This is a genomic window from Methylomonas sp. Uni0011, from assembly GCF_056850255.1.
In genome coordinates this window covers 496136-553806 of sequence record NZ_JBVVNO010000002.1, presented here as the reverse complement: position 1 = coordinate 553806, position 57671 = coordinate 496136, and the positions used below count along the sequence as shown (strand labels likewise).

General features: G+C 57.2%; 50 protein-coding genes (1 of these 50 cut by a window edge). 15 read left to right on the top strand and 35 right to left on the bottom strand.

The features are described 5' to 3' along the window. Positions 1-753, bottom strand: partial view of a sodium:proton antiporter NhaD gene (gene nhaD, locus AC0IM9_RS05200; RefSeq protein ID WP_482803306.1) — the 5' portion only. 693 nt of this gene lie to the left of the window's left edge; the window shows 753 of its 1446 coding nt (coding positions 1-753); the start codon lies at positions 751-753; its stop codon lies beyond the left edge, outside the window. 260 nt (positions 754-1013) lie between these two features. Between nhaD and AC0IM9_RS05195 the strand changes: the two genes are divergently transcribed. After that, a complete protein-coding gene (locus AC0IM9_RS05195; RefSeq protein ID WP_482803305.1) occupies positions 1014-2429 on the top strand; it encodes an Nramp family divalent metal transporter in 1416 nt (471 codons plus the stop codon). Between the two features lie 12 nt (positions 2430-2441). On the opposite strand, the gene AC0IM9_RS05190 is transcribed toward AC0IM9_RS05195, so the two are convergent. Continuing rightward, positions 2442-4850 (bottom strand): TonB-dependent siderophore receptor, encoded by a 2409-nt coding sequence (locus AC0IM9_RS05190; protein ID WP_482803304.1) that lies wholly within the window; start codon positions 4848-4850, stop codon positions 2442-2444. Positions 4851-5102: 252 nt separating this feature from the next. Between AC0IM9_RS05190 and AC0IM9_RS05185 the strand changes: the two genes are divergently transcribed. Further along, a complete protein-coding gene (locus AC0IM9_RS05185; RefSeq protein WP_482803303.1) occupies positions 5103-5963 on the top strand; it encodes a ribonuclease T2 family protein in 861 nt (286 codons plus the stop codon). A 394-nt stretch (positions 5964-6357) separates the two neighbouring features. Continuing rightward, complete coding sequence (locus tag AC0IM9_RS05180; RefSeq protein ID WP_482803302.1) at positions 6358-7269, top strand: hypothetical protein; 912 nt, start codon at positions 6358-6360, stop codon at positions 7267-7269. Positions 7270-7448: 179 nt separating this feature from the next. On the opposite strand, the gene AC0IM9_RS05175 is transcribed toward AC0IM9_RS05180, so the two are convergent. The 6 genes from AC0IM9_RS05175 to AC0IM9_RS05150 all read right to left on the bottom strand — a co-directional run bounded on the left by AC0IM9_RS05175 (position 7449) and on the right by AC0IM9_RS05150 (position 16169). Then, positions 7449-7991: a flavin reductase family protein gene (locus tag AC0IM9_RS05175; protein ID WP_482803301.1), complete on the bottom strand. Its 543-nt coding sequence runs from the start codon at positions 7989-7991 to the stop codon at positions 7449-7451. A 106-nt stretch (positions 7992-8097) separates the two neighbouring features. Further along, positions 8098-9114: a FecR family protein gene (locus tag AC0IM9_RS05170; protein ID WP_482803300.1), complete on the bottom strand. Its 1017-nt coding sequence runs from the start codon at positions 9112-9114 to the stop codon at positions 8098-8100. A 72-nt stretch (positions 9115-9186) separates the two neighbouring features. Further along, positions 9187-9699: an RNA polymerase sigma factor gene (locus tag AC0IM9_RS05165; protein ID WP_482803299.1), complete on the bottom strand. Its 513-nt coding sequence runs from the start codon at positions 9697-9699 to the stop codon at positions 9187-9189. A gap of 191 nt (positions 9700-9890) precedes the next feature. Then, positions 9891-10799, bottom strand: coding sequence for a LysR substrate-binding domain-containing protein (locus tag AC0IM9_RS05160; RefSeq protein WP_482803298.1), 909 nt, complete (start codon positions 10797-10799; stop codon positions 9891-9893). Between the two features lie 281 nt (positions 10800-11080). Continuing rightward, on the bottom strand, positions 11081-15007 hold the full coding sequence (locus AC0IM9_RS05155) for a PAS domain S-box protein (RefSeq protein WP_482803297.1): 3927 nt from the start codon (positions 15005-15007) through the stop codon (positions 11081-11083). 10 nt (positions 15008-15017) lie between these two features. Further along, complete coding sequence (locus AC0IM9_RS05150) at positions 15018-16169, bottom strand: response regulator (RefSeq protein ID WP_482803296.1); 1152 nt, start codon at positions 16167-16169, stop codon at positions 15018-15020. A 167-nt stretch (positions 16170-16336) separates the two neighbouring features. On the opposite strand from AC0IM9_RS05150, the gene AC0IM9_RS05145 reads away from it, so the two are divergent. The 3 genes from AC0IM9_RS05145 (at position 16337) to AC0IM9_RS05135 (ending at position 17830) form a co-directional block, all read left to right on the top strand. After that, the gene (locus AC0IM9_RS05145; protein ID WP_482803295.1) at positions 16337-16753 is read left to right on the top strand and encodes a YeeE/YedE family protein; all 417 of its coding nucleotides are present in this window, start codon (positions 16337-16339) and stop codon (positions 16751-16753) included. 14 nt (positions 16754-16767) lie between these two features. Further along, positions 16768-17184: a DUF6691 family protein gene (locus tag AC0IM9_RS05140; protein WP_482803294.1), complete on the top strand. Its 417-nt coding sequence runs from the start codon at positions 16768-16770 to the stop codon at positions 17182-17184. Between the two features lie 229 nt (positions 17185-17413). Further along, positions 17414-17830, top strand: a complete 417-nt coding sequence (locus AC0IM9_RS05135) for a hypothetical protein (protein WP_482803293.1) — start codon at positions 17414-17416, stop codon at positions 17828-17830. Between the two features lie 69 nt (positions 17831-17899). On the opposite strand, the gene AC0IM9_RS05130 is transcribed toward AC0IM9_RS05135, so the two are convergent. The 8 genes from AC0IM9_RS05130 to AC0IM9_RS05095 all read right to left on the bottom strand — a co-directional run bounded on the left by AC0IM9_RS05130 (position 17900) and on the right by AC0IM9_RS05095 (position 29187). Beyond that, the gene (locus AC0IM9_RS05130) at positions 17900-20200 is read right to left on the bottom strand and encodes a PKD domain-containing protein (RefSeq protein WP_482803292.1); all 2301 of its coding nucleotides are present in this window, start codon (positions 20198-20200) and stop codon (positions 17900-17902) included. A gap of 162 nt (positions 20201-20362) precedes the next feature. Further along, entirely contained in the window at positions 20363-21310 is a 948-nt protein-coding gene (locus tag AC0IM9_RS05125; protein ID WP_482803291.1) for a hypothetical protein, read from the bottom strand. Between the two features lie 125 nt (positions 21311-21435). Beyond that, on the bottom strand, positions 21436-23088 hold the full coding sequence (locus tag AC0IM9_RS05120) for a sulfotransferase (RefSeq protein WP_482803290.1): 1653 nt from the start codon (positions 23086-23088) through the stop codon (positions 21436-21438). A gap of 102 nt (positions 23089-23190) precedes the next feature. Continuing rightward, positions 23191-23937 (bottom strand): hypothetical protein, encoded by a 747-nt coding sequence (locus AC0IM9_RS05115; RefSeq protein ID WP_445370956.1) that lies wholly within the window; start codon positions 23935-23937, stop codon positions 23191-23193. Positions 23938-24137: 200 nt separating this feature from the next. Further along, a complete protein-coding gene (locus tag AC0IM9_RS05110) occupies positions 24138-24956 on the bottom strand; it encodes a PEP-CTERM sorting domain-containing protein (RefSeq protein WP_445370957.1) in 819 nt (272 codons plus the stop codon). A 389-nt stretch (positions 24957-25345) separates the two neighbouring features. Then, on the bottom strand, positions 25346-26848 hold the full coding sequence (locus AC0IM9_RS05105; protein ID WP_482803289.1) for a S8/S53 family peptidase: 1503 nt from the start codon (positions 26846-26848) through the stop codon (positions 25346-25348). 137 nt (positions 26849-26985) lie between these two features. After that, positions 26986-27945 carry a magnesium and cobalt transport protein CorA gene (locus AC0IM9_RS05100; RefSeq protein ID WP_482803318.1) on the bottom strand — a complete coding sequence of 320 codons (960 nt, stop codon included), beginning with the start codon at positions 27943-27945 and terminating at the stop codon, positions 26986-26988. A 42-nt stretch (positions 27946-27987) separates the two neighbouring features. Further along, entirely contained in the window at positions 27988-29187 is a 1200-nt protein-coding gene (locus AC0IM9_RS05095) for a hypothetical protein (RefSeq protein ID WP_482803288.1), read from the bottom strand. Positions 29188-29352: 165 nt separating this feature from the next. Here AC0IM9_RS05095 and AC0IM9_RS05090 point away from each other — a divergent pair, with 165 nt between their 5' ends. From AC0IM9_RS05090 to tfpB, 3 genes are all read left to right on the top strand, one after another. Continuing rightward, on the top strand, positions 29353-32064 hold the full coding sequence (locus tag AC0IM9_RS05090) for a cation-translocating P-type ATPase (RefSeq protein ID WP_482803287.1): 2712 nt from the start codon (positions 29353-29355) through the stop codon (positions 32062-32064). Between the two features lie 394 nt (positions 32065-32458). Then, positions 32459-33019 carry a PEP-CTERM sorting domain-containing protein gene (locus tag AC0IM9_RS05085; protein ID WP_482803286.1) on the top strand — a complete coding sequence of 187 codons (561 nt, stop codon included), beginning with the start codon at positions 32459-32461 and terminating at the stop codon, positions 33017-33019. 205 nt (positions 33020-33224) lie between these two features. Further along, positions 33225-35006 (top strand): type IV pilus assembly ATPase TfpB, encoded by a 1782-nt coding sequence (gene tfpB / locus AC0IM9_RS05080; protein WP_482803285.1) that lies wholly within the window; start codon positions 33225-33227, stop codon positions 35004-35006. Positions 35007-35186: 180 nt separating this feature from the next. Here the strand turns inward: tfpB and AC0IM9_RS05075 are convergent, their stop codons facing one another. Then, entirely contained in the window at positions 35187-35813 is a 627-nt protein-coding gene (locus AC0IM9_RS05075; protein WP_482803284.1) for a hypothetical protein, read from the bottom strand. A gap of 11 nt (positions 35814-35824) precedes the next feature. Next, the gene (locus tag AC0IM9_RS05070; RefSeq protein WP_482803283.1) at positions 35825-36247 is read right to left on the bottom strand and encodes a hypothetical protein; all 423 of its coding nucleotides are present in this window, start codon (positions 36245-36247) and stop codon (positions 35825-35827) included. A gap of 247 nt (positions 36248-36494) precedes the next feature. On the opposite strand from AC0IM9_RS05070, the gene AC0IM9_RS05065 reads away from it, so the two are divergent. The 4 genes from AC0IM9_RS05065 to AC0IM9_RS05050 all read left to right on the top strand — a co-directional run bounded on the left by AC0IM9_RS05065 (position 36495) and on the right by AC0IM9_RS05050 (position 39615). Continuing rightward, on the top strand, positions 36495-37151 hold the full coding sequence (locus AC0IM9_RS05065) for a hypothetical protein (protein WP_140914172.1): 657 nt from the start codon (positions 36495-36497) through the stop codon (positions 37149-37151). Between the two features lie 168 nt (positions 37152-37319). Beyond that, positions 37320-38096, top strand: coding sequence for a hypothetical protein (locus AC0IM9_RS05060; protein WP_482803282.1), 777 nt, complete (start codon positions 37320-37322; stop codon positions 38094-38096). 126 nt (positions 38097-38222) lie between these two features. Beyond that, positions 38223-38735, top strand: a complete 513-nt coding sequence (locus tag AC0IM9_RS05055; RefSeq protein ID WP_482803281.1) for a hypothetical protein — start codon at positions 38223-38225, stop codon at positions 38733-38735. A 229-nt stretch (positions 38736-38964) separates the two neighbouring features. After that, positions 38965-39615, top strand: coding sequence for a hypothetical protein (locus tag AC0IM9_RS05050; protein WP_482803280.1), 651 nt, complete (start codon positions 38965-38967; stop codon positions 39613-39615). Positions 39616-39760: 145 nt separating this feature from the next. Here the strand turns inward: AC0IM9_RS05050 and AC0IM9_RS05045 are convergent, their stop codons facing one another. Next, positions 39761-40084 carry an EthD family reductase gene (locus tag AC0IM9_RS05045; RefSeq protein WP_482803279.1) on the bottom strand — a complete coding sequence of 108 codons (324 nt, stop codon included), beginning with the start codon at positions 40082-40084 and terminating at the stop codon, positions 39761-39763. Between the two features lie 364 nt (positions 40085-40448). Here AC0IM9_RS05045 and AC0IM9_RS05040 point away from each other — a divergent pair, with 364 nt between their 5' ends. Further along, positions 40449-40964: a hypothetical protein gene (locus tag AC0IM9_RS05040; RefSeq protein ID WP_482803278.1), complete on the top strand. Its 516-nt coding sequence runs from the start codon at positions 40449-40451 to the stop codon at positions 40962-40964. A gap of 90 nt (positions 40965-41054) precedes the next feature. On the opposite strand, the gene AC0IM9_RS05035 is transcribed toward AC0IM9_RS05040, so the two are convergent. The 10 genes from AC0IM9_RS05035 to AC0IM9_RS04990 form a co-directional block, all read right to left on the bottom strand. Further along, positions 41055-41414: a hypothetical protein gene (locus tag AC0IM9_RS05035; protein ID WP_445370970.1), complete on the bottom strand. Its 360-nt coding sequence runs from the start codon at positions 41412-41414 to the stop codon at positions 41055-41057. Positions 41415-41682: 268 nt separating this feature from the next. Further along, on the bottom strand, positions 41683-42138 hold the full coding sequence (locus tag AC0IM9_RS05030) for a YaiI/YqxD family protein (RefSeq protein ID WP_482803277.1): 456 nt from the start codon (positions 42136-42138) through the stop codon (positions 41683-41685). A gap of 871 nt (positions 42139-43009) precedes the next feature. Next, entirely contained in the window at positions 43010-43165 is a 156-nt protein-coding gene (locus tag AC0IM9_RS05025) for a hypothetical protein (protein ID WP_482803276.1), read from the bottom strand. Positions 43166-43210: 45 nt separating this feature from the next. Further along, a complete protein-coding gene (locus AC0IM9_RS05020) occupies positions 43211-44353 on the bottom strand; it encodes an AAA family ATPase (RefSeq protein ID WP_482803275.1) in 1143 nt (380 codons plus the stop codon). A gap of 51 nt (positions 44354-44404) precedes the next feature. Further along, complete coding sequence (locus AC0IM9_RS05015) at positions 44405-44632, bottom strand: type II toxin-antitoxin system MqsA family antitoxin (RefSeq protein WP_482803274.1); 228 nt, start codon at positions 44630-44632, stop codon at positions 44405-44407. Further along, positions 44629-44901 (bottom strand): DUF4258 domain-containing protein, encoded by a 273-nt coding sequence (locus tag AC0IM9_RS05010; protein ID WP_278211475.1) that lies wholly within the window; start codon positions 44899-44901, stop codon positions 44629-44631. Before AC0IM9_RS05010 ends, AC0IM9_RS05015 begins: the two co-directional genes overlap by 4 nt. A 22-nt stretch (positions 44902-44923) precedes the next feature. Further along, positions 44924-45607: a TSCPD domain-containing protein gene (locus tag AC0IM9_RS05005; RefSeq protein WP_140914161.1), complete on the bottom strand. Its 684-nt coding sequence runs from the start codon at positions 45605-45607 to the stop codon at positions 44924-44926. A 61-nt stretch (positions 45608-45668) separates the two neighbouring features. Then, complete coding sequence (locus tag AC0IM9_RS05000; protein ID WP_140914160.1) at positions 45669-45917, bottom strand: DUF2442 domain-containing protein; 249 nt, start codon at positions 45915-45917, stop codon at positions 45669-45671. Between the two features lie 3 nt (positions 45918-45920). After that, the gene (locus AC0IM9_RS04995; RefSeq protein WP_140914159.1) at positions 45921-46190 is read right to left on the bottom strand and encodes a DUF4160 domain-containing protein; all 270 of its coding nucleotides are present in this window, start codon (positions 46188-46190) and stop codon (positions 45921-45923) included. A 20-nt stretch (positions 46191-46210) separates the two neighbouring features. Continuing rightward, entirely contained in the window at positions 46211-48361 is a 2151-nt protein-coding gene (locus AC0IM9_RS04990; RefSeq protein WP_482803273.1) for an adenosylcobalamin-dependent ribonucleoside-diphosphate reductase, read from the bottom strand. A gap of 405 nt (positions 48362-48766) precedes the next feature. Here AC0IM9_RS04990 and AC0IM9_RS04985 point away from each other — a divergent pair, with 405 nt between their 5' ends. Continuing rightward, complete coding sequence (locus AC0IM9_RS04985; protein ID WP_140914157.1) at positions 48767-49084, top strand: hypothetical protein; 318 nt, start codon at positions 48767-48769, stop codon at positions 49082-49084. 36 nt (positions 49085-49120) lie between these two features. Here the strand turns inward: AC0IM9_RS04985 and AC0IM9_RS04980 are convergent, their stop codons facing one another. From AC0IM9_RS04980 to AC0IM9_RS04955, 6 genes are all read right to left on the bottom strand, one after another. Continuing rightward, positions 49121-53341, bottom strand: coding sequence for a DEAD/DEAH box helicase (locus AC0IM9_RS04980; protein ID WP_482803272.1), 4221 nt, complete (start codon positions 53339-53341; stop codon positions 49121-49123). A 127-nt stretch (positions 53342-53468) separates the two neighbouring features. Next, positions 53469-54356: a succinate--CoA ligase subunit alpha gene (sucD, locus tag AC0IM9_RS04975; protein WP_140914155.1), complete on the bottom strand. Its 888-nt coding sequence runs from the start codon at positions 54354-54356 to the stop codon at positions 53469-53471. A gap of 9 nt (positions 54357-54365) precedes the next feature. Beyond that, a complete protein-coding gene (locus tag AC0IM9_RS04970; RefSeq protein WP_140914154.1) occupies positions 54366-55547 on the bottom strand; it encodes a malate--CoA ligase subunit beta in 1182 nt (393 codons plus the stop codon). Positions 55548-55674: 127 nt separating this feature from the next. Beyond that, entirely contained in the window at positions 55675-56628 is a 954-nt protein-coding gene (locus tag AC0IM9_RS04965; RefSeq protein WP_140914153.1) for an HpcH/HpaI aldolase/citrate lyase family protein, read from the bottom strand. A gap of 389 nt (positions 56629-57017) precedes the next feature. Beyond that, complete coding sequence (locus AC0IM9_RS04960) at positions 57018-57506, bottom strand: hypothetical protein (RefSeq protein ID WP_140914152.1); 489 nt, start codon at positions 57504-57506, stop codon at positions 57018-57020. Between the two features lie 25 nt (positions 57507-57531). Further along, positions 57532-57669 (bottom strand): Ig-like domain-containing domain, encoded by a 138-nt coding sequence (locus AC0IM9_RS04955; protein ID WP_482803317.1) that lies wholly within the window; start codon positions 57667-57669, stop codon positions 57532-57534. Positions 57670-57671: the final 2 nt, after the last annotated feature.

Sequence of the window (57671 nt, the reverse complement as noted above, 5' to 3'; positions counted from 1 at the left end):
TTCGATGCTGGGAACTTCCTGCGGCAGCGCAAAATGCATCGCTAGCGCCGGCACCAGGAAATTCACCAGACAGGGTAAGAACAACTTGAAGAATTCGGTGAAACCGAGGATGCCGTGCTGCCAGACGAACAAGGTCGAAATCCCGCCCAAAGGACTGAACGAACCGCCGGCATTGGTTGCGATTACGATATTGATACACGCTAAGGACACGAAGCGCGGATTGCTCTTGCCGACCGCGACCGCCACAGCCCCCATCAGCAGGCCGGCCGTCAGGCCGTTGACCACACAAGAAAGCAAGAACACCAACAATCCGGTCATCCAGAACAGTTGCCGATAACTCAAATGCTGACTAACCAGCCAGACTTGCAAGGCGTCGAACAGGCGCATGTCCTCCATCGCGTTCAGATAGGTCATCGATACCATGATGAACAGCAACAACTCGATGTAAGTCTGCAAATTGCTGCGAAACGCGGCGACTGCCAGTTCATCCAGTCCCTGGTCCCGGTAGGCCAGCACGATAACGAACCAGATTAACGCCGCCGCCAACAGCATCGGTTTGGATTTGCGCAATTCGGTCACTTCTTCCAGCATCGCCGCGACATACGCCGCCACCATGACCAAAAGCGAAATGTAACCGGCCCAATGGCCGGTCAAATCCAAAGGTTTTAGGCTTTCCGGCGCCGAGCCGGCATCCGCGGCAGCCAGTGCCGGCAGCGCCAGGGCTGCCAGTCCCAGCAGGCCCGATATCATCATCCGCACAAATTTCTCCTTACCCTGATTCGCAAGCGCTCCGAATCGACGGAACGCTCCGCCAAGCTCGGCACCATCGCCTTAATGTTTCCATTGGCCGCCCGCCGCGACGACCGCGCCGCCTAAACTTCCACGGCCCGGAATTCTAGGCAGCCGGACGTAAAAAAGGCGTAAAGAGCGGCCGGGATAGTTGCCGAGGATTTGCCAAATCCCGGCAAATTTGCGGAAATGGGCGGTTTTAGCCCGAAACTATCGTTAGCCCGATGAAAAATAAAGCCCTCGCCGACCTGCCCCGTCACAACGTCCCCAACTTCCCCGGCTGGTGGGCCGCATTGGGACCCGGCGTGGTGTGGATGGCGCTGGCTCAGGGCAGCGGAGAACTGATCTGGTGGCCGTATATGGTCGCCAAATACGGTTTGACCTTTCTCTGGTTGCTGGCACCGGCCTGTTTGTTGCAATACCCGTTGAACTTGGAAATCGGTCGCTACACATTACTGACCGGGGAAAGCATTTTTCACGGCTTCATCCGCTTGAACCGCAGCTTCGGCGTGTTTTTATGGCTGCTGATGACGGTATCGTTTCTGTGGTTCGGCGCGTTCGCCTCGGCCGGCGGCACGGCGATGGCCGAATTGACCCATTGGCCGGAGGGCTGGAGCCAGCGCGGCCAAAGCCTGTTCTGGGGCTACGCCTCGATTGCGGTGTTCGTGACGGCGATTCTGGCCAGTGGCGTGGTCTATACCTTGATCGAGCGTTTCATGAAGCTGGTGGCCGTCGTCACCGTGGTCGGCCTGCTGTCGGCCTGTTTGCAAACCGACGTGCTGAAGGCACTGCCGGAATTTGCCCAAGGCCTGTTCGGGCCGGTCGGCGACATGCCCCGGCCCTGGGATAACCATGACGCCAGCAAACTGCTGACCGCCATCACCTTCGCCGGCCTCGGCGGCTTCTGGATCTTGTTTTACTCGTACTGGCTGCGCGACAAAGGCGCCGGCATGGCCGGTCTGGTCGGCCGCATCACCGGCCTGGGCGGCGCCGAGGAAGCGGTGCTCAGCGACGGCTTTCTGCCGGCAGACGCCGAACAAAGCGCGCAAAACTGGCAATCCTGGCGCCGATTCTTGAGCGCGGACATCCTGGTCGGCATCGTCGGCAATTTATTGACCACCTTGATGACCTGCCTGCTGGCCTATGCGCTGCTGTTTCCCAAAGGCTTGCTGCCGCAGGAATACGAACTGGCCGTCGTGCAAAGCCAGTTCTTTGCCGTGAGTTGGGGCGAAATCGGCCGGCTGCTGTTTCTGGTGGTGGCCGCGGCATTTTTGACCGATACCTGGCTGGCTACCGCCGACGCGGTCAGCCGGATTCAAGCCGATATCGTGTTGACGCTGTTTCCGCAGGCCCAACGCTGGCCGGCCCGGCGCTGGTATTACCTGTTTCTGGCGCTGCTGACCTTGATTACCTCCTTTACGATGCAGCTCGATGCGCCGGGGCCGTTGATCCTGACCAGCGCCCTGATCGGCTTCGCCGGCACCATCCTGTTTCCGGCGGCCTTATATCTTTTGAATTACCGGTTATTGCCGCCCCATTTGCCGGAGTGGGCCAAGCCCAAGGGCCGGCCCTGGCTGCTGGCATTGAGCTTTGCCGTGTATCTGCTGCTGGCACTGCTGTATCTGCGCGCCAGCCTGTAACGGCCCACCGCTTTAAAACTCGTATTTCAACGAGCCCATTACATTGATCGGCGCGCCGGGGATCACGCCGAAATTGCTGCCGGCCGAGTTGGCGTAGTATTCCTTGTCCAGCAGGTTGTTGATATTCAATTGCGCGGTCAACCGCTGCTGACCGATTTTTTGGGTGTAAGCCGCCATCGCATCCAAGCGGACGTAACCGGGCAACAGATAGCTGTTATCGGAATCCCCCGGCCGCGGCCCAACCGCGACCGCACCCAGCCCGGCTTTGAAGGCCTGGTTGAACTGCCAGGTGCCCCACAGGCTGCCCTGATGGCGCGGCACGTTCTCCAGCCTGTGGCCTTGCAGGCCGTCGAAATCCTGGGTGTAATTGACTTGGGTATAAGCGTAGGTCGCCAGCAAATGCAGTTGGTCGGTGACTTGCCCGGCCAAATCCAACTCAATACCCCGGCTCCTGATTTGCCCGGCCAGAATCTGAAAATTCGGATTGGCCTGATTCGGATCGTCGGTCAGCATATTGGTTTTGGTCAGATAGAAAAATGCCAGTGTCGATGAAAATCGTTGGTCGGCCGATTCGGTTTTAATCCCCAATTCGTATTGCTTGCCGCGCTGTGGGTCGAATTTCTCGCCGCTGGCACTGACGCCGTTATTGGCGCTGAACGATTCGCTGAAACTGCCGTACAGCGACAGCCAATCCTGCACGCGGTACGTCAACCCGGCTCGTGGGCTGAAGGCGTCGTCGTTGGCTGGACTGCGCCCCAATTCCGCCGCTTGCAACGAGACCGGCGAAAAATTCTGCCCTGTGGTCACGCTGTCGTAGCGCCCGCCCAACAAAATATGCAAGCGGTCGAACAAGGTGATCTGGTCCTGCAAATAGGCACCGACCCAGGATTCACGCCGATAAAAGAAGGCGTTATCCACGGTCAGGGCATCGAAATCGACTTGGCCGTAGGCCGGCGCGTAAATATCGATCGGCGCGGTCGGCGCATCCGAATCATGGGAGCTGGTCAAAGAGTGAAAGCCGTCGAATCCGACCAGCAGATTATGTTTGCTACCCAGAATTTCGAACTTGCCGTTCAGATCGATATTGCCGGAGTGGCTAACGACGTCCTGCACACCTTTGGTAGCCACTCGATCCAACGTGCGCATGTCGTCGCGCAGCCCAAAGTAGTTATACAAGGTCGGCCCGCTCAGAGTCCAATCCTTGAACAAATAGCGCTGGGTTATTTTCCAGTCGTCATTGAAATGATAGGTCCAATCTACTGCAACCGAGGTGCTTTCCAGAGTTTGGCGGTGAAAGCCGTCCTTCAGGTTACGGCTGAGCGGAATCGGCGCCGGCCGACCGTTGACCGCCGGAATGCCGTAGTCGGCATTAAATTGGTCGTGTTTGTATTCCAGATCGACGTTGGTTTCGAAGCGGGCGCTCGGCCGCCAGGTCAAACTCGGCGCGACGAAAAAACGCTGGTTGCCGACGAAATCGCGAAACGATTGCTGGTCGGTATACGACCCGTTCAGCCGGTACAACAAGGTCTTGCCGGCATCGAGTGGGCCGGTGGCGTCAATTAAAGTACGGTATTGGTCGAAAGAACCGAACTGCTGCTGCAACGAGTAATACGCGGTATCCAGCGGCTTTTTGGTCACGTAATTGACCATACCGCCGGGCTCGATCCGGCCGTACAACATCGCCGCCGGCCCCTTCAGAATCTCGATTTGTTCGATGTTGGCAATATCATAAATATCCTGGCGATTGTACAAACCGTTGCGGTAAGCGTCGCCAAACCCGGAACCGGCCAGACCGCGGATCACGAAATTGTCATACAGGTAACCGCCGCCGGTACGGCCCAACACGCCGCTGACGTGGCCGTTGACCGCATCCGGCAAGGTCATGGTCTGTTTGTCGGCCAACACCGCTTTCGGCACGATTTGGATCGAGATCGGCGTTTCCATCACCGGAGTATCGGTTTTGGTGGCCGTGGTGGCGTTGGGCCGGTTGTAATCCGGATTGTCCGGCGCATTCCAGGCATAGACCGGCTTGCCGACCACCGTCATCGCCGGCATCAGCTCCGGGCTGGTTTTGTTGTGCAGCTCCGGCGGCTTGGGCTGAATCGTCACGGTACCGTCGCCGGTGGTTTGCGCCCGCAACGGCGAATCGGCCAACAGCATATTCAGCGCTTCGGCGTCGGTATACTCGCCCTGCACTGCCCGACTACGTAGATGCTCGGCGATGTCGGTGCCGTAAATCAACGGTTGCCGGCTCTGTTTGCCGAACTGCAACAACGCCTGGTTCAGCGCTTGGGCCGGAATATCGTAATAATGCTTGGCGCCGACGTTTTCCGCCTGAGCCGCCGGGGCCAATGCCAGGGCCGTCGACGCGACTAGCGCACGGCAGATAAAAATCGAACGGCAATACGTTGCGTGGGACATGAACACTCCTGATTCGTCTCGGTTACACGGCCGCGATGCGGCTGCTAACCATAAAGACGGAACCGACGCAAAAATCCACATTGGCCCGGCGTCAATAATTCCAGCCACTACGGCAGCGCGATCAAACCGGCCCAGGCCTCTGACGGGAAAATGTCTTCATATTGTCACGGCGGCTGCGGCATAATCGATCTAGCGCGCGTCGTGGCGGGCCGCGCTACCGACTTACTCCATAACAACGATGAGGAGCGCCCCATGACCAGATCGAACCTACTTGCCGTGATGTGCCTGACGCTTTGCGCCGCCGCAGCCCACGCCGACTGCGTGGACCCCAAAGACACTTACGATGCCTACAACGAGGTCGCCGACACCGCCCAAGACCGGCCGTCGGAATTTTACGTGCTGTCCTACTCCTGGGCGCCGCGCTATTGCGCCGAAAAAGGCGAAAAGCGCCGCCCAGGCCAAAAAGATTATCTGCAGTGCGGCAGCACCACCCATTTCGGTTACATCCTGCACGGGCTGTGGCCGCAAGGCACCCTGGCCAAACCCAACGACTACCCGCGGGCCTGCGCCGGCGACCAGCCCAAAATCGACCGCGCACTGATGGCGAAATATTTCTGCATGACCCCCAGCGCCTGGCTGTTGCAACACGAATACGAAAACCACGGCACCTGCATGATCGATCAGAATCTGCGTACGCCGCAGGCCTATTTCGATAAAGCGCTGGCACTGCACAGCGCGCTGCGCCTGCCGGACCAGCAAATCACCAACGAAGCCAAGGGCAAAGCCTGGTTCGTACAAAATAATCCGCAATTGCCCGAAGACAGCGTCTACTTCGACCGCAACGCCAAGGAATGGCGGGTCTGTTACGACCGCGATTTCGCCCCGTTCGCCTGCCCCCGCCCCGGCGGCCAAGGCGGCAGCGACTCGGACGGCAACAACGGCAACCCCGACGCCTGCCCGGTCAAAGGCAATATCTCCGGCAAGAACCGCAAATACTACTTCGTCCCCAGCCACCCGAGCTACGCTGGCGTAGTCATCGACTTCAGCAGAGGCGAGCGCTGTTTCGATACGGTCAAGCAGGCAATGGCGGCGGGCTGGAAAAAAGCGCCTTGATTTTTTAGCTATTTGCGGGCGAGTTTCAGCGTTTCCGGCGATTTGATTTCGCCGGAAACGTTAGCGATTGGTGTTGCCTTGGCTGTTTTGGGCTGCGCGGCGGAAAGCGGCCAGAAGCAGGCGTAGGGTGTGGTAAGTTTACGAACCGCACCAATCGCGATCGATGCGGTGCACTTTGTTTACCGCATCCTACGGCCCTTCAGGCTGAAGCTGTTGATAGTGTTTTGATCTAATTTCCATGTGCATACCTTACTGGCATTTTGGGTGTTGCACTTCGGTTTTGAATCCGCCCGGACATTAAAATTTTCTTATAATTATCATCTGAAACCAAAGATATTGAATGAATAATTGCCTTCTGAAAAACATATTCCGGTACTTAGTTTTTGGGGTATTGATGTTTTTTGCTGTAGTTGCTGCTTTTATATATAAATCGCCGCCCATTTCTTACTCTATCCCTTCACCATCTGGCTCTGTTTCAATTGTTAAACGATGGAATGGGGAGGGTTCATATGTTGTGAATTTAATGCCATTACATAGATGGTTTTACAATTCAATACAAGTTCTTCCGCCGCAAGAGGCTGAAAATATTGTAGACAATGGAATTATTTTTGGTTGGGAAAATGACCAACATCTCATAATAGGCTGGCCAACTGGATTAAGACCCATACACGGATTAGACCATGTGGAAGATATCAGTATAACCTACAGACCATATGAACCTGATATTGATCGAATAGTAGGAAATAAAATATTTAAACTTCGGTTACATGATCTGGTCGTTTCTTTTATGGAAACCGAATCCTCGCAGGGTCTATATAAGTCAACCTATAGGCCAGTTCCTATGAGAAAATGTATTATTGAAATTAGCGGTTTTGATGGTGAGGTATTTGAAGGGGTTACTACCCAAATCATTGGCAATGGACATGGGCTGCCCAATGATCAAAATACTAGCTTCGGAATGATTGATGTAAATTTTGTTTTTTCAAACGCAGTTGGACGCTATGCTTCTCTTACGCCAACTCAAGCTAAAGTTGGTCCTGTTTTTCCTGATTTGATGAAAAGCGTACCAGCACAAACTCCCAATAGTCTTTACTACAGAAGTTATAACCCATCAGAAGTATTAGATCTGTTTTCATGGCTCACAAAAGGTAAATTCGACGTGAAAGTTGGATTGAATTTTGGACAGGAAATTATCTTCTACGAAGCTGATATTATTCTTAATAACGATGTTATTGATAAATTTAATGCATGTTCAGCGAAGACAAATATCTATGGTCAGCCTTTTCATGTGCCTTCTGGTGACTAAAGGTGTGGATGCAATAAAGGCGAATACTCGCTTTCTCCGATTCGCTGAATGTCTCTTATGGGTCGATTTTGCTCATTCGTTCGAAACCACTGCCACACAACATCAATATATCTGACCTTTTGTTAGCTCCGCGCTCCAGGCAAGCCCGGTAACCCAAACCGACAGTGCAGGACGGGGCCTCAAACGCCGTCGGGTAATTTCGATTCCATCATTTGCCGCCGATCCAATTTAACGCCGTCAGCAACGAAGGTGCCGTCGCCGACGGCGTGCAGGGTGCGGCGTTCTTCGCGTTCGTCGTCGAGGTAGGCTGCCAGCCCTTGCAGCACGACGATGTTGTGCTGCTCGACGATGTCGATTACCCGGCATTCGATGTTTGCCAGGCATTCCCCGATCAACGGCGCCGCAACTTGTTTGGCGCGGATTGCGGTCAAACCAAACTTGGAGAACTTGTCGGTATCGGCACCGGAGCAGGTACCTATGCCCACCGTCTGGTCGATCAAATCCAGCGTCGGGATCGCGATCACGCATTCCTTGAATTCGCACAGCGCCTGGTAGGAGTGGTTCCACGCTCCGGTGGTGATCGCGAAGCGGGGCGTGAAATCCATCACCATGGTCCAGGACAGGGTCATGATATTGTCGCACCGGCCGTCGTTGGTCGTCACCAGCACCACCGGGCCGGGTTCGATCAGCGTGAAGGCTTGGTTAAGCGGCATGGGTTTCATATCTATCGCTCCGAATGTAAAACGCCGATTGCACCGCCGACGCCGCAAACGCACCGCCAGGGTTGCGATGGTTCGAGTCAAACTGTGGGGGTAAGATGGCGCCGGGTTAGCGCAACACCACCAGATACCGGGTCAAGGACATGATTTTAAGGCCCGGCACCGCGGAACTGAAGCCGGCGACGGCCTGGTCGAGGGCATCGAGCCGAAACAGGCCGCTGATCCGTTTATCCGCCCAAGCCGAGTTCAGCAGCAATACCTTACCGGGGCGGTAGGCGTTGATGCGTTCGACCGCTTCCGCCAGCGGCACGCCGTCGAATTGCAAGTAACCGTCGCGCCACACCGCCATGTTTTCCGGCCGGCCGGGGCGGACGGATATTTGGCCGCCCGCAATTGCGGCGGTTTGGCCGGCGGCCAGCGGGTTGTGCCGGTCGCCGATGCGAATTTCGACCCGGCCTTCGACCAGTTCGACCTGGGTTTGCGCACCGGTGCGGCGCACGCCGAAAGCCGTACCGATCGCCCTCACTTCACCGGCATCGGTGACGGCCAAAAACGGCCGCTGCGCATCCTTGGCCACGTCGAAAAAGGCTTCGCCGCGCAACAACTCGACCCGGCGTTGGAGCTTATCGAAACGAATCGCCAATGCGCTGTCGGCGTTCAAAATAAGCCGAGAACCGTCGGCTAATACGACGCGGCGCTGCTCGGCCTTACCGGTCAGATAGTCGGCCTGCCATGCCAAGGGCGGATAAAACGCCGCCAAGGTCAACGCCAATAACACGCAAGCGGCAATTGCCGGTGCCCACCGTAGCCGCCGGCGCCGATTTCGGAGCGGCGGACAGGTCGGCGCGACTGAAACCGTCGCCGCGGCATCGGTAGCCGGCAGCCGGCCGCGTTCCTGCAAGCCGGGTTCGGCGCCGGGAATCGGCCGGCCGCGCAATTGCCCCAGCCCCTGCCAGACCGCCTGGGCCCGTTGCCAGGCCTGTTCGTGGGCCGGATCCGCCTCGCGCCAGGCCGCCAAACCTTGGCGGTCCGCGGCGGAAAATTCGCCGGACTCCCGTTTCGCCAGCCAAGCGCAAGCCTGCTCCAGCAAGCGCGAGTCGTCGTCCGGCAGCGGTGCGGTGGTCATGGCAGATTCCTGAGTCAACGGTGAAGGCGATATATGATAGACGAGGCCCGTAGCCGGAACCACATCGTCCGGCTAGGGCTGAGCCAAGGATTTGGCGCAATGCAGCAACGCGCGTTTGATGTTGTCTTCCACGGTGCGTACCGAGATACCGAGTTGCTCGGCAATTTCCCGCTGTTTCATGCCTTCGAAGCGGTTCAGATAAAAGATGCGTTGGCACAGCGACGGCAATTCCGCCAGACTGCCGATCAGGCTGTCCAGGGCTTGCTCGCTCAAAGCCACGGTTTCGGCGCAGCGCAGATCCGGGGCATCGGGCAAGTCCGGTTCCGGCCAGTCGGCAATCGTCGCGTTACGCGCGCTCTGGCTGCGGTAATGGTCGTACAGCAAATTCTGCGCGGTGCGAAACAGGTAAGCCCTCAGGTTGCCGACTTTGCTTAGATCCTCGCTACGGCATAAGCGGACGAAGGCTTCCTGGCTGAGATCGGCCGCGGTTTCCCGGCAGCGTAGCCGGGCGAAGAGCACGGCTTCCAGCTCGCTGCGGCAGTCGAGATAAAGCTCTTGTAAGGATTGGCTGACAGAAAAGGACATGAGCTGCTGGCTTGGCGGTGCGGAATGCGAGATGTCCTTTGCACACCAGCAAAATTAGCGCCGCAAACCGGAAACCGTCTGCAATCAGCAGGCTAAGCCTTCTGTCGCAGCATCGGTCGGCCCGAAATCAAATAAGCTATGTTAAATAACCCAAGCCAAAGCGGCGATATGGCGCAATCGCCGACCGGATATCAGCCGACCGCGGTGTAGTTGGCGGCCGCTTCTACCAACAACTCGTCGATAAAGTACCGGCAGTAGTTGGGCACGTACAGTTGTTTCAAATACGCGATCTTGGTGGTGGAACTGGGTATCAGGCCGGCCAGATCTTTGGCGAGCAAGTCGCTATCCCGACCGGGCTCGTAAGACGTACCGGCGATGATGCCGACGCCCATACCCAGCCTCACGTAAGTTTTGATCACATCGGAATCGGCCGCGGCCAAGGTAATATCCAGCGGCAAGCGCGCATTTTGAAAGGCTTTTTCGATGGCGCTACGGCCGGTAAACCCCGGCGAGTAGGTCAAAATCGGTTCGGCAGACAGACGTTGCAGCGTAATTTCGCCGTCGGCCAGCCGGTGTCCGGCCGGCATGATCGCGATGTGATGCCATTCGTAGCACGGCTTGACTACCAGTTTGTCGTCGTCAGCCAACTTTTCGGTGCAAATGGCGAGATCGGCCTGATGCCGATGCAGCAAGTTGACCAGATTATCCGGCGAGGATTGCACCATATAAATCTTGATGCCGGGATATCTGGCCCGGAAGCGGGCGATCGGCCCCGGCAGCAAATATTTGGCCTGGGTATGCGTGGTGGCGATGCGGAAGGTGCCGTGGTTGTTGTCGAGAAAGTCGTCGGCGATCAGTTGAATGTTCTTTTTCGCCTGATTAATCAAATCGACTTCGTCCATGATTTTTTCGCCAAGCGGCGTCAGGCCGGTCAATTTTTTACCTTGGCGAATAAATAAAGGCGAACCTAATTCGGCTTCGAACAATTGCAATTGGCGGCTCACCGCCGACTGCACCACATGCATTTTTTCCGCGGCCTTGCTCAGGTTGAAATCGGTTTCTTGCAGATTACGCAACAATTCGAGTTGGTTTAAATTCATCTAATTCCTCAAAAAAAACCCACCGTCCTGGAAACTTTTTTTAACTAACCTATACTGTTAGTCGACGGTAGCAAACCAAATCTGATCTGTAGATATAGGATTGTGATTATATCGTTTTATCCTAGAGGTTTAGCACGCTGACATAACGACCGCCTCGCTTCGCCGCAGCGGTCGTTATTTGTGGCTAACCTCCTCCTAGCTACAGGGAAGTTGTTTATGGCGGGTTTAATTACCCGCCATTTTTTTGCGCAGCCCGGCGGCAAATTCTGCCGGCATGATATTCAAGCGCCCCTCTTCTCGGACAGTTCCTGCAAGATTTTCGCCAACAATTCGGCCAATTCCATCGCCAGACCGGAAGTGTCGGCTTGTGCGTCCTTGGCCGCCAACTCGGTTTGCTGCGCCAGTTGTAACAGCGATTGGACTTGAAAAATCCCGGCAAAGGCTTTCAAGTTATGAGCGACAAACTTGATCGTCGCCAAATCGCCCTGCTCTGCGGCCAACCGCAGTTTTTCCAGATTCTGTTTTTGGCTGCCGTCGACCGCGTTGTCGATAATCTTATCGACGAAAGTCTGGCGGCCGTCGAAACGCTCCAGCATCGCTTGCCAATCGATCAATCCCGAACTTGGCGACAGTTGCGTATCTGCCGCATCCTGGGGCGGCGGCGCAGGCAAGTCCTGGTCGACCGGCACGGCAACGACGGCCGACAGGCGCAACGGCACCGCCTTCACAATGGCCTTGACCAAGGCGTTCTCGTCGACCGGTTTAGTGATGCGGTCTTTCATGCCGGCCTCCAGACAACGCGCACGCTCCTCTTCCATGGCATGAGCGGTCAAGCCGATCACCGGCAAATCCGGAGCCAGCGCCAACAGCCGCCGCGTGGTCTGGTAACCGTCCATGACCGGCATTTGAATATCCATCAAAACCAGATCGAACGCCTGAGGGCCTGAGCGCTGAATCAAATCCAGCGCCTGCTGGCCGTTCTCCGCGAACACCACCTCGGCGCCTTCCGTATGCAGAATGTCGGCCAGCACCAGCCGATTCAACTCGACATCTTCCGCGGCGAGTATGCGTAGACCTTGCAATCTTGCACCGCTGGCGGCCAGTGCGCCGCTATCCCCGGTTTCCGGTTCTGCGGCCGGCAGCGGGACCGTCAGCACAAAGGTGCTGCCGACGCCGTAAGTGCTTTGCGCCTCGATGTCGCCGCCCATTAACCGCGCCAGATCCCGGCTGATCGCCAACCCCAAACCGCTACCGCCGAATTTGCGCGTAGTCGAATTGTCGGCCTGTTCGAATGCATTGAACAGGCGCTGCAACTGTTCCGCGGTCATCCCAATCCCGCTATCCATCACCGAGAAGCGCACGTTCTTGTCGCGACGGCTGATTTTGACCGCCACGTAGCCACTATCGGTGAATTTGACAGCGTTAGCCAATAAGTTCAGCAGTATCTGCCGCAAACGCAAACCGTCGCCGAGCACCCATTCCGGCAATTCGCCATCGAACTGCACCACCAACGTCAACTGCTTTTCCCGCACCCGCAGCTCCAGTAACTCGCGGACTTCGCCGATCAGGTCGGCCAGTTTGAACGGATGCGGGTCCAACTGCATTTTGCCCGACTCGATTTTGGAAAAATCCAGGATATCGTTCACCAGATTCAACAGGTGTTGGCCGGCTTCGTAAATTTTGGCCATGTTGGCATTTTCCGCCCCGGCCTTACGTAAATTCATTTTGGCCAAGCCCAGAATCGCATTCAGCGGCGTCCGAATTTCGTGGCTCATGTTGGCCAGAAAATCACTTTTGACTTGCGATAGACGCTCGGCTTGCAAGCGAGCCTGCTCTTGCGCGGCTTGGGTAGCCTTGTGGTTGCTGATATCCCGGATCACCCCGATAAAGATGTTCTCGTAATCGTCGATCAACTCGCTGACCGTCAATTCCAGCGGAAAGGTGCTGCCGTCCGATCTGAGTCCTTCGAATTCCACACAGCGGTTCATGATCGCGCGACTGCGGCTCGTCATATATCTGGCTAGATAGCCATCGTGGCTGGAACGATGGGGTTCCGGCATCAGCAGGCTGACATTGTGGTCTATTAACTGGTTTTCGTCGTAGCCGAACAAGTTACAAACCGCATCGTTAACCAACAGGATAGTCCCGACCTGGTCGATCAATACCACACCGTCGGCCATGGTACGCAAAATCGCCCGGTTGCGGGCCTCGCTCGCCACCAGCTCCTGCTTGGCCCGTTTGCGCTCGCTGATGTCGTGCACGGTTGCCTGCACCAGCTCTTCGTCGCCGATGACGATGCGGTTCAGTTGCACTTCGGCAAAGAACAGCTCGCCGTCCGCTCGCTTATGTTGCCACTCGAAGTGTTGAGCACCCTCCATCAATGTCCGTTCGATGTACAGTGCGGCCAACTCTGCGGAACAACGGCCGTCCGGCTGATATTCCGGCGATAGCAACACCGGGGACAGACTCAACAGATGCGCCAGATCGCGGCAGCCGAACAAGCTGACCGCGGCCGGGTTGGCCGATAAAAAGCCGCGGGCCTGACTCAAGGTCATGATCGCGTCCAACGAAAATTCGAATAAGGCCCGAAAACGTTGCTCGCTATTCCGCAGAATGGCAGCGGCTTGCCTTTCGAACGAAATATCGCGAATAAAGGCGTTGAATTCGACGGCATCGGCCAATTCGATTGGCGTGATAGCCAATTCCACCGGAAACTCGCCGCCGCTGCGGCGCAATGCGGCAACTTCTATGCGGCGGTTGACCGCGCTGCCTTTGCCGCTACTGAGAAATGTTTTCATCCCCTGCAAATGAGCATTGCGATACCGTTCCGGAAGAATCAAATCGTGTAATGGTCGGCCCAAGACTTCCTCGGCTTGCCAGCCGAAGATGGCCTCGGCTTGCGGGTTCCAGCCTGTGATTTCGCCATGGCGATTCATTTGTACGACCGCGTCCAAGGCGGTATTGACGATGCTGCGCAAACGGACCTCGTCTCGTTTTCGCTCCGCCATTAACGCGGCGAAGCCGTCTGCCATTCGATTGAAATGCCCGGCCACCCGGCCGATTTCGTCGTCGGAATCCTGTGCCAGCCTTTGCTGCAAATCGCCTTCGGCGAACGCCTTGGCTGCCTTCGCCAAACCGGCGATGCTGGCGCTGATCGACAAATGGGCGCCTATCGAAAAATAAGCGATCAACACCAGCAAAAAACCCGGCACACCCACACTCAACGCCAATGAGGTGTGCATTTCGGCTATCCGGCGTTGGATAGCCCGCTCCGTCTCGGGCAAAAAACTGTCGTATATTTGCTCGAAAACGCTGTCTATCGTGATGGTCGCGGTAGAAAAAAACTGATCCGGATCGACGGTAAACCGCTGCTGCAGCATATCGTCGATCAAATGCCCGGCGATCAGAGTAACCGCATCGCGGATACGATCCAACATCGCGGCCATCAACGGCAGTTGCGCCGGGTTGTAACGCTGGATGTCTTTCGCGGCGTGCTCCAGCGTTTTGACGTCGTCCAATATCCGGCTTTTCAGTACCGCCAGTTCCTGCTTTTGCGCGGCATCGATCTGCTTGGCGGCCAGGATGCCGACCCCCATCGCCCTGACCCGGCCAATGTTTTCCAAGGCCTTTGGCAGTTGCTCGACAACCAGCAAAATCAAGTGGTGGGTAGCCAGACTGGACTCGTTGACCAAGCGGCTTTCCTCGCTGACCAGTGCTGCGAGCTCCAGCAGGCCGGCAATCAAGTTACTATGCAATTCATAGCTGCGCTGCTGACTGATTTCGGTCCCGCCCTGTTGCAACAACAGCGCCCAATCCGTCTGCAGGCCCTCGGCTATCGCGACGCCCGCAGAACCGGCATCGCTAGCGGCTACCAGCTCGGCAAGTGCCGCAGTTGTCCTGGCTTCGACCAAGTCGCGCCGTGCCCGCAAACTTTCAGCTCCGCCGATTAAGCCCGCCGACAAGCCGCGATGCTGTTGAATCAATTGAAACGCCCGGGTAACGTGGGCAATCTGGCTTAATCCGGTCACTTCCCGCTGCGCATAGGACAGCGAGCGATTCAGATTTTGATAAAGGTTAAAAAATACCGCCAGTACCGCCAACAGCGACAACAGCCCGATCACGCTGAACTTTTTGCTGAAGCTCAAGCGGTTCATCACCGCTTCGGCCGGCAAAAACAAGACTTTTATGGGGTTCTGCCCGGTCTTCACGGGTTCCGGCTCACGCTTGCTCGCTTACTTCGGCGTTGCCGGCCAGTAAAGCGTTCTGTTTTTCCAGGATCTGATTCAAGCGCAATGCCAGCTGGTGGTCCTTATCGAACAAGCGGTCCAGCTGAGTCGTTAACTCTTCGACATAGCCGTGCAACAAATACTCCTGGCTATCGGTCAGCCCCAAGTGGACGAACGCGTTCTCCATGTTACTGCGGTGTTGTTCGGACAGATTGACCAGCTGCTGATGGTTGACCTGTTGGTTTTGTTCGATTTCGCTCAACAATGCATTCAATTCGCGAATACCTTCCAGTCTGGCTTTGGCCTGCAATTGGCGCTGCTGTTCGCCGACCATCGCCTCCATCCGGGCGCTGGCGCCCTCCACCAGAATCGCCAGGTGATCGCGCAAGCGGCCTATCGCGTCCGGATCGGTCACATCCAGGCCGGTCACCAACAAGGTCACGTTCGGAAAATTCAATACCAGTCGGTCTCCGGCCTGATAGATACGGCCGAGTTTGCTCACATAGCTTAGAATCGAGCGCTCCAACGCCGAACATACCGGCTCCGGCCCGAAAACGTGTTCGCCGCAGCTATCGTCCAGTTTCACCAGACCGCTGGCACCGTATTGCGGCAGCGTCTCGATGATCAATGCCCCCAGTTGCGCCGGGGTCCGGCATTGAAACGAAGTGCGCAGAAAATGCAGGATCGCTCCGGTCTCGCCCAAACTGGACATGGCCGTGAATGCCGTTTGCTGGGCGTAATCGAGCTGGGTGCGTAGATTGCGTTTTTGCTGTTCGGTCTCGATCGCCAATTCGACCTTGCGCAGCAATACTTCCTTTTTGGCGTTTTTCGGAATGAAGTCGTTGCCGCCGGCATCGAAGGCGGTTAACAGAATTTCCAGGTCATCGTGCGCCGAGACGAACATGACTTGCACCTCGTCGTTACCGTCGGCGCGAATCTGTCGGCAAACATCGATCCCGCTCTGGCCCGGCATCTCAATGTCCAGCAGAATCAGATTCGGCTGCAGATCCAATGCAGCCAAGCAATCGGCACCGTCGGCAAACTCGTGAATCTGATAATTTTGGCCTTGCAACTGGTCGACAATCACCAGCCGCAACAAGGCGTCGTCATCCACAACAAAAATACAGAAGGGTTTATCGGACATCTTATTTCCTCGGTGTCGCGCAAAATCGGGGCGAATACCGTCTACAAGCTTAGTTAATTTCGCCAAACTCACCAGCCGGAAAGGTTACAAAACCAGGCGAATGGTCCGTTCTCGCCAGTTCCGGGCTTTTCTGTTTCAATAGCGGCTTTTCCTTATATGCTGAATTCATGGATTACTCATCTGCGCTCGCCGCCGTTCTCGGCGGCATGCTAATCGGCGCCTCCGCGGCCTTACTGTTGTTTACCTACAAACATACCGCCGGTATTTCCGGTATCGCTGCCGGTCTGTTGCCGCCTTGGCCGAAGGGCAACGCCTGGCGCGTCTGGTTTCTGGCCGGTCTGGTCGCCAGCGCGCCGCTAGCGAAATTGGCCGGCGCCGACCCGGTCACGGAATTGCAGGCGTCGCCTACGCTTCTGGCGCTGGCCGGACTATTGGTCGGTTACGGTTCCCGCCTCGGCGGCGGCTGCACCAGCGGACACGGCGTGTGCGGTATCGCCCGCCTGTCGCCCCGTTCTGTCGTGGCTACGCTGACTTTTATGTTTAGCGCCGGCATCACGGTCTTCCTGACCCGTCATTGGCTTTGAGAGAGGGAAACATCATGAAACACGGAGTGATACTCTTCGGCTACGGCCTGCTGTTCGGCATCGGCTTGGTGGTTGCCGGCATGAGTAATCCGGCCAACGTTTTGGCCTTTCTGGATGTGGCCGGAGCCTGGGACCCAAGTTTGGCACTGGTCATGGCCAGCGCACTGGCGACCTTGGGCGGAGCCCGGCATTGGCTGCACCGCAATACCGAAGCCGCCGACCACGAACAAGACACCGGTCCGACGCCGGCAGCGATCGACGCACGCTTGGTCTGCGGCGCAGCGATATTCGGCGTGGGCTGGGGCATCTCCGGCTTTTGTCCGGGACCGGCATTGGTCGGTCTCAGCGCAGGGCTGGCCGGAAACTATGTCTTTGTTGCGGCCATGTTTGCCGGCTTCTACCTGTTCAAACGCTTTCACCGCAGCAATTGACCGGAAGCGGCTTGCAGCTTTGCCATCCAATCTCGCCGCATTTTGTCCGCTTTACCACAACAATCCACGCCGATCCGGCACCGGATCGGCGCCGGCTAACCGGTACGGCCTCGGCTGAGACCGCGACTAGCCGGCCTTCGGCGGTTATTTCCGGACGCTGGCGGCGGACCGCTAATTCTGGAACCGATTTTGCTGCATGTTCAGCAAACACTTGCCCAGGAGAATTAAGATGAGTCTATTTATCGCTTCGATGACGCCGGACCGGGCGTTGGAAGACAGCGCCATCAGCCAAGCCATCACCAAGATTGCAATCGCTTTGGCCGGCTACCGGCAATTGCCGGTGCAAAAACGTTCACCGGCCCTCGATATCGTATTTATGCTACCCGGCAGCCAGGAGCGCGCGGCGTTCGCCGGATTACGCATCCGCGGCTTCGACAAGACCGGGCAGAGCTTGCAACTCGAAGCGGCGGTGCCGGACAACATGATTGGCTCGGCGCACGCGGAACGCTACGTCATCGCCGTGATGCAGGACGCGATCGACGCCGGTGCCGAATTTTTCCGCGAACAGCAAATCTTGTTCGATGCGGCGGAGCATCTGGCTTTGAGCGAGGCGCTGACCGAGAAACCCCGCTACGCCATTAACTGAATCGCCGCTGGCAATCCGGCAATTTGCGGCGGTGATGGGGACGCTTCCGCCCCCATCGAAAACCGTCCCCTACCAGGAAAAACTACCGGTGACGGAGCCGCCGCCATCGTACAGATAGCCGGTTTTGAACGCGCTGTTGACGCTGAAAGCGCAACTGCCTTTGGCCGAACTGGCAAACGCCGGACTCGTGATGGTAGCTTGGCCGGTGCTGCCGGTAAAGCCGATCGCGGAGGTGGCGAGCAGGGTTTTGCTGGCACCGGCGGTCAAACCACCGCTCCAAACGCCGTAAATCGCCGCACCGGAAACCGTCGAGTTCAGGTATTTCAACGTTACGTTCGCCACACACTGCGCCTTGCCGCCGGCAAGAGTCCGACGCAGAATCCGGGTCGATGCCACTTTCATACTGTTCGTTACCGGACTTTGCTGAGCTTGCAGACTGACACTGGCGCTGTTCTTCAAACCGCTGTTGTCGGTCACCGTCAAGGTTGCAGTATAAGTTCCCGGCGTGTTGTAGCTATGGGTGACCGTGGCTGAGCGGCTCACCCCGCTGCCGTCGCCGAAATTCCATTCGTACCCAGCGATGCTGCCGTCGCGGTCGCTGGAACCGGACCCGTTAAATTCGACACTCAACGGCGCATAGCCTTGGTTCGGCAACGCGCTGATAATTGCCGTCGGCGCCTGCGCCTCGACGGCTTTAGGGTAGCTGCCGCTGATCTGGTAGCGTCCCAGGCTGCCGTAATCGCTGTATCCGGTGGTCAAGTCACTGAAGCCGACGCCTTCGATTTGCAGATAATATTGCCCAGGGTTCAGCACCGCAGCGACACTAGCCGACAAACTGTCGGCCGGACTGGCTTCGATAACGGTTCCGCCTTTGGCGTCCAACAGCTTCAATTGAATATCCAAATTTTGCGACACCGGGTCCGGGCTGGCATTGAATTGCACCCCGCCACCGCCGGTATTGAAGGCGAACACGTCGACGTCGCTACTGCGTTCGATGATACCGCTTTGGTCTACGGCACTGGAGTCGCCGGCGATAGGTCCGGCGCCAGCCGAATTGTTGGCATAGTCGTCGACTCTGAGCGGGGTACCGGCAGCGTGAATCACAGTAATATCGTCCTGCAGGTTGTTGGCGCCGGGGTATTCGCCTTTACTCCATTGCGTGACCGATTTGTAATAGCCGACCCCCATGATCGGCCCCCAACCGGTCACGCCGCTGCCGTGGCCGGAGTAGTAAGTGGTCGAGGCATTGCCGTCGTGGGTCAGATTCAAATTGTGGCCGACTTCGTGCGATACCGCTTCAGCGACGTATTTCGGAAAGCCGTTGCCCAATTTGTCCAGAAACACCCAGGCCGGCTGATAACGGTCCGGCTTGCTGGCCGAATAGTAGGAATAGACGTTGACGTAAGCCACGCCGCCGCAAGCCTGGTTGCACAGTTGCGGCATCGACCGGGTGATCACGGCCCGCGTGCCGTACTGGCCGTCGTCGGCCGCGGTCCGGAACAATTTATCCGCACTCGGCTCTTCCGTGGTCACATCGACATCGAACGGCGCGTAGTCTTCGGCCACCCGTTGCCAGATTTGTTTGATATTGCTCAATTCGGTGGCGCTAAAAGCCGCCGGATTGCCGTCGATGTCGTAGGCCGGGGCCGTCAAAGTCCCGGAATTCCATGCCGTAGCCGTAGCCACATGGCCGTTGAAATCCAGATAAATCAGACGGTTGGCGCCAGGCTTGCTGTGCAAGGCAAAGGCATCGGTGCTGGAAGCGACGCTCATGCCGCCGCTTCCGGCTTGGGCCGGCGCGGTAGCGGTCGCCTCCTGCCCATCGCTCTCGCCCGGCGGTAACGCATCGATGTAAAGCAAGCGGCCGCCCTCGTCGATCCAGGCGGTCGAATCGGTGGCTAAAATCTCGGCCAGGCGTTCGGCGGACATGTCGTAAGCTCGGGCGACCGCTTCCAGCTTGTCGCCCAAAGCCTCGATTGCGGCCTTACCGTTTTTCTTTTCCGCCAGCCGGATTTGCGGAAACGGCATTTCGCCGCCGTCAGCGCCGACCGCTGCCGAATCCGCCGGTACCGCGGCGGCGCTCTGTGCCAACGTGATCGGATTGTCGGCGCCGGAATCGTTCAGACCGGAAACGAAGGCCTGCACTCGGCCGTCAGGCAAGGCTTTTAAGCCGTAGTTGTAGCCGCTCAAGGCTGCTTCCGCATCCTCCCTGGAAGAGAAATACAAGGGTTCGCCAACCGTACCCGCCCCCGGACTAGGCATGGTTCTGGTTAAATCGTCCGTACTGGAGACATTTTTTTCGGGTTCCGTCGCGCATCCTGCCGCCAAAACCGTCAACGCCAACGAAGTGAGGAATATTTGCTTGTTCATACGCCGCTCCCGAGGTCAATAAATACGCCAGAACAGTATAGTCCTGTCAACCGAGCTTTAGCGTTGGGAGAAAGATTAAAATTGCATCCCCTCGCCAACCAAACAGCGGAGGCTGCTTAACTCAATTTTCAGCCCCCGAGCCCTTGCCCGCTCGGGCTGGGTTTACTTGCCGCTTTCTTTCGACAGCAAGCTGTGGCGCAACGCCGACAACAGCAATACCGAACCGCCGGCCCCGGCCGCAATAAGCATCTCAGCCGTTTGCCGCTGAGCGTTCAACCAAATCAGCACTAGCGTCGCCACGCTCACCAGCAATGCCGCGACAGGGATGGCGCGCAAAACGGCACGGTACGTCCTGACAGGGGCGGCACGCCGGCGCTCGGCCTGCCAGAGATAAGCACCGACACCGACCAGCAACCCGGCTATCGAGAATCCCCAATTCAATATCGACGCTCCCTGGTTGGTCCCGGTTAGCGCTTGCAGATTCCATTGCATCCAAACGCAGCCTTCCGCCAACAAGGCAGCCGGTAGCAGACCACTGGCCCACGTCAGCTCCAGCGCCAAAAAAGGCAACGCCAGCGACGCCACACTGGCCGCACTAAGCAAACTGAGCGGATACGCAACCAACACGGCCAACTCCAAAGCGCTGGCGTCTGCGGCGTTCGGCAAATACAAGGCCAAAATGAAACCCAACAGCGCGATAGTCATCGCCAGGGTATCGAGCTTGACGGCCCGTAACCGGGCTGAAGAAACACGACGGCGCAGCGCTTTTAGCAGGCCGCAGGTGAAACACGGCCCCATCATCAGATAAAACACATCCGATGGCGCCGGAAACGGATTCCAGTAAAACAGTTCTTGCAGATTCCAACAGCATTGGCCGACAAAATACAGGCCGGTACCGTAACAAAACCAGCGGCGATACCAATACTGTCCGGCGTCGCCGTGTAGTGCCCCCTGCCAGGCGATAACCCAGGCCGTACCGGCACTGACCGTCCAATGCACGCTATCCAGCAACGCCAACCAGCTTTCGCCGGCAAACAGCGACAATACGGCTATGGCCAACAACAACAGGCTGGATACGGTCAGAATCGGTTTCAAATCGGCAGGCGTCATCGGTTAAGGAACGGTCATGCTTCATTTTAGCAACTGTTCCGAAATCCGAACCAAATCGGCGGCAAACGCCTGGCGGCAATATACCGCTCCGGCTCTGCGGCCCTTACGCTATGAGCGGCCGGCCGTCAAAGGTCCGCCTCGTCGTAGCCGAATGCAGCGACAAACCGTGCCAATTGCGGCATCAGCTCGGCGAAGTTTTGTCGGTATGGCCGCCAGCGTGCCAGTGCCGAGTTATACAAAGGTTGCGACACCGCGGCGAAGCTGGGCGTCGCCACGTAGCGACCGGCCGTGCGCTCGTGAAAACGTTCGACTTCGGGCCGCCAGTCGACGCCGAGCAGTTCGAATACGCCGCGGAAACTGGCTTCGAAATCGTTGACCACGTCTTCGTAGCGCAGCTCCAGCCAGGCCGGCGCGATCCGGTCGCGCAGGCTCAGCCACAAATCCATCACCGCCGCATACTGTTCGGCGACGCCTTGCCAGGACAACAGATTGACCGTGGCCGGCGACGCGGCGAAGGATTGCATCGCGCAACTCAGGCAAACGTCGCGCGGGTCGCGCAACGCAAACAGAATCTTGGCGTCCGGAAACAGGCAACTGATCAAACCGGTCTCGATACTATTCAATGCCACCTTGTTGACGAAGCGTTTGCGCAAGGCCTCCGGCCCGAACTCCTCCGCCACCCGCTGCCAGTAATAGGCGCGCAGTTGCCTGGCTTGCTCGATCCCGATCCGGGCCAACGCTGCCGGCGTGTCGTCGCCGATGCCGGCCATGGCCGCCAGTTCGGCGGACAGTTCCTCAAGCAGATGGTTTTCGTCGGAGGTCAATACCTGCGGATGGGCGGCAAGCACCTGTTCGGTCAAGGTCGTGCCGGAACGCAGGAAACCGATCAGAAACACCGGCGCCGGCAAGCCGTCGGCCAGTTGTTCCGGGGTCCAGCGCTTCAGCAAGGCGTCGCTGTAGCCCTGTTTGAACAAGGCAATCTTATTAAAAATGTAAGCGGCATCGAACGCCTGGTTCTCCGGCAATTCCCGCTGCAACGCGCCAGCCTTGGCAAACATCGCGAACGCCTCGGCATAGCGTTTCTGCTTATCGTAGACCTTGGACAGTTCCAGGCAGGCACGGGCCAATTGCCGGGTATCGGTTTCGGCGGCGACCACCCGCTCCAGCCGCTGCCGGGCCGCATCGTAGTGTTTGTTGTCAAACTCCAATATCGCCAGCAGGATATGAGAACCGGCATCGTGCGGCACCAGTTTCAATACCTTCTCCAGCGCAGCGATCGCCGCGTCGGTCTGATGCAAGCGCTGCAGGCAAACCGCCACCCCGTAATGGGCCGAAGCATTGTCCGGCATGGCTTTGGCGGCCGCCCGCGCCAGTTGCAGCGCCAAGTCCATATCGCCCCAAATTTGCATTTGTTCGGCAAATCCCAACAATACCCGGCCGTCGGTTTTATCGGACTGCCGCAGTAAGGCTTTCGCCGCCCGAGCCAGATAACGTTTGCCTTCGGCCAAACGGTGGCGCCAGCACAAGCCCTGGCCGACGCCGGCCAAGGCCTCGGCATGGTTGGGCTTGAGCTCAAGCACCTGGCGATAGCATTGCTCCGCCGCCGCGAAATCGCGGCGTTGGTAGGCATGGTAGCGTGCAGTTTCCAGCAATTGCTGCAAGCCGGTTTCGCCTGCCGGGGCCGGCGTCGGCTGCGCGCAGCAGTGTTTATATTTGCGGCCGCTGCCGCACGGGCAGGCTTCGTTACGGCCCGGTTTGGTCGAAGGCTTCGAATTCATGGATGGGTGTTAGGGTTAAACAGCCCGCATCATAACGGGAAAACCCGAAAACGGGAGCACCGCAGCCGGCACTCCCGTCCGGTAGGTCCAAGCCCGGCCGGGTCAGACGGTCGAGGCTTTACGCCGTGCGCGCAGACTCCAACCGGCGACGACGCTGCCGAACAACCAGACCGCGCCCGGCAGCGGTACTTGCGATACGGTAATGCTGTTGCCGTTGCGGGCGAAATTCAGCGTATCGGAACTGAAGGTAATCCGGTAATCGGCGTAGTCCAAAATCGGGTTGGCGTAACCGCCGGGTGCCGAGAAGCTGTCGCCGCTGTTGATGCCTGCGGCGGCTTCGGCATCGGTCAGCCGATAGTCGGCGATTACGAAACGATACGCGCCGGCAGCCAAAGCAATGTCGAAGGCCGGATCGCGGCGAAAATGGATGGAACCGTCGGCCGCGCCTTGCTCTTGGCTGCGGGATGTCAAACTGATGGTACTGTTGCTGACCGTCGCACAGTTATTGGCGATGTCGTCGCAACGGGCCAAGTGGTTGGCTGCGCTCAAGCCCGCAGAACCGTCGTCCAGATACCAGTGGGTGTCCGGGTCCAACCAGGTCAGTTCGCCGTCGCCGTTCAAATCGGCCGTCGCGTAGCCGGCGGTCGCGACATTGCTCTGTGAGGCCTCGTAGGCCGCCAGATTGACGCTAAAACTGCCTGCGGTTTGGATAGCGATGTTCCAAACGTCGAACGTGGTGCCGCCCGCTTGGCGGAACAGGGTGCCGTCGACCACCAGAGTATTGGCTTGCGCCGGCGCGGCCGCCGACAAAACCGCCGCCAAGGTGGCGGACAAAGTATATTTCATCATTTCAGTCTCCGAATGGCCTTTAAGTTGCGCCCGAATCGGCACCGGCGATACCGGAGTTCAGGCTTAGGCCGGACAAACAAAATCGGCCGGGATGTGCGGCCCGGCCGCCAACCCCGGCGTCCCTGCCGGGGCCGGACCGTCCTGGTCCGTAGTCGAGCGTCCTTGAGCGGTCTGACCGTTAACGTTGATTGACGACGGAATTACGCCGATAGCGCTTGGCGTCGTTTCAGGCCCAACATGCCGAACAGCGCGCTGCCGAATAGCCAAACTGCGCCTGGGACCGGAACGGCATTGATCTGCACGTTATAAGACCCCGCCAGCCAGCCGCCGGAACCGTTGGCGGTACCGCAATTGGTCTGGGTATAGCAACTGCCGCCGACGGCCATGATGTAGTAGCCCGGCGCCAAATTCGCCAGATCCAAGGCCGCCCAGTCCAAACCGCCTGTGGTACCGCGGCTGGCACCGGCGCTGCCGCTACCGACCGCATAGCCGGCGCCGTTGGTGAAGCTGCTGTCCGCCGGATTGCTGTTACCGTTCGAATAACCGACGAAACCGGTGACGTGAGTCGAGGTAGCCGGCGGCGTGCCTGCGCCCAAACCGTTCATCCATTGGTTTTTATGGGCGCCGCCGCTCGCTTCCGGGCCGCTGACCTGGCTGTAACGGTGAGCGCCGCTGGAATGGTCGACCGGGCCGTTGACGGACCAAATCGAAAAGCCGGGGTGCAACAAGGCATTGGCGTTATTGGCGCTGACCACGATTTTGACGTCGGTGGCACTGGTAACCTGGAATTGGTACCAGTCGGAGGTATGACCCCAACCGGAACCGGCCGGACCGCCGCCGTCGGCCCAGGCTTTAGCGGCCACGCTATCGTTATGGCTGTAAGAAGATCCGGGCGTCACGGTGGCAACTTGGCCGTTGGCAGTCATCGCGGTCAAGCTGAACGCGCTGGCATGGCTGGCGGTTAACGCCAAAGCCGCGCCGGTCAGTAGTTTGGCAACGGATTTTTTTGCGAATTTCATTTAAATTCCTCGTATGTTTTTTAGTCGGCGGCACGCGAATTCCCCGGTTTCGCGATACCACAGTTTGCATCTTCCAATTTGTTCGGCACGGACAGGCGGTACCGGCATCCCTGCATCGGCCTAAGCCGTACCCTGCCGTCACCGGCTCGACAACGAGCCGATAAGCGTGATGCAAATCACATACCAAAATAAAAACATGAGAATTTACGGATGGCTACATTCGAACTGACTCGACAAAAACCGCGCAACTGCTAGGTGATATGACTGACGTACTATGGCATTTGCCGCAGTTTGCGTATTCCTGCCAGGCACCGGCTCGGCCAAGGTCTGACCGACTTCGCTTCCGCCAGACCGATGTGCGTCGCCGCCGGTTGGCGGCGACCTGCGATCTAAACCCGGCTGGCGCCGTTCAAGCGGCCGCCGCGACGCGATAGCGCAAATCCAAACAATGCGCCGGAGAACAGAAACGCCGAAGCCGGCAGCGGCACCGGCGCCGCGGCCAGCGGCTCCATCCGCCAGGCCAACGCATAATCCCAGACGAAATCGCCGGCCGTGGCCGCAACCACCCGCAGCTCGTAAGCGTGACCGCCGCGCAAAGCCAGCCACAGGTGTTCGCTGTTGTCGACGCGGCTATCGGATAAACCGACCGTACGCTGCAGCGTGGTGTCGAACAACTCCAGATCCAGATCGTACAAGACCGTGGCCAAGCTGCTGTCGTCGGCGACGCCGATATTCCAGACCAAAGCCGCCGACAATTGCAGATCCTTTAGCGCGGTGATTTTGTAACTGGCGCTCCTATTCGAGTTCAGCCCGCCGAATGCGTCGTCGACATCGAACCCGGCCGGCCGCAGCTCGGCATTGCCGCCATCCTCAATACTGTCTTGTTCGCCGCCGGCGATGATCCGGTAACTATTGAACACATTGAGCTGGCCGGCACCGAAGCGGTCGTCCAAGCCGTTGGCGGTCTGGTGGCCGGCGCTGCGGTAATCGGCAAGATTGGCGGCGGTCGAGGTATTATCGGTGGTCCGTTCGGCCCCGGCCATCAGCGCCGCCTTGACCGTCTCGGCGCGTTCGGCGTTATAAACCTGGCCGATGCCGGCAATCATTTGTGCCGCGTTGGACAAATTGCCGGCACCGCTATGACCGGTTTCGACCAGCAAGGCCGCGGCCGCAGCGACCATAGGCGTCGCGCCGCTGGTGGTGGAGCGCGGCGCGACCAAATCCGGCCGGGTGCGGCCGCCGCCGTAGACGCTGTCGACCCGGTCCGAACCCCGGTCGTGGCCGCCGTCGCTGCGGCCGACCGCAATCGTGTTGTAAGCGCTGCCGAGTAACGGCGAGTCGCTCGGCCCATTGTCCATGCCGACCACCTGAATGAATTCGTAACGCTGGACGATGCGGTCCGCCAAACGCAGGTAGGCGCCGATGTCGGTTTCGCTGTCGGCCCTGCCGATCCAGCTATGGTTGGCGATCCGGGCCCCGGCAAGCGGGGCTTCGGCGCTAGCGGCGACCAAGCCGTGCAGCCAGTCGTCGGCGTTGTACACGGCAATGTTGGCGATGCCGGGGGCGATGGAATCGTTACCGAAAAACATGGCGGCAACGCCGGTGGCATGATCGGAGATGCCGGTACTGGCCAGCGGCCCCGGATAACTGAAGGTTTTACCGGCAAACCGGGTTTGCCCGGTGTTGGGTGCAAACACCGGATAGCGCAGCTTGTCGGATTGTGGAACCGTGGAGGCTTCGGCCAGAACGACATTTACGCCGGCCCCGGTCGGCGCGGCACTGCCCAGCAACTGCTGCAATTGCCGATAGCCGATGTCGTCCCGGTAATCGGCTTGCGCCAATCCGCACCACAGGCTCGCCAGCCCCAAACCCAGCCGTTTCGTCGCACGCATCGCTAACTCCCGTTCCAAGTGACCGCAACCGGCGGGCGGCGCTTGCTTCGGTTCGGCGACTCTAACGCACCAACCGCATCCGCTTGCCGGTCAGGCTACTATAGATAGTCGAGAAACGTGGAGACGCCAGCCGTGGGCTACAACCAGCCGGAGCGCTTCAGGCGCCAGTACAAGCCCAGGCTGCCCACCGCCACGCCGGCCAGCACCAGCGGATAGCTGAAGGCCCAATCCAGTTCCGGCATGTGGCGGAAATTCATGCCGTACCAACTGAACACCATGGTCGGAATCGCCAGAATCGCGCCCCAGCCGGCCAGACGCTTTACCACTTCGTTTTGGCGCACCGTCTCGAAGGTCAGATGCACCTGCATCGCCGCCAGCAGCATTTCGCGCATGCCCTGAATCGCCCGGTCCACGCGCTTGATATGGTCGGCGACATCGCGAAAATAAAAGCGCACGTCTTTGTGGATCATGCCGCCGTGAAACCGCATCAGTTCGTTGCAGATGTCGATCACCGGATTGATCGCGCCTTCCAGCAGCAGCAACTCGCGCTTCAATTCGTACAAGCCTTCCATGGTCTGCCGGCTGGGCCGGTTCTGGAAGATGGCCGACTCCAACACATCGAAGCGTTCCTGCAAGCCGTTGATGACCGGCATGTAGTTGTCGACGATGAAATCCATCACCGAATACAACGCAAACCCGGAACCTTTGGCCAGCAATTGCGGCATGGCCTGACAGCGTTCCCGCACCCGGGCCAGGCTGTGCGAAGCGCCGTGGCGTACCGTCACCAAAAAGCGCGGCCCGACGAACAAATGGGTCTCGCCGAAGGCGACGCAGTCGTCGACCAGCTGCGCGGTCTGCAATACGATGAACAGCGAATCGCCGTATTCCTCGATTTTCGGCCGCTGATGCGCGGAACAGGCATCCTCGATCGCCAGATCATGCAAACCGAACTCGATTTGGATCGCCCGCAAAATGCCGCTGTCGGCCTCGCGCAGCCCCAACCAGACGAAGGTATCCTCCTTCAGCAGCACCTCGCTGATGTCCTCAATGGTAACGTCGCCGATACCGATGCCTTTCTGGTAGGCCACGCAACGCATGACCTTGGAATTATCGATGGCCTGATTCAAGAGCTTCTCCGCTTATTTGGCAATGGTGATGGCCGGGGCGCCTTGCTGGTTCAAATTGGCGACCGTCATCTGAAAGATCTGGCACAGCAGGCGGAAACCCTCGCGGTTCCACTGGTAGCCGGTTTCGGGTTGCAATGCGTAATTCTGCCCGCCGAATTCGACGCTGAGATCGCCGTCGTCGGCGCCGACTTGCAAGGCCAGGGTCTGCACCGGATTTTCGCGCACCGCCGGCGTCGCCGGGTGTTTGTCCACCGCAAACTCCGGCTCGTCGCCGAGGCCTTCGCCGATGAAGTTCAACACATTATGAAAGCTGCGCAAGCGGAACACGCCGTGCAGCGGCCATTCGCCGCCCGGATAGCCGGCGCGGATATCGACGCCGACATCGTTATCGGCGCCCTTCCCGGCCTCTTCGTGCAGCCGCCGCCGCTCGTCGTTGCTCAGTAGCGCCGGATCGTAATTGGTCAGCACGATTCGCCCCACCACCCGTTTCTTCAGCCGCACTTGTCCCGATTGCGGCAGAAATTCGACGGCGTAGTCTTTTTCCAGCTCGGCCAGATGTTCCGCCGCCACGCTGCCGGCCGGCAACAGCCACTCGCGCTCGAACATCAGCGGTTCGGCAAACAGTTGGTGCCGGTCCTGAATCGACGACAAATGCAGCACCGCCTGGCGGAACATCCGGTAGCCTGCCGCATCCACCGGCCGATTCGAATAGATGCCGTTTTGCGCGCCGCCGGCCAGACGCAGTTCGCCGGCCAGCAACCGCAGCAATAAATCCACGTCGACGCCCTGGCGCAACAGCATCGTCAGTTTGCTCTCCGGAAACGGCGTCAACATCCGCTTGGTGAATTCCTCGCCTTCGATCGGCACGATGCTGATGGTCGGATTTTCGGAGACGGTGCCGCCGAACACCGGCGTCAACAACGACCCGTTTTCGCCGGTAGCTGCCGGCGTGGCCCCGGCATTCAATTGAAAATTAAAGGTCGCGGCAATATTGGACACCCCGGTGAAATGCAAGGGCTGGTGATGGTGGGCTCGGGCAATGTTCAGCAACAATTGCCGCGACAGCGTATCGGCCGTGGCTTTGTCGTATTCGACCACCGCGCGGTCCAGGGCCAGCGGCGACAAGCAGCCGGACAAGGCCAGCGGCAGGGCCAAGCCGAAAATGGCCGGCAAACTTGGCAACGGCAGTCGGAAATGAAACAGATTGGGCATCGTGGCAAATAGGCAAAAAGACCGGTTAAGTTTGCACGCGCAGCTGCCGAAAACACAATCGCATTTTTTCGCCGCCGCACTCGCCGCGTCCAGAGGCCTGCGCCGCGGCCAGAGAAATTTGGGTTTACACTGTCGCCACCCGCCACTTCGTTAGAGTGCCGAACCATGAAAATCCACCATTTGACCGCTGCCGAAGCGCTGGAAAGCTTGGGCTCCAGCCTGAACGGCCTGGACGATGCCGTGATCGAAGACCGGCTGCGCGAATTCGGTTTCAACCGCCTCGAAGAAACCCGCAAGACCTCGGCTTTGCTGTTGTTCGCCCGGGAATTTCTGCATTTTTTTGCATTGATCTTGTGGCTGGCGGCCGGACTGGCGTTCTTCGCCGAATCGCAGCAACCCGGCGAGGGCATGCAGACCTTGGGTTACGCCATTCTGGGCGTGATTGCGATCAACGGCTGTTTTTCGTTCTGGCAACGACATCAGGCCGAACAGGCCATCTCCGCCTTGCAAAAACTGCTGCCGCACCAGGTGAAAGTCATCCGCGACGGCGAATTAGGCTTGGTTTACGCCGACGAACTGACGCCCGGCGACCTCTTGGTGTTGCAGGAAGGCGATAACGTGCCGGCCGATTGCCGCTTGGTGGAAGCGTTGGCGTTGCGGGTCAACAACGCCACCATCACCGGCGAATCCTTGCCGAAAGGCCGCGACGCACTGCCGTCCGCCGCCGAAGACATCGGCCAGAGCCGCAACATCCTGCTGGCCGGCACCTCGGTGGTGGCCGGCGAAGGCAAGGCCGTGGTGTTCGCCACCGGCATGCACACCGAGTTCGGCAAAATCGCCCACACCCTGAAAACCATGGTGAAAAGCCAATCGCCGCTGCAAAAGCAAATCGCCCGTTTGAGCCGCTTTGTGGCGCTGCTGGCGCTGGCGCTGGGCCTGGCGTTCTTCTTTATCGGCCAGGCCATCGGCCTGACCTTCTGGGAAAACTTCATCTTCGCCATCGGCCTGATCGTCGCCAACGTGCCGGAAGGACTGCTACCGACCGTGACGCTATCGCTGGCGATGGCAACACAACGCATGGCCAAGCGCAACGCCCTGATCCGCAATCTGCCGTCGGTGGAAACCCTGGGTTCGACCACGGTGATCTGTACCGATAAAACCGGGACCCTGACCGAGAACCGGATGGCGGTCAAGCAGCTGTTTGTGGACGGCCGCCATTGCGTCCCCGCAAACTTGGACCAACATAGCCTGCAACAGCACGCCGCGTTTCTGGCCGGCGCCGCCTTGTGCCACAACCTGAAACGGGTGGAAGGCATCACGGCGCTGGGCGATCCGATGGAAATCGCCTTGGTGGAAATGGCTCACGCCCAAGGCATGCGCATCGATTATCCGAAGATCGGCGAAGTCGCTTTCGACACCGACCGCAAGCGGATGTCCACTATCCACAGTACCCCGTCCGGAAACATGCTGTACTGCAAGGGCGCACTGGAAATGGTACTGCCGCTGTGCCGGCAGATTATGCTCGACAATAAGATAGAGACTCTCGACGACGACCGCCGCCAACAATTGACCGACGCGCTACAAACCATGGCCGACCAAGGATTGCGGGTACTGGCGCTGGCTTATCGGCCGCTGCCGGAGGCGTTACCCGACGATCCGGAACAGGATTTGGTATTCAGCGGTCTGGTCGGTCTGGAAGACCCGCCGCGGCCGGAAGTCGCTGCTGCCATCGCCCAATGTCACCAGGCCGGCATCAAAGTCATCATGGTAACCGGCGACCACCCGCACACCGCGGTCGCCATCGCCCGCCAAATCGGCCTGGTGCGCGGCGAACATCCCAAAGTCATCGTCGGCGACAAATTGAAGAAACTGACACCCAGCCAATTGCAAGTGGCGCTGGATGCGGCCGAGATCGTTTTCGCCCGGGTCGGCGCCGACCAGAAAATGCAGATCGTCGCAGCCCTGCAACGCAAGCGGCATATCGTCGCGGTCACCGGCGACGGCGTCAATGACGCTCCGGCGCTGAAAAAGGCCGACATCGGCATCGCCATGGGCAAGGCCGGCACCGATGTCGCCAAAGAAGCGGCCGACATGATTTTGCTGGACGACAACTTCGCCAGCATCGTCGCCGCGATCGAGGAAGGCCGCGCCGTATTCGACAACATTCGCAAGTTTCTGACCTATATACTCACATCGAACATTCCGGAAGTGGTGCCCTATCTGGCTTTCGTGCTGTTCAAGATTCCGCTGCCGCTGACCATCATCCAGATCTTGGCCGTCGATCTGGGCACCGACATGCTGCCGGCGCTGGGCCTGGGCGTCGAAAAACCCGACACGGATGTGATGAAGCAAGCCCCCCGCTCCCAAAAGGAAACCCTGATCGACTGGCGCTTATTGGCTCGCGCTTACGGCTTCCTGGGCGTGTTGGAAGCCGTCGCGGCGATGGCGGCGTTCTTTTTCGTGCTGGAGCGCGGCGGCTGGGAGTACGGCCAAATCCTGCACGGCCGCCAGCCCTTGTATTTGCAGGCAACCACGGCCTGCCTCAGCGCGATCATCATGATGCAGATCGCCAACGTCTTCGTCTGCAAGCAGCGCCAGCGCGGCCTGGTCGGCACGGCGTTGCTGGACAATAAACTGATCCTGTCCGGCATCCTGTTGGAACTTGGGCTGATCCTGGCCATCGTCTACACGCCGTGGGGCAACGCCCTGTTCGGCGCCGCACCGATCGGCGGCGAGGTCTGGCTGTTCACGCTGCCCTTCGTCGTCAGCCTGCTGGTCCTGGAAGAATTGCGCAAATGGCTGGTGCGGCGCTTCCAGCCGTTTCCGGTCCGGTTTAAGCCGGTCAAATTGCGCAAAAATGCACGCACCCAACGCTGAGTGATACCGGGAAGTAAGCCCCGTCGATGTCAGCCGGGCAGGTCGCTGGGCTCGCTGCTGATTGATACCTCAGATGCCGGAAAATTTAACAACTCAGCTCTGCTCTGAGGCCGATGTCCGAATCAGCTAGCGCGCGATACCGCGCCGGCACCCAGGATTTATGCGACATCCAACCCTAAACCGGGACGCATCTGCAAATGATACCGCCCCATTCCTGCGGGGTTGCGCTTGATTCTTCTAGTGTCGTATTTTTTTACAGTTATGTGAAAATCGCGTTACAAAGAACTCATAACTCTCTGATAAAGATCAAAATAGTTTTATAGGCATATTTCATGCTCAATCTAAAGGGAATTTTTCCTTTTTTTAACTTATATCTCATCGGGGGAGAGACGCCATGAAACTGAAACACTTATACATTGCAGCGATTGCGATCGGCATCGGGTTTGCCGCGCCGGTATTGCAAGCCGCCACCTATACGGTCGACACCTTTATCGGTTCGGCAAACCTCGGCAATTCCGGAGATGCCACCGAATTAAACGCATTGAAAGCCTTGTTGGGATCTAGCGGCAGTAATTTGGTGATGGACTACAAAAGCAGCGGCACGGTAACGGCATCCTCCGACGACGCCGGCAATTGGTACCTCGACGTCGCTCCGGATCAACCTGGCTATTTTCTGCTGAAATTCGGCACCGGTGGCTTGGGTGCAGTGGACGATACCTATTTCTTCGAAAACATCGGAGAAATGACCAAACTGGTTTGGACCAATGCTCTAGTCAGCAACATCACCGGTGGATGCGGTCGGAACAACTGCAATATCGGTAGATTGAGCCACTACGCTTACACCAACGGCACGGGTACCGACAACATTCCGACCATTCCGGAACCAGGCGTCTTGAGCCTGTTAGGTATCGGCCTGTTAGGTTTCGGAGCCAGAAAAATTAACGTCAAGCGCTAATCGGTTAGCGTTTTCATACCAAGCCGGCGTCAGCCGGCTTTTTTGTGTCCAGTTTCCGCCGCCTCCGGTTTCCGGATTGGCGCGTCTCAGTCCGCTACGTCAAGCCGCAGTTACCTCGGCAATACGGTTGAAGCCAAAGCTAGGCCACACCGTCCGGCCAATAATTAGCTAGACTAACTTCCCGAATTCACAGCAAACCAAACACATGCGGGAAGAAAGCAAAACCGAAGACCGAAAACTGGAGATTCAACAGGTCATCCGCTGGCTGCAAGAGGACCGGATTCTGTCGGCGCAGGATTTGGAAAAATGCCGGCAATATGCGGCAGCCAAGATCAATCTAAACAAGCATCCGCTCAAGGTTTTGTCAGAATGCGAGCTGTCCGACCAAACCCAGCTGGGCAAGACGCTGTCGCAGGAGGATCTGACCCAGTGGCTGGCGAAGAAGCTGGCCCTGCCATACTACTATTTCGACCCGTTGAAAATCGATGTGCCGACCGTGACGGCCCTGTTCAGCAAGGCCTACGCCGGTAATTACAACATTCTGCCGATCAAAATCAACGACGACGAAATCGTGGTCGCCACCGCCGAACCGTTCATCCGCGCCTGGCAAACCGATCTGGCGAAAATGCACCACGGCAAGATTCGTTGCGTATTCGCCAACCCCGACGAAATCAAGCGCTACCTGGACGAGTTCTATAACTTTTCCAAATCGCTGAAAGGCGCACAAAGCCACAACGACGGCCGCACCGCGGAGGGCCAGAATTTCGAGCAATTGGTCGAACTGAGCAAAACCGCGGATCTGGACGCCAACAACCAGCATGTGGTCAACCTGGTGAACTGGCTGCTGCAATACGCTTTCGACCAGCGCGCCAGCGACATCCACATGGAACCGCGCCGCCTGCAGGGCAATGTCCGGTTTCGGATCGACGGTATCCTGCATAACGTCTACCGATTTCCGATGCCGATCATGAACGCGGTTTTGAGTCGGCTGAAAATTCTGGGACGGATGAACATCGCCGAAAAGCGGCTGCCGCAGGATGGCCGGATCAAAACCCAGAACAGCAACGGCAAGGAAATCGAACTGCGGCTGTCGACCATGCCGACCGCGTTCGGCGAGAAGCTGGTGGTGCGGATTTTCGACCCGGAAGTGTTACTACGCGATTACGTACAACTCGGCTTCAGCAAGAAGGAACTGACGCTGTGGAACCGCCTGGTCGGCCATACCCACGGCATCATTCTGGTCACCGGCCCGACCGGATCGGGCAAGACCACGACTTTGTATTCGACCTTGAAGCGGCTGGCGACGCCGGAAATCAATTTATGCACGGTGGAAGACCCGATCGAGCAAATCGAGCCGGCCTTCAATCAGATGCAGGTCCAGGCCAATATCGGGCTGGATTTCGCCAACGGCATCCGCACCTTGCTGCGGCAAGATCCGGACATCATCATGGTCGGGGAGATTCGCGATCTGGAAACCGCGGAAATGGCGGTACAGGCCTCGCTGACCGGCCACTTGGTAATCTCGACGCTACACACCAACAACGCGCCGGCCGCGGTGACCCGTCTGCTGGATATCGGCGTGCCGGGTTACCTGATCCAACAGACCGTGCTCGGCATCATGGCCCAGCGTCTGATCCGGGTGCTGTGCAAGCACTGCAAAACTGCGGTACCCACCGACGAAAACCTGTGGCGGGGGCTGGTGGCGCCGTTCAAGGTGGCGCCGCCCAAGCAGTTGTTCAAGGCCGTCGGTTGCAAGGAATGCCGCAATACCGGTTTCGCCGGCCGGGTCGGCATTTACGAAATTTTCGAGAACAGCCCGGCACTGGAAAAGCTGATCGTGGAAGGCTGCGACACCGCCCTGCTGCAAAAACAGGCGATCAAGGAAGGCATGCGGCCGTTGCGACTCAGCGGCGCCGAAAAAGTCGCGGCAGGCATCACCACCATCGACGAAATTCTCAGAGTCGCGCCGGAACGTATCGAGTTGTAGTCCGGCCAATCGTCCCTCCCGGATAGCCCGCGCCGACACCGACCGAGTGCGCGGCTGGCCGGCGATTCGAAGCGCAAACCGGCAAAACAGCCAGCACACAGCAGCAAATCTCCCTTGCCGGCTCGACCATGGGCCGGCTGTCAGCCCGTCAAAAAATCGCACAGCCGGCGGCAACCCGGCTTATTGAGCGGCAGGCGGCGTCTGGAATGCGCCTTGTCGGTAGAGCTGATCGTAAAGATGGTCGCCGATTCGGCGGAACATGGCGTCCTGGTTCTGCTTGGAAAACGGCAACGCAAACAGCATAAACAGTTCGACGTAGCCTTTATTGGATTCTTCGATACTGCCGCTGTACTTTTTGCCGGTCTTGACGTCGGCCAAGGTGTATTGGATGTCGTAACTCTGGGTCACGGTGTACGGGATCAAGGTCAGCGTCAGCCCGCTCAAAATCTGCATGCCGATGCTGGAATCGCCGTATTGGCTGCCGCTCAAGGTCAATTGGTAATCGGCTTTACCGGTAAACTCGCCGGGTTCCACCGCTTCGTGATCGCGGATGTAGCCTTTATCTTGCCAGGCATCCATCACGTTCTGGTTGATCAAGCTACCGGCCAGATTGGACGTGACCATTTTGCCGCCTTCCAAGGTAAACGCGAAGTCGCCGACGGTGTGCTCCACCATCGGTTTCATCGTGTTGGCCGGCGGCGAAATCGGCCCCAGCTTGGTCCCGTCGCCAATGTAAGCGCAGCCCGACAGGGCCATACCGCAGACGGCGGCGATAGAACGCAGGGGTGGGCAAAGTGGTGATGTCATCGGTCTGGTTCCTATTGTGGCGTTTGTGCGAAAAGGTGCCGCCATAACTTGCGGCTAAGTTCCTCGAGTACATTCGGCTGACAGCTCCCGGTCCACCCCTTGCCGACGACTTCCGCGACATTGTCGCCCTGACGCCGCAGTTGCAGCCGAACATTGTTCATCGTCCCGCAGGCTTGCTCGCCCTGGTCGATACCGATCGTCGCCCGCAGCAACAAGGCGCCGTCCGCCAACTCGTCGACAAGACGAAAGCCGGCTGCCGCCAACGCCTGTTTTACCTCGACTTTCTGGCGGGCGGCGGTCACGAAGATCGGCGTCCGCGGGCCGTTCGGCAATGCGGCCGCGGCATCCAGCGGCGGAGCGGCCGGCGTGCAGGCGGCAAGCGCCAGTAGCGGTAACAGCGCCAACCCGAGCTTATCGCGTCTTTCCATCGTCATCGTCATTATGCCTTGTGGTTATCGCCGGTCCGCTCCGGCTCAACCGGCCGACATTTTCCGGAATGCCGGCGCCGGGTGCGGACAAATTCACCTTGGCCCAGTGGAAATGCTCACAGCCGGGCCAGACCGGGCCCGATACATTACTTCTACCCTTCAAGCCGATTCGGAACCCGGAACGCCGCCAGATCCATCCGGCGCTGCAGACTCCGAGCCGACTTGGGAAAACCGATTTTCCACAGGAGTTATCATGAAATTTACTTTAATCCATATTTTGATTGCAAGCAGCGGTTTATTGTTGCCGCTGTCCGGTCAGGCGCAGTCGATTCGGGTCGATTACACCGGCACCGTCACCGATATCGGTAGTTTGCTGGTCGGTAACGGCGTCGCCATCGGCAGCGCGATGTCCGGCAGTTTTACCTACGATGTCGACACCGGCGTCGTCAGCGCGTTTTCCCACCGTTTCGGCAACGGTTTCACTGCATCATTGGCGGCGCCGGTTAATTTGTGGGTACAGAACGACCAACAAAACGGTTCCGCCACTTTGCCGGCGGACGGTTTGATCGTGGGCGGCGCCAGCATTTCCAATACCGATTGGAACGGGCTTGCCAATCCGGCAATGCAATTCGGCTTGCTCCAAGAGAATGCGACCGGTCAACTCTGGAACGATACGCTACCGCCGGATTTGTCCGACTGGTCCTCGATCCCGCTGGCGGCCATCAACGGCCCCGATTGGCGCTGGCTGGACTTTAACGTCCCCAACCGGCCCAATTTCGCCGACGACCAAATCCGGTTCTCGGTCGATAGTTTTACGGTTACCGCAGTGCCATTGCCAGCAGGTATCTGGCTGTTCCTGTCCGGCGTGATGGCTACGCTGGGGATGCAAAAACGAAAAAATCTTGCATAAACATACGCATAGGAGTAATGAGGGTTTGCGGCTCGCATCAGCCGCCAGACAACCGCGCCGGGGTCCGGACGTCGACACGGCCGAAACCGGCGTGGACACTTCGATTCGGTGAAGCTAACGCTAAGCGCCCGATCGATGAAAACTAAATCTTGATTGAGGGGAGTCGCTATGGTCATTAAAACTTGGCTAGTCATTCTCGGCGGTCTGACCGCTGTCGGCCTGTTTGCTTTGATATTTTTTCTGGCAAAGAGTATGGGCATCACCTTTGGCGTTTATGCCGGTGCGATGCTGGTGTTTTACATCCTGGCGGCTACCACCGTCTCCGCCGCGACCGGATTTTCCGAATTCATCCGCGGTATGTTGGTGGGTAGCAATGCCTCGTTAAACGGCTTGCTGATATTCGAACTGCTCAGCCAGACCGGCAATGCCGGCTTGGCGCAGGGCGTGGCGATCGGCTTGTTCGGCTTGAACCTGTTGGCCATCGTCAAATGGATTTCGCAGTTCGAGGTTTACCAGGCCTTGATCGGCTGGTCTAACTGGTTTCTGCCGATGAGCTGGCCCATCGTGCTGCTGGGCTTGCTGTTTCTGTTGTTCAGCCTGTTGCTGGCCGCCGTCACCGGCTTTCAAGTGCAATACCTGAAACTGCAAGGTTTGCGCGTGGATTGGCCGACCGGCACGATTTTCGTCAAGGGCGGCCTGATCAGCAATCTCAACGTCTGGGATACCGCCTTCAATATGGGTAATTTCGCGTTCGTCGACATGAATTCCGGCGATTGGCACATCGAACACGAATCCGGCCATTCCCTGAATCTGGGCGCATTCGGCTTTATTTTCCATCTGCTGGGCGCGGTCGACGAATTGGTATTCCGTCAAGGCGACGCCTACTCCGAACGCCTGGCCGACAGCAATGCCGGCGGCGGCAACAACATACCGATGTGGGCCTGAGCAATGCGGTTCGCTTGAGTTAATCCGCAACGGCATACCGGCCGCGCCGGTATGCCGCTTCTCGCAGCTTGGGTTAAGCGCGATTTTAGGGCAGACTGTGTCATCCTTTGATACCGAATGACGCCGATGCCTGTATTCATAGCCTGCAGCCTGATCCTGACCACCCTGATCGAAACCCATAACCCGGTTTTGCCCTTGCTGAATCTGGAAGCCGTTTGGATGTCCGCAGCCGCAATCGCGGCGATATTCTTGCTGGCGGGCGGCCTGAAACGCCTCAGCAGTACCGTCTGGCAAGACGGTTTTGCCTGCGCCAGCCTATGGGCTTGGTACGGCTACTGGAAACCGCTGTTCAGCGAAGGTTCGCCGCAATTCAGCGTGTTTCCGGTCTATTTCGCACTGCTCGCCGCCTGGATGCTGTTCGGGTTTATCAACCGCAGCCCCCGCTTCGATTGGGAATCCCAAGAAACCTTCCGCTACTTCGAGACCTACCTGTCCCGCGCCACGCCGGGTTTGATTGCCGCATTGGTACTGGTGTGTCTGGCGCTGCCGGAACATTATCTATCGTTCCCGTTGGCGATGACCTTCTTCATCATCCGGAGTGCGTTCCAGCGTTGTATCGAAATCATAGACCGCCTTTGACCGGCCTAGCCAATGGCTCGCTCCGGCCGCAGCCAAAACGTCGTCCCGGTTGCCGCTTGCCGTTCGAAACCAGTTGTCTTTATAAGCCATTCGGGTTACGGCTATACTTACCAGACGAGGCCTAGCACGCAAGACTCGGAGTAAGGCCAACCTGGTATGGTACTCCACCGAAACGGCGGAGAACGGGACACTTAAAATTACAAAGAATCAGACTTTGGAGGGTACAACCATGCTGGTGGACGAAGGCGAGAAAATTAAGGCTCTAGTCAGAGAATTCTTTAAAAAAGGCCATAAATCCAGTAATAAGCTATACGACGTGGATCTTGCTGGCTCTGCCATTTTGGCGACTATGAGCGCCAAAGGCATGACCCGATGGCTTGAAGCCGACGAGTCTGACAAACACAGGCTTAACGGCGTCACGTCGCACTTAGACTTGGCCGAGAAATTGGTGAAGATGACGATCGCCGACCGCTCGGGCAACTGCGGAGAAATGGCGGCATTGAGCGCTTACTACGCTAAGAAAATCTACAATATCAAGCGCGATTTACTCTACATCGGCATCGTTTACGGCAAAGGCGACCACGCTTTTTGCCTGGTTTCGCAGGAAGCGATCCCGGATACGGCGCGCAAATATGCATCGACGGCCGATTTCACCAGCCGCAAGATCGCCCAATCCTGGCTAATCATCGACCCTTGGCTAAATACCGTTTGTTACGCATCCAACTACCTGACCAAAAGCGGCGAGAAACTCGATAAATGGGCCACAGACGGCAAGCGCGTGTCATGGCATGGCGGGTCTCAAGGCCCAGGTTGGTACGTGCCTAACGGCGAATATAAGACCGAGTTCGGCAAAGCGCCGGTGTTTTTGGACGCTTTCTAGCCGGACCGCTCTAACGGCGCAATAAAGCTAACCGCAGAGCGCGAATGCTCGGACTCCGCGACTTAGCTCGGCGAGCGGCAGTAACGCCATCGGCCAATCGCCTCTCCGGCGAGCCTTCCCGATCCGGTCAGATCAAGCTGCCGAATTACGCAGAAATCAACACGTCGTTGAGCTGAATCACCGGTTCTATATCGGTGTAATTCGGCATATCACCCTGTAATTCGGCGGCATGCGGCATAAAAGCCGCCAAAAAATCGTCCACCGATTCGAACAGAAAATGACACATCGCGACATAAACCGGCTCGCTACCCGGCACCGCGCCGCTAAGCCCCCGCTCGACCGATACTCCGCGATACCCTGGGTGGGCGCTGAGGCGTGCTATCGACAGCGGCATGTGGGAATCCAGGTAATAAGCAAAATCGAAGCGGGCACCCGCCCGGTTAGGATACAGAATACTGATTTTTTTCATCTCCACCTCCTGGTTGCAACCGAAATCAAACGCTATAAAAACAGTCCCTCTCCAGCGTCGGCATAGCCAACACCGGAACCGGGCGGCTTAAACCTCGCCGGCAGGCCGGGCCCGCAAGCAGTCCGGTTGGTTGGCAAAGGTTTGCACGTCGCGCGGATTCGCGACGGCTGCTTTTTAAATGCCGGACCGCGAGCCGGCGTTAAATTTGACTGCGCGGTAGCGACACCATAAACCCAGGCATTTCAATCACAACATGCACCGGATTACACGATCGACGCGCTGCGCTTCGTTCCGCAGCTAAGGCCCTGCAGCGAATTCGCCGGCCGCGCTATAATCCGCCGAAAACAGCCAGCAGGAGAAAATCATGGCGGAATCCGGCCCTAACGCCACCATCATTGCTACCGTAATCACCGTGATCGGCTCGGTCGCGGTCGCGGCGATCAGCAATTGGGATAAAATTTCCCCCAAACCGCAGGTCTCTCCGCCAACAGCAACGGCAGTCACGCCTGAGCCGACCGCCAATGCATCCCATCATCTCAGCAGCAACACCCAAGTTGCCCTGCCGGTGCCTGTCATCGATATCAGCGGCACTTGGTACAACCCCGCCGCACCGGCCAACGGCTCGCGCATCGTCCAGCAAAATACCGGTTTTCAGTTCAACAGTTGGGGCATGCTGCCGCAAGGCATAGGCTACGAGTCCAAGGGCAGCGGGACAGTCGTCGCCCAGAACATCAGCTACAACTATTTCGCCCAATATCAAAACGGCTGGACTTCGCAGGGCAATTGCAGCGGCACCGTCAGCAGCGACGGCAACGAGATCACCGCGACCTGCAGCGACAACGTGTTGGGAACCTTCGTTTCCACCGGCATCAAGCAGTAAACTCCGACTACAGGCCGCCAAGCACCGGCAGCCGCAGCCTCAAGAAACCTCGCCGATAAATTGAGGCTTAACAGCGGCGCAAACTAGCGCTTAATCGGCGGACATGCCGCAGCAAGGGCATTTCCAATCGGCGTGCGCCGGCGGTTTGGGATGGACGGTATTGCGCAGTTTTTGGGTACCGCCGAAATCGTGAAAGTTGCGGCATACCTTCTCGAACGCCGCTTGTGGCGACACGGCGTAGCTGAACTTGAATTTGGGGTATTTACCGACATGCTGTTTCAACCGCACGTTGAGATCTTCTTCAGCCCGCCCGACATACTTGACGACGAATTTATGCGTGTTTTGATTGATCACTCCCAGGGCATAATTGCCCTCGGAGATTTTGGTAACCAATTCGTCGATCTTAGCCAGGCTCAGATCATAAGCGCCGTACATATCCAGTGAAGCCATAATTTACTCCGGTAAAGCCCTGCGTTAAACGTCGGGCAACATCACCCCAATGTCCGATCATACTCCCTATTGCAGAAACATCCGGTTTTATTGGGTATCCGCCGCGATCGGCCGTAACACTTTTCGATTGCGGCGATGATCCAAAGCTGGAGTTGCGGTCGATTGAAGTAGCGCAAAACGGACAGAAACAGCTTCCCGACGGCATGCGGGAGTAACGTTATAGGCAAAATCGAAGCCGACCCAGCTAGCACGACCGGAACCGAGCAGCTTAACGCTCGCCGACAGGCCGGGCCAGCAAGCGGTCCAGTTGGTTGGCAAAGGCTTGGACGTCGCGCGCACTCAACGCCGCCGGGCCGCCGGTATCGACGCCGCTGCTGCGCAAGCCGTCCATGAAGTCGCGCATCGCCAAACGTTCGCCGATATTGTGTTCGCTGTAACGCTCGCCGCGCGGATCGATAACGTGGCCGCCTTTGGCGATCGCTTGCGCCGCCAGCGGAATATCGCCGGTCACGACCAGATCTCCGGCTACCATACGCTGCACGATCTCGTTATCCGCCACGTCGAAGCCCCCGGCGACGCGCAGCATGCGGATATAACGCGAGGGCGGGATTGGGATGCTTTGGTTCGCCACCAGCGTGGTCGTCAACTGGCAGCGCTCCGCCGCCCGAAACAGAATGTCTTTGATCGCCTTGGGGCAGGCGTCGGCGTCGATCCAGATTTGCATGAGTATGGTGTGTTTTGTTTTAGCGGTGTCGCCATCGCGACGATTGATTTACGTCGGGTCTCGGCCCGACAGCCGAGATACTTTCTTTTGCGTCGCCAAAAGAAAGTATCCAAAGAAAAGGGGACCCAGCATTCCTCCTAGCTCACTCGACTCATCCCTGAGCTTCGCCCTTCGGATGCTACGCAGGCGAAATAACGGGACCAACCCCGAACCGGTCTCGCAGGTAATCAGCAGCTTACCGGGCAACAAAATAATGCTCATTGGTCTGCTTCCGGCCAGCCGGCGTTAAATCAGGCTTCACGATATCTACACAACTAATACAGTTTCTGGTTCCCAAACTCCAGTTTGGGAACTTTAGCTTGAAAGCTCCAGCTTTCGTTAATCTAATCGAGAAGCGACAGCTTCCAAGATCAGGTAACCAAGCCGGAGCTTGGTTACCAATCAATGCCCTGGGGCAATCGGCCCGCGACGCGGGCAAGTCTGGTTCCCACGCAGCGCGTGGGAACCAGAAAAAAAGGGCCGCAAAGCGGCCACACCTTTTCGCGCGAAGCGCATACCCAATCCCCTATGCCGCACCGAGCACCGGAGGGTTTGGGCGGAACAGCCCGGCAGGGGCGCGGCAGGGATGCCGCGCGTTTTCGGAGGGCTAGGACAGCCCTTCCGAAAACCCCGCTCAAACCCTCCGGCGCGCAGGATATAAGCGGCATCGGGGTGGCCTTTTCTTTGGATACTTTCTTTTGGCCAAACAAAAGAAAGTATCGCGGTTGCCGGTCCGCGAACCGGCATTAAATTGGGCTTCGCGATAGCGAAACAAGACCCATTCAAGCTTTTAATTCCGCGTGGGCACAAAAACCGTGCCCACCCTACGCGGCTAAATTGAGATACCTTGTTCCCAATTTTCATAAACATCATAGTCATTCTCTTCATCAATTTCTATCTGATGAATACAAGTTTCATTTTGATTGCGTGCGACCTTATAAAGAGCAAAGTTATCTACAGCTAAAGAGCCATCCTTTAACTTTCGCATAAATTCTTTAACCAAATCTGGCGAATGTGTTTCTATTATGATATTTTAGGACTTTGAATTAATCGTATCAATAAAAACTGTTGCAAGCTCTCTGGACGATTTGGTATGCAAGTGGATCTCAGGTTGTTCAAACAAAAGCGTTGCATTATGTGGAGCAAAACTACATTGAGTAAGCACAGGTAAAATCTGCGAAAGACCATATCCTAAGTCTGCTATAGGAAACTCTGCGCCATCATCTAACCCAAGCTGTAAATCAACAAGGTCTGATTTTCCAACTCTCGACAAATTAACAGAGTTTGCCAATCCCAATTTTTGAAGCCATCGCGCAATCTGTTTGATATGCGGGCGCTTAGTCGTTTGAAACGACTCGTTTGCTAGCATCGTAATTGCAGATTCACCACGCGCACCTACTTCAGATGGATTTGCACCACGCGTTTCATATTTTCTTCTGGGAGACTCTCTGAAAGGACCAAGATAGAAAGTATTTATTAACTCAGCCGATAAGACCGCTTGAACTCTAAACAAGGGAAAAAATGACTTTGGATCTCCGCTATTAATCCCTCTAAATATACTCTCTGGATCAACTAAAAAACCAGCACTTAGTTCACATGTAATTTTCGACGATGTATTTTTATTCGTAATTACGTATCCTTTATTACTCCATTTGTAACCATATTCTATATCTCCAATTTTAACGCTTGCGTTTTCAATGCGAATATCCTGGGTACGTTGAGAGCATTTAAACTCATAAATTGCTTCTACAGCCGATTTTTTAGCAACAGGCTTATTTTTTTCGTCAAACTCATGATATAAAACATCTTGAAGGGTTACGCCAAGCGCAAGAGTGTCTTGATAAGATTTTGAGTGAATAACTTCTATAAATCTTCCCAAGTGAACATTAGCATATTCATCGTCAATCACTAATGGTGTTGAATTATTTGGAACTTTTAGAGTTTGGCTTAGACAAGCCAGAGCGTGAATACAACTGCTTTTTCCAGATGAGTTTGCTCCAATAAAAACGGAAATAGGTTTAATATCTATCCATTTCCCAGATCCAACACCTTTAAAGTTTTTTATATAAAGACGGCTGATTGCCATGATGCTCTCCCTGACACTTTTTAAAATTTTTCTAAAATCAACGCATAAGGCGGAATTTTCATATGTTCCCCCAAAAATGACGGCATCCAATTGGCGGATCACCTATCGGCATCTACTCTACAAATCCAACCAAAATCGCCATCAAGCAGCTCGATATTGCCTAATATCGAGTTCAACGCCGGCATTAACAGCGGATTCAGCCTGCTCGAGAATTGAGGCGGTAATGCTTTCGTTGAAAAACTCTTCCCCGCAGTTATTACAAATCTGCGCCGGAACGTTTTTAAAAATCAAAGTCGCTCCGCCTCTTTCCAACGTCATGCTTGCAGTACCGTTAATCGTTTCGCCATGTTTGCAAATTGGACATTTCATGACTTTTTCCTCTTAAAATCGCATTCCCACAGTTTTGGATCAGGGCGATAAGCCGTGATGATAATCGTCTGACCGTTTTCCGATTGCGCAGATAAAACGTGAATTGGGTTTCCGTCGATCCAACCCAAAATCAAACGACTGGGGTACGGAGTATCGTTTGGATAATCCGAAATTATTTCGCCTGACGATAATACCGAACGAATATCCTCATCACGGATACTGCGTTCGAACATGCGAATGATCGCATGTTTACGATATATCAAATCCATTGAATAACATCAGGCGAAATTATTAACCACACTTCGACTCCCCACAATTCAAACAAGTCATACACCCATCCATCAACACCATCGCCTTGGTCGAACACTTCACGCATAACACCGCCTTTTCCGGAAACGCCTGGGCATCCGACTCACCATGCGCGGCTTCGAATTCCCGGCGTTTTTCGGCCAAAAACTGCTTTTGATGATCGGTCATTTTTTCCGGCTTGATCATGCCGATGTGCTTCATGTGCGATTCGATCGCCGAACCGATTTCCGCCACCAAGGACGGCATGAACACGCCGCCTTTTTTGAAGTAGCCACCGCGCGGGTCGAACACCGCTTTCATTTCTTCCACCAAGAACGTGGCGTCGCCGCCTTTCCGGAACACGGCCGAGATCACCCGGGTCAAGGCCAGTACCCATTGGAAATGCTCCATGTTTTTGGAGTTGATGAAGATTTCGTAGGGCCGACGTTCTTCGTGGGCGGTGCCTTGGTTGAGGATCATGTCGTTGATCGTGATGTACAAGGCGTGCTCGGACTGCGGAGTTTTGATTTTGTAAGTCGAGCCCAACAAGACTTCCGGCCGCTCGACGTTTTCGTGCATCGACTCCAGCGAAGGTTTTTCGGCTTCCGCTTGTTGCACCGCTTCCGCGCTGTCTTTGCTCAGCACTTTGTAGCCGACGATTTTTTTGTTGATTTTGTGTAGGGTCATCTCGTTTACCTAAAAAGGTTGTCGACTCGCCTGTGTAACGAGCCGTGTATGTTCTTAAAAATTAGGAGGCGTTTGCCCGTTTTACCGAATCGAGGTAGAGCGTATCCGGGCAAATATCCTGCTCGTGCGGCCAGACTACCGTGCCGTCGACCACTGCGGCGCGTTTGAAATACTGCCTGTCGCTCAATTCCTTGAATACGCCGAAATCCAACAAGGGTGTGCAGTCGTAAACGCCCTGGCTACCGTCGGTGAATTCCAGCATTAACGAGTAATCGTCGCCGGCTTGTACCGATTTGACTCTCGGGTTCATGGCTTACCTCAACGGTTCGATTTTATAGGGTTGCTCGCCGGTAACAGCCAATTGCCAATCGGCCATCAGTTCGTCCTTATGCAGTTCGATCCAAGCCTGCAGCAATTTCATTTGGGCTTTGGGGATCTCGCCTTCCAGAACTTCACCTTCGGGAATCGCGACTACGACTTCGCAGTCTTGGTATTTGGCATGGATATGCGGCAGTTTGTGCTGCTTGTTATCCAGAAAATACATGTAGACGATGATGCCGTAAAACATTGAAATCGCTGGCATGGCAAATCTCCCAAGACGAATCAAAACTTCCCGTAATACCCTTCCTTCAACGCATCGAACAAATTGGCCGCGGTGTGAATTTCGCCGTCGTATTCCACTTCGTCGTTGCCTTTGAATTCCACGACGTGGCCGTCTTCCAGCGTGAATTGGTAGGTGGTGTTTTCCAGATCCGATTCCTTGACCAGCACGCCCTGGAACACTTCCGGGTTGAAGCGGAAGGTGGTGCAGCCTTTCAGGCCTTGCTCGTAAGCGTATTCGTAAATCGACTTGAAATCTTCGTACGGGTAGTCGGTCGGCACGTTGGCGGTTTTCGAGATCGACGAGTCGATCCAGCGTTGGGCGGAGGCCTGGATGTCGACGTGTTGTTTCGGGCTGATATCGTCGGCGGCAATGAAATAATCCGGCAGTTTTTGTTTCGGGTCGTCGCTGTAAGGCATCGCGTCCGGGTTGACCAGATGGCGGTAGGCCAGCAGTTCGAACGAGAACACGTCGATCTTTTCCTTGGACTTTTTACCCTCGCGGATCACGTTGCGCGAATAATGGTGGGCAAAGCTGGGCTCGATGCCGTTGCTGGCGTTGTTGGCCAAGGACAAGGAAATGGTGCCGGTTGGGGCGATCGAGCTGTGGTGGGTAAAGCGACAGCCGACATCGGCCAGTTCCGCCACCAACTCCGGCTCTTCCTGGGCGACTTTCTGCATGTAACGGCTGTACTTGGCGTGCAAAACCCGGCCCGGCACCTGGTCGCCGAGTTTGTAGCCGTCGGCTTTCATTTCCGGGCGTTTGTGCAGCATTTCGCCGGTCACTTCGAACATCTGCTCCATGATCGGCGCCGGGCCTTTTTCCTTGGCCAGCTCCAGGCCGGTGCGCCAGCCTTCCAAAGCCAGTTCCTTGGTGACTTGCTCGGTAAAGGCCAGCGAATCGGCATCGCCGTATTTCATGCCCAGCATGGTGATGGTCGAACCCAAGCCTAAGTAGCCCATGCCGTGGCGGCGCTTACTGGTGATTTCGTCGCGCTGTTTTTCCAGCGGCAAGCCGTTGATTTCCACCACGTTGTCCAGCATGCGGGTAAAGATGCGGATGGTCTTGCGGTAATCGTCCCAATCGAATTTAGCTTCCTTGCCGAACGGTTGGTGGACGAAGCGGGTCAGATTGATCGAACCGAGCAGGCAGGAGCCGTAAGGCGGCAACGGCTGTTCGCCGCAGGGATTGGTGGCACGGATGTGCTCGCAGAACCAGTTGTTGTTCATCTCGTTGACCTTGTCGATCAGAATGAAACCCGGTTCGGCGTAATCGTAGGTGGAGGACATGATGATGTCCCACAGGCGGCGCGCCGGCATCACTTTGGTAATGCGGCAGGCCACCAGGCCGGCTTCGTTGACCACGTAGCCTTTTTTATTGGGCAGATCGCGCCAGATGATTTTGCTGGTGTCGGTCAAATCCAGTTTGTCGGCATTGGCTTCGCGCTCGGTGACCGGGAACGACAACGGCCACTGGCCGTTGTTTTTGACGGCTTCGACGAATTCGCTGGTAATCAATAGCGACAGGTTGAACTGGCGCAAACGGCCGTCTTCGCGCTTGGCGCGGATGAAGTCGACCACGTCCGGATGGGCGACGTCGAAGGTCGCCATTTGCGCGCCGCGGCGGCCGCCGGCGGACGACACGGTAAAGCACATCTTGTCGTAGATATCCATGAACGACAGCGGGCCGGAGGTGTAGGCGCCGGCGCCGGAGACGTAAGCGTCGCGCGGCCGCAGAGTCGAAAACTCATAGCCGATGCCGCAACCGGCTTTCAGGGTCAGGCCGGCTTCGTGGACTTTACGCAAGATGTCGTCCATCGAGTCTTCGATGATGCCGGACACGGTGCAGTTAATCGTGGAGGTCGCCGGTTTATGCTCCAGCGCGCCGGCGTTGGAAACGATACGGCCGGCCGGAATCACGCCCTTGCGCAAGGCCCACAGGAATTCTTTGTAATGCTTTTCCTGCAAGGCTTTGGTTTTCTCCACACTGGACAAGGCCTTGGCCACCCGCTTGTAGGTATCGTCGATGGTGTCGTCGATGGCGCGGCCGTCCTTGGTCTTCAAACGGTACTTGCTGTCCCAGATGTCCAGCGAAGCGCTTTGCAGCGGAATATCGGTATCGTTTGACGTCACAACATGAAGTTTTGCGGTCATTCGTAGCTTCCCTTGTTATTTTTGAGTTGATTACGGAACGGTGTTGCCGGCTGGGCCGGTACGCCGGAATGTTCGATGCGGCAAGCGGTGCGGCATAAATGATGCCCGCTCAATGCATACTGGATATAGTGCTTTGTAAAAATACTAGCACAATATATTGTGTTGACCACGGATTTTTTTACTAGTGATTCGCTACTTTCTTACTTGTTTTTTTAACTCAACGGTTTAGCGAAAACTGTTAATTCGGCAGGCTACAATTGCCGGCGGTTGGCGGCGGCGGCGGGTTAAGGCGGGGTTAATAAATCCGGCTAAAATGCGGATACCGGTGCAGTATCTCTAACGCGCCGGACAGCCACCCTGCGGCATCAGCGGCGGTGGGACAAACCTATTTTCGAAGAGGCGAACATGAACAACTTTACTAAAGCCGGCCTGCTGGCCGCTATGGCGCTTTGCCAAACCGCCTGGGCCGGGGTCGATATGCCGCGCGTCGACCGCCGCCAGGAAATCCAGGAACAACGTATCGAGCAAGGTATCGAGTCCGGCGAGTTGACCCGGCGCGAAGCCAACCGCCTGGAGCATCAACAGATGCGGATCGAACGTCAGGAAAACGCGGCTCAGGCCGACGGCGTTGTCACGCCGGCAGAGCGGGCCCGGCTGAATCACCAGCAAAACAAGGCCAGCCGCAACATCGCCCGCAAAAAACACAATCTACGCCAACCATGAGCGCTCGGAAAATCCGGCTGCGGCCGGATTTTCGTGTTAAGCGTCCCCTTTCATCAAACTCAGCAATTCGTCCGCCGAGACTTTGCCGCTGACGTCGGCGCCGTCCAGCAGGCTATCGGCCAGATCGCGTTTGTGGCTATGCAAGGCGACGATTTTTTCCTCGATGGTCTGCTTGGCAATCATCCGGTAGATCGTCACCGGCCGCTGCTGGCCCATGCGGTGGGCGCGGTCGGAAGCCTGGTCTTCCACGGCCGGGTTCCACCACGGGTCCATGTGGATCACGTAGTCGGCGGCGGTCAGGTTCAAACCGACGCCGCCGGCTTTCAGGCTGATCAAAAACAATTCGCCGTTGCCGCGCTGAAAGGCATCCACCCGTTGCTGGCGTTCTTTGGCCGGGGTGCTGCCGTCCAGATATTGGTAAGCGATGCCGCGCTGCTCGACGTATTCCTTGATCAATTGCAGATGGTCGACGAACTGGCTGAACACCAGCGCTTTGTGCTTGTTCTCCAGCAATTCGTCGACAATATCGCCGAAGGCCGCCAATTTACTGCTGGGCAAAGCCACCCCGGAATTGACCAGGCGGGTATTGCAGCAACTGCGTCGCAGCTTGCTGATTGCGGCCAGAATCTGCAATTGTTTTTGCCCGGCCGGCGTCTCGGCAGTGGCCAAGGCTTCCAGCGTTTGCCGGCGTAGCGCTTCGTAAAACGCCATTTCTTCCGCGCTGAGTTCGACGTAAACCGGTATCTCGGTCCGCGGCGGCAATTCCTGCAACACCTGGGTTTTGGTGCGGCGCAGGATGAAAGGCTGGATCAGTTTCTTCAACCGGTAGCGAGCTTCGGGGTTGGCATCGCGCTCGATCGGCCCGGCGAATTGGCGGTTGAATTGTTCCAGCGAGCCCAACAAGCCGGGGTTGATGAAACGGAACAGGTTCCACAATTCGCCCAAATGGTTTTCCAACGGGGTGCCGGTCATGATCATTTTGAAATCGGCCTGCAAATTCATCGCCCCTTGCGAGCGGCGGGTGGCAATATTTTTGATCCATTGCGCCTCGTCCAGAATCACGGTCCGGAACCGGATCTGGGCCAGTATCTCCGCCACGGTTTCCTGCTGCAGCAAGCCGTAACTGCAAATCAGCAGATCGTAAGGCCCCAGGCTTTCTATCACACCCTGGCGGTCGCCGCCGGCCAGGATTTGCGGGTTCAAGGTCGGGGCGAAGCGGCGCGCCTCGTTTTCCCAATTCATGCAAACCGAAGTCGGCGCGACGATCAGGCTGGGCCCGTCCGGCGCCCGCGCCAACAACAAGGCCAAGCCCTGCACGGTTTTGCCCAGGCCCATGTCGTCGGCCAGACAAGCGCCGACGCCCCAATGCGCCAGCCGCGCCAGCCAGCGAAAGCCGGCGGTCTGGTAGTCGCGCAGCTCGGCTTGGAAGGTCGACGGCAGTTGCGGCTGGTAGTCGCGCGAGTCTTTCAGCCGTTGCAACTGGTTCTGCCAATGCTGGTCGGCCTGAAATCCAGCCTCGTCCTGCCAGTCTTCCAGCGTCAATGCCGCCAACGGATTAAGCCGGACTTTCTTGCCGGTCAAATCGGCGTAAGCCTTTAAATCTTCCAGCCGGCGGCGGAATTCTTCGGTCAGTGCAAAAAACTGGCCGTCTTTCAATTTGAGGAAGCGGCCCTGGCGCTCGTCCAACAAACCCAGCAATTGGCGGATTTCGACTACGGTATTGTCGTCGACCCGCAATTCGCCCTGGACGCTGAACCAGTCGTTATCGCGTCTGACTTGCACGCTCAACCCGGTGCCCACCGTCTGTCCGAGCAGCTTGAATTTGACGCCTTCCGGCCACTCCAGAATCGCCACCCCTTCGTTCAACCCCTGCAATTGCAGCAATAATTCCAGGCACTGTTCGACCTGCTCCAACAAATATTCGCCGGCAGCGTCTTGTTCGGCCATGCTCAGCACCGGACAAGCTTGCAACAGGTCGGCTGCGCGCCGCTTTTCCAAGGCCAAGTCGCGCACGGCCTGCACCGGACGGCCGTCCAGCTCGGCCAGCACGCTCTCGCCGCCGTGACCCGGACGGTAGTAGGCGCCGCCGTCGGCCAAGGGCCGAATCAAAACCGCCACCCGCAAGCCTTCACCCAGCGGCAGGAGATGCACCCGCGGCGTACTGTCGGCGGCAACCTGCTCGGCGTTAGCGGAGCTGCCGCCGATATCGGAATGTACGGTCAACACGCCGGAAATCGCCGTCAGGGCCTGCAACACCCGTTCTTGCGCCGAAGCCGGCGCTTCGAGGCCGTTTGGGCCGAGGACGCCGTGAATTTTATGGTGCTCGGCGCTGAATTCGATCACCCGCAATCGGGTCGGGGTTTCCTTGCCGACATGAAATTTCTGCTCGTAACCGGGTTGCGGTTCCAGCGTGATCTTGATTTTGCCGCCGCCGTCCAGTTTCTTAACCCGCAACTCGGCATCGCCTTTCAAGACTTCCACTTTGGCGTCCGGCGTATCGGCCCAAAACAATAGCGGGTGGCCGATCAAGGCTTGCGGCATGCCGCTGTCGAAATCGAAGAACGTGGTACCGCCGTACCAGCCGCTATCCCGGTATTCCTTGATGTGGGAGCACAGTTTCAAGTCCTGTTCGGTCAAATAATCGAACTGGTCGGTTTCCTGCGCCAGCCGCTTCAAGGCCACCGCCCGGCCCTTGCTCCAACCGCCCTTGGCTTGCAACTTTTGTTCGCGCGGCTCGATCCGCACCCGATGGCCTTGCTCGTCGTAGGCCAACAGCCAGACCAATCGGGTCGGTTTGTCCACGGCGGGCGCACTGGCATTCTTTTTATCGGCCACCGGGAGATTTGCCAGCGCATCCAGCGCCACTTCCCAATCGGCACGACTGGCGAATAGATCGCTCAAAACCGGACGGCCTTGCAGAAACTCGCTATCCCATTGCTTGGAACGCGGCGGCTCGATGACTTTGAACACGGTTGCCAACTCGGCGGCCGGCCAGCGGTAGCCGTTATCCTGCAGGTGCCGGTACAGTTTCTGGGTCAGCGGATCGACTCGTTGGAAATGGTCGGCTTTGACCCAAAACTTGACCAGCAACGACATCAGGGGCAATAGCAGCGGCGGCGTGTGTAAGGTCTCCGGTAACCCGCTGTCGCGATAACCGTCGCCGATTTTGTAGGGCGGCTCGGGCGCCAGCAATTGGCTGCGCAGCTGCAGTTCGCCTTGCAGGAAGCGGTTGAACAAGGCCAGATCGTGGTAAACGCCGATCCAGTAACCGTCGCCCTTGATCGCTTGGTTCAGCAGCGTACCCAACTTGGCGCGCTGTTTGGCATCATTGTGCTTCAGAATCGCCAATGGATAAAACACGCCGGCCAGACCGTAGAAATAGGCGTTGCGCTGACCGGCCAGCTTGCGCTGCGCCGCCAGCGCGGCATCGTAGAGTTTGACGGCTTCGGCATAGTCGCCGCGCAGAAAAGCCAGCGCCGCGGCCAGCGCCTGCAATTCGGGATCGGCTGCGCCGCAAGTCCGAGTCGCCACCGTTTCCCAGTCGCCGCGCAGCAATTGCAACTCCAGACCGATCCGATTCAGAAACCCGAGGCCTTCGCCGTTATCGGCGAACATCAAACTCGCCAGCAATTCGTCGAGTTTCGGATCGGCATAAAGGTACAGCAGCTGATGCATTCCGGCGTAAGCGGCTAAGCCGACCAACAATTGCGGATGGTTTTTGCTGAACCAGGCGCTATCCAACGGATTCAAAAACCAGGACAGATACAACTCATTGGCCGGCGGCAACTTGCCCAGATAGCGCTCGCCGCTTTCCAGGCATTCGTCAACCTTGCGATAGTCGCCGCGGTAAAACTGCAAGCGCGCATCGCGGATACAATCCTCGACGCTGCCGTAACGGTAGTAGCCAATACCGGGCGGATTGGCCGCCAACACGGCCGACGCATAGCGTTTGAATTCGCCGGCATCGACCATTTGCCTGGCGATGACTTCCACCAAAGTCCGGCAACAACGGCTACCGCCGGATTTGGCGTTTTCGTCGATCAGCCCCAATTTCAATAGCGGCTTCAGGCGGCTTTTGACGACATCGGACTTCAATGCTTTACCGGCTTCCTTGATGCCCAAGGCGGCCAGACATTTGGCCAGATTGGTCGGTGAACTGTAACCGTAATACAGGGCCAGCAGCTTCATGATGGTCTGCTGGTCGGCGGTCAGCGATTGGTAAGCTTTGAGGCGCTCTACTAAACGTGCGGATTGCATGATACGACGGAAAACACAAACTAACGATAGTAACAGCTTGCCGCGACGGGATGAAGCCGGGATAACGCGCAGGACAAAAAAAAGCCCGCTTAGCGGGCTTTCTCTCTTAAGTGCCGGACTGCTCGGCTTAGAGCTTGGCCAGCACTCTGGCCACGGTTTCACCCATCGCGGCGGGCGTCGGCGCGATAGTGACGCCGAGTTCTTGCAACATTTCGACTTTTTCCGCCGCCGATTCGCCGGACGCCGAAATGATCGCGCCGGCATGACCCATGCGCCGGCCTTTGGGTGCAGTCAAACCGGCAATGTAGGCTACCACCGGTTTGCTCATGTTTTCCTTGGCAAACACGCCGGCTTCGACTTCCTGCGGTCCGCCGATCTCGCCGATCATCATGACCACTTTGGTTTCCGGGTCCTGCTCGAAACGCTCGAAAATGTCGCGATGCGAGCTGCCGTTGATCGGGTCGCCGCCGATGCCGACCGAGGTCGACACGCCGATGCCCAGCCGCTTCATCTGATCGGCAGCCTCGTAACCCAAGGTACCGGACCGGCCGACGATACCGACGTTGCCCGGCATGTAGATGTGGCCCGGCATAATGCCCAGCATCGACTTACCGGGGCTGATGGTGCCGGCGCAGTTAGGACCGGTCAGCACCATGCGCTTTTCTTTCGGAAACCGGCTCAGGAAGATTTTGACTTTCATCATATCCTGGGTCGGGATGCCGTCGGTGATCGCCACGCAGTATTTAATCCCGGCTTCGGCCGCTTCCATGATCGAATCGGCCGCGTAAGCCGGCGGCACGAAGACGATACTGGCTTCGGCGCCGGCTTGGTCGACGGCTTCCTTGACGGTATTGAATACCGGCCGGTCCAGATGTTTCTGGCCGCCTTTGCCGGGGGTAATGCCGCCGACCACGTTGGAACCGTAGTTGATCATGTCCTGAGCGTGAAAGGTACCGATCTTGCCGGTAAAGCCCTGGACGATGATACGAGTGGATTTATCGATAAAAATTGCCATGTTGTTTCCTTATCCTAGGGCCGCGACGACTTGGTTACGGGCTGCAACCGCCTTCTCGGCGGCTTCCGCCAAAGTGTCGGCAGTGATGATCGGTAAGCCGCTGTCTTCGATGATTTTGCGGCCCAACTCGACGTTGGTACCGGACAGGCGTACCACCAGCGGCACTTTCATATCGATGTTTTTCACGGCCTGCACCACGCCTTCGGCAATCCAGTCGCAACGGTTGATACCGGCGAAGATGTTGACCAGCATGGCTTTAACGTTTTTGTCTTGCAATACCATGCGGAAGGCTTTTTCGGTCCGTTCCGCGGACGCGCCGCCGCCGACGTCCAAAAAGTTGGCCGGCTCGCCGCCCGCCAGCTTGATCATGTCCATCGTCGCCATCGCCAAGCCGGCGCCGTTGATCATGCAGCCGATGTCGCCGTCCAGGCCGACATAGCTCAAGCCGCGGTCGGCCGCGGCCATTTCCCGCGGGTCTTCCTGAGTTTTGTCGCGCAATTCGGAAATTTTTTGGCGGCGGAACAAGGCGTTGTCGTCGAAGCCCATTTTCGCGTCCAGGGCGATGATGTCGCCGTGTCCGGTCACGACCAACGGGTTGATCTCGACCATGTTGGCGTCCAGGTCGCGCATGGCGCGGTAGCAACCTTGAATCAGTTTAACCGCGTGCGGCACCTGGTCGGCATCCAGGCCCAGCGCGAACGCCATTTCCCGCGCCTGAAAATCCTGCAAGCCGACCGCCGGCTCGATGTGGATTTTTTTGATCGCATCGGGGTTGGTCTCGGCCAGTTCTTCGATTTCCATACCGCCTTGCGCCGAGCCGACCATGACGATTTTTTCGTGAGCGCGGTCGATCAGCAAGCTGAAATACAACTCTTTGGCGATGTCGGTGCCGGCTTCGACGTACAGGCGCAAACATTGTTTGCCGGCCGGCCCGGTTTGGTGAGTGACCAGGCGTTTACCCAACAAGGCGTTGGCGGCGTCGCTGACTTCCTCGTGGGTTTTGCAGACTTTGATGCCGCCGGCTTTGCCGCGGGCGCCGGAATGAATCTGGGCCTTGACCACCCAGACATGGCCGCCGATTTCGCGTGCGCGTTGCACGGCGTCCTCCGGGCTGTAGGCCAAGCCGCCGTCGGCGATCTTTACACCGTATTCGGACAGCAATTGTTTTGCTTGGTACTCATGAATGTCCATGGGTTCTCTCGTGGAATTGGAAAATGTAGGTTGGGTTTACCCTTCGGGCATAAAAGCGAAGCGTAACCCAACATTAAAAGCCGTCGTGTTGGGTTACGCCTATCGGCTAACCCAACCTACATGTTTTTTATTGGCTTTTCGCGGCGATCGCCTCGGCCATGCGCACGATGTTGTTGGCCATGCGCTCGGAGGCGGCGTCGATCAGGCGACCGTCCAGTGCGGCGGCGCCTTTGCCTTGGGCGGCGGCTTCCTTTAAAGCTTCCAGAATGCGTTTGGCTTTTTCGACTTCGGCCGGCGGCGGGGTGAAGACTTCATTGGCCAAGGCAATTTGCGACGGGTGAATCGCCCATTTGCCTTCGCAGCCCAGCGCGGCGGCACGGCGGGCACCGGCTTTGTAACCTTCCGGGTCTTTGATATCGCCGAACGGGCCGTCGATCGGCCGTAAACCGTAAGCACGGCATGCCACCGTCATCCGGCTGATCGCGAAATGCCATTGGTCGCCCGGGTAATCCGGATTCAAACCGCCGATGTTGACGGTGCGAGCCCGGTTGCTGGCGGCATAATCGGCCACACCGAAATGCAAGGCCTCCAGCCGACCGCCGATCGAGCCCTGTTTGGCGATGTCTTCGACGTTGGCCATGCCCAATGCGGTTTCGATCAAGGCTTCGATGCCTATCTTGTTTTTCAGCCCTTGCTGCATTTCCAATTGATTCAGCATCGCTTCGACCATGTAGACATCGCCGTAAACGCCGACTTTCGGGACCAGCAAGGTTTTGATCTTGCTACCGGCCTGTTCGACCAGATCGACCACGTCGCGCACCATATATTGGGTATCGAGGCCGTTGATCCGCACCGACAGCGTGATGCCGTGGCCTTCCCAGTCCAGATCGTTGATGGCCTGGATCACGTTTTTACGGGCTTGCAATTTGTCATCCGGCGCTACCGCATCTTCCAGATCCAAAAAGATGTAGTCCACACCGCTTTTCAGGGCTTTTTCGAACATATCCGGATTGGAACCCGGCACAGCCAGTTCGCAACGTTGTACACGTTGAACATTGGCTTGGTAAAGAGTGTGGCTCATGAATGCTTTTCCTAAGGGTCTGAGAGTGTACGGCCGAATCAGCCGGGGCAAGTTGGCTAAAAATAGCCGGTCATTTTACTTTCGGGACCGTTAATGTCAATGTTTCCGGGCGCTTACGCGGCCATGAAAACTCAGTCCTGGCTTTAGAAGCCTAATCATGAAACGGATTTTGTCTCAATTTAACGTCGTAATCTAACGACAAACTGACTGGACGTATTTGGATTTCTGCGGAGGGCGCATGGAAAGTTGTTTTGCAGGAATAAGATAGTTTTGAACAATCAAGAAACATCACAAGTGTACAGGCCGCACATTCTGTCGGCCGCAGAAGAAAAATCGGGAATCCGCAACAATGGCCAACGCAAAATAAGGAAGGCCGCGGAACCAGGAATTTAACGAGTCTTGGCCTGTTCCGCCAACTTAGCCTTGCCGATTTGCAACATTTTTTCCTTATACTCAGGCAACATCGCTTTAAATTCGTTTTGAACCGCGTTTCGTTCCTGCTGATTGCCAAGGCTATTATCGAATCGCTCGATATCACGTTGAGCCGAATTCTCAATTGATTTGGCCTCCTCGGACAAGACCCTCAATTCACTTCGACTCGGTATGTCGGTCGGCTGTGTCGACGGCGACGGGGGGAGGAGCGGTCTTTCGCCCGAACCATCGCCTGAACCCGCGTTTTTCAGTTGAGCTGTTTCGTTAGCTTTCTCAGACCGGGCTTTTTCAGACGTAACAGCCCCCTCTTCGCCGGAACAGCCAACCAAGGTTGCGGAACTTCCACCCAATACCGCCACAATGGCTAAGCTCTTGACCAGTTGCATAATCGGCGAATAACTTCCCCGCCGCAGCCGGATCGAATGACCAGCGAGCTCCCGAAACATATTTACATTCCGTTCTGGTTGCATCTTATTGCACCCCCGTCGTAAATGTCCAATAGGTCCAGCCAATTCCGTTCCCGGCCTGGTCGGTCAAGCTTGCCCAGTTGGAGATGTAAACCCGGTATTGCCGGCTCGCCGTCAATGCCACGCTCGGCGTCAGTGTCACCG

What these genes read in the sequence shown, in the direction of transcription:
- AC0IM9_RS05165 (WP_482803299.1), bottom strand. Translation starts at nt 9,699, where the DNA reads ATGTCCTTTTCTGTCAGCCAATCCTTACAAGAGCTTTATCTCGACTGC.
- AC0IM9_RS05170 (WP_482803300.1), bottom strand. Translation starts at nt 9,114, where the DNA reads ATGACCACCGCACCGCTGCCGGACGACGACTCGCGCTTGCTGGAGCAG.
- AC0IM9_RS05060 (WP_482803282.1), top strand. Translation starts at nt 37,320, where the DNA reads ATGGTCATTAAAACTTGGCTAGTCATTCTCGGCGGTCTGACCGCTGTC.
- AC0IM9_RS05195 (WP_482803305.1), top strand. Translation starts at nt 1,014, where the DNA reads ATGAAAAATAAAGCCCTCGCCGACCTGCCCCGTCACAACGTCCCCAAC.
- AC0IM9_RS05135 (WP_482803293.1), top strand. Translation starts at nt 17,414, where the DNA reads ATGAGTCTATTTATCGCTTCGATGACGCCGGACCGGGCGTTGGAAGAC.
- AC0IM9_RS05100 (WP_482803318.1), bottom strand. Translation starts at nt 27,945, where the DNA reads ATGCGTTGCGTGGCCTACCAGAAAGGCATCGGTATCGGCGACGTTACC.
- AC0IM9_RS05140 (WP_482803294.1), top strand. Translation starts at nt 16,768, where the DNA reads ATGAAACACGGAGTGATACTCTTCGGCTACGGCCTGCTGTTCGGCATC.
- AC0IM9_RS05070 (WP_482803283.1), bottom strand. Translation starts at nt 36,247, where the DNA reads ATGACGATGGAAAGACGCGATAAGCTCGGGTTGGCGCTGTTACCGCTA.
- AC0IM9_RS05085 (WP_482803286.1), top strand. Translation starts at nt 32,459, where the DNA reads ATGAAACTGAAACACTTATACATTGCAGCGATTGCGATCGGCATCGGG.
- AC0IM9_RS05105 (WP_482803289.1), bottom strand. Translation starts at nt 26,848, where the DNA reads ATGCGTGCGACGAAACGGCTGGGTTTGGGGCTGGCGAGCCTGTGGTGC.
- AC0IM9_RS05000 (WP_140914160.1), bottom strand. Translation starts at nt 45,917, where the DNA reads ATGAACCCGAGAGTCAAATCGGTACAAGCCGGCGACGATTACTCGTTA.
- AC0IM9_RS05055 (WP_482803281.1), top strand. Translation starts at nt 38,223, where the DNA reads ATGCCTGTATTCATAGCCTGCAGCCTGATCCTGACCACCCTGATCGAA.
- AC0IM9_RS05045 (WP_482803279.1), bottom strand. Translation starts at nt 40,084, where the DNA reads ATGAAAAAAATCAGTATTCTGTATCCTAACCGGGCGGGTGCCCGCTTC.
- AC0IM9_RS04970 (WP_140914154.1), bottom strand. Translation starts at nt 55,547, where the DNA reads ATGGACATTCATGAGTACCAAGCAAAACAATTGCTGTCCGAATACGGT.
- AC0IM9_RS04965 (WP_140914153.1), bottom strand. Translation starts at nt 56,628, where the DNA reads ATGAGCCACACTCTTTACCAAGCCAATGTTCAACGTGTACAACGTTGC.
- AC0IM9_RS05160 (WP_482803298.1), bottom strand. Translation starts at nt 10,799, where the DNA reads ATGAATTTAAACCAACTCGAATTGTTGCGTAATCTGCAAGAAACCGAT.
- AC0IM9_RS05005 (WP_140914161.1), bottom strand. Translation starts at nt 45,607, where the DNA reads ATGACCCTACACAAAATCAACAAAAAAATCGTCGGCTACAAAGTGCTG.
- AC0IM9_RS05110 (WP_445370957.1), bottom strand. Translation starts at nt 24,956, where the DNA reads ATGAAATTCGCAAAAAAATCCGTTGCCAAACTACTGACCGGCGCGGCT.
- AC0IM9_RS05175 (WP_482803301.1), bottom strand. Translation starts at nt 7,991, where the DNA reads ATGAAACCCATGCCGCTTAACCAAGCCTTCACGCTGATCGAACCCGGC.
- AC0IM9_RS05065 (WP_140914172.1), top strand. Translation starts at nt 36,495, where the DNA reads ATGAAATTTACTTTAATCCATATTTTGATTGCAAGCAGCGGTTTATTG.
- AC0IM9_RS05030 (WP_482803277.1), bottom strand. Translation starts at nt 42,138, where the DNA reads ATGCAAATCTGGATCGACGCCGACGCCTGCCCCAAGGCGATCAAAGAC.
- AC0IM9_RS05015 (WP_482803274.1), bottom strand. Translation starts at nt 44,632, where the DNA reads ATGAAATGTCCAATTTGCAAACATGGCGAAACGATTAACGGTACTGCA.
- AC0IM9_RS05090 (WP_482803287.1), top strand. Translation starts at nt 29,353, where the DNA reads ATGAAAATCCACCATTTGACCGCTGCCGAAGCGCTGGAAAGCTTGGGC.
- AC0IM9_RS05120 (WP_482803290.1), bottom strand. Translation starts at nt 23,088, where the DNA reads ATGAATTCGAAGCCTTCGACCAAACCGGGCCGTAACGAAGCCTGCCCG.
- AC0IM9_RS05075 (WP_482803284.1), bottom strand. Translation starts at nt 35,813, where the DNA reads ATGACATCACCACTTTGCCCACCCCTGCGTTCTATCGCCGCCGTCTGC.
- AC0IM9_RS05185 (WP_482803303.1), top strand. Translation starts at nt 5,103, where the DNA reads ATGACCAGATCGAACCTACTTGCCGTGATGTGCCTGACGCTTTGCGCC.
- AC0IM9_RS04980 (WP_482803272.1), bottom strand. Translation starts at nt 53,341, where the DNA reads ATGCAATCCGCACGTTTAGTAGAGCGCCTCAAAGCTTACCAATCGCTG.
- AC0IM9_RS05145 (WP_482803295.1), top strand. Translation starts at nt 16,337, where the DNA reads ATGGATTACTCATCTGCGCTCGCCGCCGTTCTCGGCGGCATGCTAATC.
- AC0IM9_RS04990 (WP_482803273.1), bottom strand. Translation starts at nt 48,361, where the DNA reads ATGACCGCAAAACTTCATGTTGTGACGTCAAACGATACCGATATTCCG.
- tfpB (WP_482803285.1), top strand. Translation starts at nt 33,225, where the DNA reads ATGCGGGAAGAAAGCAAAACCGAAGACCGAAAACTGGAGATTCAACAG.
- AC0IM9_RS05025 (WP_482803276.1), bottom strand. Translation starts at nt 43,165, where the DNA reads ATGCGAAAGTTAAAGGATGGCTCTTTAGCTGTAGATAACTTTGCTCTT.
- AC0IM9_RS05115 (WP_445370956.1), bottom strand. Translation starts at nt 23,937, where the DNA reads ATGATGAAATATACTTTGTCCGCCACCTTGGCGGCGGTTTTGTCGGCG.
- AC0IM9_RS05190 (WP_482803304.1), bottom strand. Translation starts at nt 4,850, where the DNA reads ATGTCCCACGCAACGTATTGCCGTTCGATTTTTATCTGCCGTGCGCTA.
- AC0IM9_RS05125 (WP_482803291.1), bottom strand. Translation starts at nt 21,310, where the DNA reads ATGACGCCTGCCGATTTGAAACCGATTCTGACCGTATCCAGCCTGTTG.
- AC0IM9_RS05010 (WP_278211475.1), bottom strand. Translation starts at nt 44,901, where the DNA reads ATGGATTTGATATATCGTAAACATGCGATCATTCGCATGTTCGAACGC.
- AC0IM9_RS05130 (WP_482803292.1), bottom strand. Translation starts at nt 20,200, where the DNA reads ATGAACAAGCAAATATTCCTCACTTCGTTGGCGTTGACGGTTTTGGCG.
- AC0IM9_RS05180 (WP_482803302.1), top strand. Translation starts at nt 6,358, where the DNA reads ATGTTTTTTGCTGTAGTTGCTGCTTTTATATATAAATCGCCGCCCATT.
- AC0IM9_RS05095 (WP_482803288.1), bottom strand. Translation starts at nt 29,187, where the DNA reads ATGCCCAATCTGTTTCATTTCCGACTGCCGTTGCCAAGTTTGCCGGCC.
- AC0IM9_RS05035 (WP_445370970.1), bottom strand. Translation starts at nt 41,414, where the DNA reads ATGGCTTCACTGGATATGTACGGCGCTTATGATCTGAGCCTGGCTAAG.
- sucD (WP_140914155.1), bottom strand. Translation starts at nt 54,356, where the DNA reads ATGGCAATTTTTATCGATAAATCCACTCGTATCATCGTCCAGGGCTTT.
- AC0IM9_RS05150 (WP_482803296.1), bottom strand. Translation starts at nt 16,169, where the DNA reads ATGTCCGATAAACCCTTCTGTATTTTTGTTGTGGATGACGACGCCTTG.
- AC0IM9_RS05050 (WP_482803280.1), top strand. Translation starts at nt 38,965, where the DNA reads ATGCTGGTGGACGAAGGCGAGAAAATTAAGGCTCTAGTCAGAGAATTC.
- AC0IM9_RS04985 (WP_140914157.1), top strand. Translation starts at nt 48,767, where the DNA reads ATGAACAACTTTACTAAAGCCGGCCTGCTGGCCGCTATGGCGCTTTGC.
- AC0IM9_RS04995 (WP_140914159.1), bottom strand. Translation starts at nt 46,190, where the DNA reads ATGCCAGCGATTTCAATGTTTTACGGCATCATCGTCTACATGTATTTT.
- AC0IM9_RS05040 (WP_482803278.1), top strand. Translation starts at nt 40,449, where the DNA reads ATGGCGGAATCCGGCCCTAACGCCACCATCATTGCTACCGTAATCACC.
- AC0IM9_RS04960 (WP_140914152.1), bottom strand. Translation starts at nt 57,506, where the DNA reads ATGTTTCGGGAGCTCGCTGGTCATTCGATCCGGCTGCGGCGGGGAAGT.